50 protein-coding genes are annotated in these 52,412 nt (G+C 61.9%); 19 read left to right on the top strand and 31 right to left on the bottom strand.

The genetic code is table 11. From position 1 onward, the window contains the following. Nucleotides 1–391 precede the first annotated feature (391 nt). From AC07OJ_RS30410 to AC07OJ_RS30395, 4 genes are all read left to right on the top strand, one after another. The gene (locus AC07OJ_RS30410; RefSeq protein ID WP_495095777.1) at nt 392–1,975 is read left to right on the top strand and encodes a BCCT family transporter; all 1,584 of its coding nucleotides are present in this window, start codon (nt 392–394) and stop codon (nt 1,973–1,975) included. Between the two features lie 85 nt (nt 1,976–2,060). Continuing rightward, nucleotides 2,061–4,070 carry a CocE/NonD family hydrolase gene (locus tag AC07OJ_RS30405; protein ID WP_495095776.1) on the top strand — a complete coding sequence of 670 codons (2,010 nt, stop codon included), beginning with the start codon at nt 2,061–2,063 and terminating at the stop codon, nt 4,068–4,070. Nucleotides 4,071–4,152: 82 nt separating this feature from the next. Next, a complete protein-coding gene (locus AC07OJ_RS30400; RefSeq protein ID WP_262133817.1) occupies nt 4,153–5,088 on the top strand; it encodes a LysR substrate-binding domain-containing protein in 936 nt (311 codons plus the stop codon). 16 nt (nt 5,089–5,104) lie between these two features. Next, nucleotides 5,105–6,385, top strand: a complete 1,281-nt coding sequence (locus tag AC07OJ_RS30395; RefSeq protein ID WP_495095775.1) for an MFS transporter — start codon at nt 5,105–5,107, stop codon at nt 6,383–6,385. Nucleotides 6,386–6,613: 228 nt separating this feature from the next. Here the strand turns inward: AC07OJ_RS30395 and AC07OJ_RS30390 are convergent, their stop codons facing one another. Next, nucleotides 6,614–7,780 carry a catalase family protein gene (locus tag AC07OJ_RS30390; RefSeq protein ID WP_106804654.1) on the bottom strand — a complete coding sequence of 389 codons (1,167 nt, stop codon included), beginning with the start codon at nt 7,778–7,780 and terminating at the stop codon, nt 6,614–6,616. After that, the gene (locus tag AC07OJ_RS30385; RefSeq protein WP_495095774.1) at nt 7,777–9,585 is read right to left on the bottom strand and encodes a di-heme-cytochrome C peroxidase; all 1,809 of its coding nucleotides are present in this window, start codon (nt 9,583–9,585) and stop codon (nt 7,777–7,779) included. Before AC07OJ_RS30385 ends, AC07OJ_RS30390 begins: the two co-directional genes overlap by 4 nt. A gap of 247 nt (nt 9,586–9,832) precedes the next feature. Here AC07OJ_RS30385 and bamJ point away from each other — a divergent pair, with 247 nt between their 5' ends. The 4 genes from bamJ (at nt 9,833) to AC07OJ_RS30365 (ending at nt 12,237) form a co-directional block, all read left to right on the top strand. Continuing rightward, complete coding sequence (bamJ, locus tag AC07OJ_RS30380; protein WP_012723274.1) at nt 9,833–10,564, top strand: BamJ family beta-barrel-assembly machinery protein; 732 nt, start codon at nt 9,833–9,835, stop codon at nt 10,562–10,564. A gap of 414 nt (nt 10,565–10,978) precedes the next feature. Then, the gene (locus AC07OJ_RS30375; protein WP_065901361.1) at nt 10,979–11,434 is read left to right on the top strand and encodes a YkvA family protein; all 456 of its coding nucleotides are present in this window, start codon (nt 10,979–10,981) and stop codon (nt 11,432–11,434) included. Between the two features lie 96 nt (nt 11,435–11,530). Then, nucleotides 11,531–11,869 carry a helix-turn-helix domain-containing protein gene (locus tag AC07OJ_RS30370; protein ID WP_495095773.1) on the top strand — a complete coding sequence of 113 codons (339 nt, stop codon included), beginning with the start codon at nt 11,531–11,533 and terminating at the stop codon, nt 11,867–11,869. Then, nucleotides 11,866–12,237 carry a hypothetical protein gene (locus AC07OJ_RS30365; RefSeq protein WP_005786715.1) on the top strand — a complete coding sequence of 124 codons (372 nt, stop codon included), beginning with the start codon at nt 11,866–11,868 and terminating at the stop codon, nt 12,235–12,237. The genes AC07OJ_RS30370 and AC07OJ_RS30365 overlap by 4 nt, the downstream gene beginning before the upstream one ends. Here the strand turns inward: AC07OJ_RS30365 and AC07OJ_RS30360 are convergent. Together AC07OJ_RS30360 and AC07OJ_RS30355 are read right to left on the bottom strand one after the other, a co-directional pair. Next, nucleotides 12,234–14,003: a bifunctional diguanylate cyclase/phosphodiesterase gene (locus AC07OJ_RS30360; protein WP_065901923.1), complete on the bottom strand. Its 1,770-nt coding sequence runs from the start codon at nt 14,001–14,003 to the stop codon at nt 12,234–12,236. The two genes, AC07OJ_RS30365 and AC07OJ_RS30360, sit on opposite strands and share 4 nt — an antisense overlap. A gap of 118 nt (nt 14,004–14,121) precedes the next feature. After that, nucleotides 14,122–16,203, bottom strand: a complete 2,082-nt coding sequence (locus AC07OJ_RS30355) for a carboxy terminal-processing peptidase (protein WP_226939950.1) — start codon at nt 16,201–16,203, stop codon at nt 14,122–14,124. Nucleotides 16,204–16,341: 138 nt separating this feature from the next. Here AC07OJ_RS30355 and AC07OJ_RS30350 point away from each other — a divergent pair, with 138 nt between their 5' ends. After that, nucleotides 16,342–17,304, top strand: a complete 963-nt coding sequence (locus tag AC07OJ_RS30350) for a zinc-binding dehydrogenase (protein WP_065901353.1) — start codon at nt 16,342–16,344, stop codon at nt 17,302–17,304. A gap of 151 nt (nt 17,305–17,455) precedes the next feature. Here AC07OJ_RS30350 and AC07OJ_RS30345 read toward each other — a convergent pair whose 3' ends face one another. The 6 genes from AC07OJ_RS30345 to AC07OJ_RS30320 all read right to left on the bottom strand — a co-directional run bounded on the left by AC07OJ_RS30345 (nt 17,456) and on the right by AC07OJ_RS30320 (nt 22,801). After that, the gene (locus AC07OJ_RS30345) at nt 17,456–18,109 is read right to left on the bottom strand and encodes an HAD family hydrolase (RefSeq protein WP_065901351.1); all 654 of its coding nucleotides are present in this window, start codon (nt 18,107–18,109) and stop codon (nt 17,456–17,458) included. 30 nt (nt 18,110–18,139) lie between these two features. Continuing rightward, nucleotides 18,140–19,129 (bottom strand): ABC transporter ATP-binding protein, encoded by a 990-nt coding sequence (locus AC07OJ_RS30340; protein WP_495095772.1) that lies wholly within the window; start codon nt 19,127–19,129, stop codon nt 18,140–18,142. Then, the gene (locus AC07OJ_RS30335) at nt 19,126–19,926 is read right to left on the bottom strand and encodes an ABC transporter permease (RefSeq protein WP_065901347.1); all 801 of its coding nucleotides are present in this window, start codon (nt 19,924–19,926) and stop codon (nt 19,126–19,128) included. The genes AC07OJ_RS30340 and AC07OJ_RS30335 overlap by 4 nt, the downstream gene beginning before the upstream one ends. Next, nucleotides 19,913–20,749: an ABC transporter permease gene (locus tag AC07OJ_RS30330; protein WP_168167059.1), complete on the bottom strand. Its 837-nt coding sequence runs from the start codon at nt 20,747–20,749 to the stop codon at nt 19,913–19,915. The genes AC07OJ_RS30335 and AC07OJ_RS30330 overlap by 14 nt, the downstream gene beginning before the upstream one ends. A gap of 5 nt (nt 20,750–20,754) precedes the next feature. Next, the gene (locus tag AC07OJ_RS30325) at nt 20,755–21,561 is read right to left on the bottom strand and encodes an alkaline phosphatase family protein (protein WP_065901342.1); all 807 of its coding nucleotides are present in this window, start codon (nt 21,559–21,561) and stop codon (nt 20,755–20,757) included. A 163-nt stretch (nt 21,562–21,724) separates the two neighbouring features. After that, nucleotides 21,725–22,801 (bottom strand): ABC transporter substrate-binding protein, encoded by a 1,077-nt coding sequence (locus tag AC07OJ_RS30320; RefSeq protein ID WP_065901340.1) that lies wholly within the window; start codon nt 22,799–22,801, stop codon nt 21,725–21,727. Between the two features lie 351 nt (nt 22,802–23,152). Between AC07OJ_RS30320 and AC07OJ_RS30315 the strand changes: the two genes are divergently transcribed. Then, a complete protein-coding gene (locus AC07OJ_RS30315) occupies nt 23,153–23,866 on the top strand; it encodes a UTRA domain-containing protein (protein ID WP_053128712.1) in 714 nt (237 codons plus the stop codon). A 646-nt stretch (nt 23,867–24,512) separates the two neighbouring features. On the opposite strand, the gene AC07OJ_RS30310 is transcribed toward AC07OJ_RS30315, so the two are convergent. The 8 genes from AC07OJ_RS30310 to AC07OJ_RS30275 are packed head-to-tail and all read right to left on the bottom strand — an operon-like array spanning nt 24,513 to nt 30,675. Continuing rightward, nucleotides 24,513–25,475 (bottom strand): metal ABC transporter solute-binding protein, Zn/Mn family, encoded by a 963-nt coding sequence (locus AC07OJ_RS30310; RefSeq protein WP_495095771.1) that lies wholly within the window; start codon nt 25,473–25,475, stop codon nt 24,513–24,515. Beyond that, on the bottom strand, nt 25,475–26,374 hold the full coding sequence (locus tag AC07OJ_RS30305) for a metal ABC transporter permease (protein WP_106804649.1): 900 nt from the start codon (nt 26,372–26,374) through the stop codon (nt 25,475–25,477). The genes AC07OJ_RS30310 and AC07OJ_RS30305 overlap by 1 nt, the downstream gene beginning before the upstream one ends. Beyond that, complete coding sequence (locus AC07OJ_RS30300; RefSeq protein ID WP_495095770.1) at nt 26,371–27,117, bottom strand: metal ABC transporter ATP-binding protein; 747 nt, start codon at nt 27,115–27,117, stop codon at nt 26,371–26,373. Before AC07OJ_RS30300 ends, AC07OJ_RS30305 begins: the two co-directional genes overlap by 4 nt. Next, complete coding sequence (locus tag AC07OJ_RS30295; RefSeq protein ID WP_065901323.1) at nt 27,114–28,034, bottom strand: metal ABC transporter substrate-binding protein; 921 nt, start codon at nt 28,032–28,034, stop codon at nt 27,114–27,116. Before AC07OJ_RS30295 ends, AC07OJ_RS30300 begins: the two co-directional genes overlap by 4 nt. Before the next feature lie 19 nt (nt 28,035–28,053). Next, nucleotides 28,054–28,614, bottom strand: coding sequence for a DUF6162 family protein (locus AC07OJ_RS30290; protein WP_495095769.1), 561 nt, complete (start codon nt 28,612–28,614; stop codon nt 28,054–28,056). Then, on the bottom strand, nt 28,611–28,940 hold the full coding sequence (locus AC07OJ_RS30285; protein ID WP_120448031.1) for a hypothetical protein: 330 nt from the start codon (nt 28,938–28,940) through the stop codon (nt 28,611–28,613). The genes AC07OJ_RS30290 and AC07OJ_RS30285 overlap by 4 nt, the downstream gene beginning before the upstream one ends. Next, a complete protein-coding gene (locus AC07OJ_RS30280) occupies nt 28,937–29,476 on the bottom strand; it encodes a PA2404 family protein (protein WP_495095768.1) in 540 nt (179 codons plus the stop codon). Before AC07OJ_RS30280 ends, AC07OJ_RS30285 begins: the two co-directional genes overlap by 4 nt. Next, nucleotides 29,473–30,675 carry a PepSY-associated TM helix domain-containing protein gene (locus AC07OJ_RS30275; protein ID WP_106804644.1) on the bottom strand — a complete coding sequence of 401 codons (1,203 nt, stop codon included), beginning with the start codon at nt 30,673–30,675 and terminating at the stop codon, nt 29,473–29,475. The genes AC07OJ_RS30280 and AC07OJ_RS30275 overlap by 4 nt, the downstream gene beginning before the upstream one ends. Before the next feature lie 273 nt (nt 30,676–30,948). Here AC07OJ_RS30275 and leuC point away from each other — a divergent pair, with 273 nt between their 5' ends. Together leuC and leuD are read left to right on the top strand one after the other, a co-directional pair. After that, nucleotides 30,949–32,367 (top strand): 3-isopropylmalate dehydratase large subunit, encoded by a 1,419-nt coding sequence (gene leuC, locus AC07OJ_RS30270; RefSeq protein ID WP_106804643.1) that lies wholly within the window; start codon nt 30,949–30,951, stop codon nt 32,365–32,367. Then, nucleotides 32,364–32,978, top strand: a complete 615-nt coding sequence (leuD, locus tag AC07OJ_RS30265) for a 3-isopropylmalate dehydratase small subunit (protein ID WP_065901309.1) — start codon at nt 32,364–32,366, stop codon at nt 32,976–32,978. The genes leuC and leuD overlap by 4 nt, the downstream gene beginning before the upstream one ends. Nucleotides 32,979–33,200: 222 nt before the next feature. On the opposite strand, the gene AC07OJ_RS30260 is transcribed toward leuD, so the two are convergent. From AC07OJ_RS30260 to AC07OJ_RS30245, 4 genes are all read right to left on the bottom strand, one after another. Then, a complete protein-coding gene (locus AC07OJ_RS30260; protein WP_201143873.1) occupies nt 33,201–34,115 on the bottom strand; it encodes a LysR substrate-binding domain-containing protein in 915 nt (304 codons plus the stop codon). Nucleotides 34,116–34,260: 145 nt separating this feature from the next. Next, a complete protein-coding gene (locus AC07OJ_RS30255; RefSeq protein ID WP_495095767.1) occupies nt 34,261–35,571 on the bottom strand; it encodes a dicarboxylate/amino acid:cation symporter in 1,311 nt (436 codons plus the stop codon). A gap of 97 nt (nt 35,572–35,668) precedes the next feature. Beyond that, nucleotides 35,669–36,544 (bottom strand): alpha/beta fold hydrolase, encoded by an 876-nt coding sequence (locus AC07OJ_RS30250; protein ID WP_065901300.1) that lies wholly within the window; start codon nt 36,542–36,544, stop codon nt 35,669–35,671. 198 nt (nt 36,545–36,742) lie between these two features. Beyond that, on the bottom strand, nt 36,743–37,201 hold the full coding sequence (locus AC07OJ_RS30245) for a VOC family protein (RefSeq protein WP_065901297.1): 459 nt from the start codon (nt 37,199–37,201) through the stop codon (nt 36,743–36,745). A 226-nt stretch (nt 37,202–37,427) separates the two neighbouring features. Here AC07OJ_RS30245 and AC07OJ_RS30240 point away from each other — a divergent pair, with 226 nt between their 5' ends. The 3 genes from AC07OJ_RS30240 to AC07OJ_RS30230 are packed head-to-tail and all read left to right on the top strand — an operon-like array spanning nt 37,428 to nt 40,121. Continuing rightward, the gene (locus AC07OJ_RS30240) at nt 37,428–38,651 is read left to right on the top strand and encodes an SfnB family sulfur acquisition oxidoreductase (protein ID WP_495095766.1); all 1,224 of its coding nucleotides are present in this window, start codon (nt 37,428–37,430) and stop codon (nt 38,649–38,651) included. A gap of 3 nt (nt 38,652–38,654) precedes the next feature. After that, complete coding sequence (locus tag AC07OJ_RS30235) at nt 38,655–39,320, top strand: methionine ABC transporter permease (RefSeq protein ID WP_495095765.1); 666 nt, start codon at nt 38,655–38,657, stop codon at nt 39,318–39,320. Nucleotides 39,321–39,350: 30 nt separating this feature from the next. Next, entirely contained in the window at nt 39,351–40,121 is a 771-nt protein-coding gene (locus AC07OJ_RS30230; protein ID WP_065901290.1) for a MetQ/NlpA family ABC transporter substrate-binding protein, read from the top strand. Nucleotides 40,122–40,242: 121 nt separating this feature from the next. On the opposite strand, the gene soxR is transcribed toward AC07OJ_RS30230, so the two are convergent. Continuing rightward, nucleotides 40,243–40,692 carry a redox-sensitive transcriptional activator SoxR gene (soxR, locus tag AC07OJ_RS30225; RefSeq protein ID WP_065901289.1) on the bottom strand — a complete coding sequence of 150 codons (450 nt, stop codon included), beginning with the start codon at nt 40,690–40,692 and terminating at the stop codon, nt 40,243–40,245. Nucleotides 40,693–40,792: 100 nt separating this feature from the next. Here soxR and AC07OJ_RS30220 point away from each other — a divergent pair, with 100 nt between their 5' ends. Next, the gene (locus AC07OJ_RS30220) at nt 40,793–41,158 is read left to right on the top strand and encodes an antibiotic biosynthesis monooxygenase (RefSeq protein ID WP_495095764.1); all 366 of its coding nucleotides are present in this window, start codon (nt 40,793–40,795) and stop codon (nt 41,156–41,158) included. Here the strand turns inward: AC07OJ_RS30220 and AC07OJ_RS30215 are convergent. From AC07OJ_RS30215 to msuE, 4 genes are all read right to left on the bottom strand, one after another. Next, nucleotides 41,147–42,250, bottom strand: coding sequence for a sigma-54 interaction domain-containing protein (locus AC07OJ_RS30215; protein WP_213551813.1), 1,104 nt, complete (start codon nt 42,248–42,250; stop codon nt 41,147–41,149). The two genes, AC07OJ_RS30220 and AC07OJ_RS30215, sit on opposite strands and share 12 nt — an antisense overlap. Nucleotides 42,251–42,261: 11 nt before the next feature. After that, the gene (locus AC07OJ_RS30210; RefSeq protein ID WP_262133849.1) at nt 42,262–43,449 is read right to left on the bottom strand and encodes an acyl-CoA dehydrogenase family protein; all 1,188 of its coding nucleotides are present in this window, start codon (nt 43,447–43,449) and stop codon (nt 42,262–42,264) included. Between the two features lie 187 nt (nt 43,450–43,636). Beyond that, nucleotides 43,637–44,779 (bottom strand): FMNH2-dependent alkanesulfonate monooxygenase, encoded by a 1,143-nt coding sequence (ssuD, locus tag AC07OJ_RS30205; RefSeq protein WP_106804635.1) that lies wholly within the window; start codon nt 44,777–44,779, stop codon nt 43,637–43,639. A gap of 9 nt (nt 44,780–44,788) precedes the next feature. After that, a complete protein-coding gene (gene msuE, locus AC07OJ_RS30200) occupies nt 44,789–45,352 on the bottom strand; it encodes an FMN reductase (RefSeq protein ID WP_495095763.1) in 564 nt (187 codons plus the stop codon). 398 nt (nt 45,353–45,750) lie between these two features. On the opposite strand from msuE, the gene AC07OJ_RS30195 reads away from it, so the two are divergent. The 3 genes from AC07OJ_RS30195 (at nt 45,751) to AC07OJ_RS30185 (ending at nt 49,273) form a co-directional block, all read left to right on the top strand. Beyond that, nucleotides 45,751–46,020 carry a hypothetical protein gene (locus tag AC07OJ_RS30195; RefSeq protein ID WP_065901276.1) on the top strand — a complete coding sequence of 90 codons (270 nt, stop codon included), beginning with the start codon at nt 45,751–45,753 and terminating at the stop codon, nt 46,018–46,020. 233 nt (nt 46,021–46,253) lie between these two features. Beyond that, entirely contained in the window at nt 46,254–47,414 is a 1,161-nt protein-coding gene (locus AC07OJ_RS30190) for a cysteine desulfurase family protein (protein WP_065901274.1), read from the top strand. Nucleotides 47,415–47,464: 50 nt separating this feature from the next. Next, complete coding sequence (locus tag AC07OJ_RS30185; protein ID WP_495007088.1) at nt 47,465–49,273, top strand: aminopeptidase P family protein; 1,809 nt, start codon at nt 47,465–47,467, stop codon at nt 49,271–49,273. A 105-nt stretch (nt 49,274–49,378) separates the two neighbouring features. Here the strand turns inward: AC07OJ_RS30185 and AC07OJ_RS30180 are convergent, their stop codons facing one another. The 4 genes from AC07OJ_RS30180 to rhtA all read right to left on the bottom strand — a co-directional run bounded on the left by AC07OJ_RS30180 (nt 49,379) and on the right by rhtA (nt 52,183). Next, nucleotides 49,379–49,969 (bottom strand): 2-hydroxychromene-2-carboxylate isomerase, encoded by a 591-nt coding sequence (locus AC07OJ_RS30180; RefSeq protein WP_201143880.1) that lies wholly within the window; start codon nt 49,967–49,969, stop codon nt 49,379–49,381. Nucleotides 49,970–50,005: 36 nt separating this feature from the next. After that, nucleotides 50,006–50,737, bottom strand: coding sequence for an SDR family oxidoreductase (locus tag AC07OJ_RS30175; RefSeq protein ID WP_065901265.1), 732 nt, complete (start codon nt 50,735–50,737; stop codon nt 50,006–50,008). Between the two features lie 111 nt (nt 50,738–50,848). Continuing rightward, nucleotides 50,849–51,130, bottom strand: a complete 282-nt coding sequence (locus tag AC07OJ_RS30170; RefSeq protein WP_065901262.1) for a hypothetical protein — start codon at nt 51,128–51,130, stop codon at nt 50,849–50,851. Nucleotides 51,131–51,295: 165 nt separating this feature from the next. Further along, on the bottom strand, nt 51,296–52,183 hold the full coding sequence (rhtA, locus tag AC07OJ_RS30165; RefSeq protein ID WP_106804630.1) for a threonine/homoserine exporter RhtA: 888 nt from the start codon (nt 52,181–52,183) through the stop codon (nt 51,296–51,298). Nucleotides 52,184–52,412: the final 229 nt, after the last annotated feature.

Here is a 52,412-nt window from a genome sequence, read left to right as displayed (position 1 = left end):
GCGGTAGTTCAGTCGGTTAGAATACCGGCCTGTCACGCCGGGGGTCGCGGGTTCGAGTCCCGTCCGCTGCGCCATATTCGGCAACCTGGAACACTGAACGCCAGGTCGCCACAAGAAGCCCGCTCATTGAGCGGGCTTTTTTTTGCCTGCGATTTGACCTCCCGTCACCTTGCCATGTGCACTGCAGGGGCATCCTGAACGGTGGGTACGCCATGACGTGGCGGAATACCCCCATGCCCATTGGTCGATTGCGCCTCCTGCCGCTTAAACGGTTATCTATAGCCACGCGAAGACTTCCAGGCGAGCTACCGCAGCAGGACGCTGTGGTGCCCGCTCTCTAACAATGGCCTGTCAAGGCGATAAAAATAGTCTGCAAGGGGAATGGCACTTGATGAAATATCCACTGCGTCCGTTGGTGTTCTGGCCAACGTTCCTGATCCTGCTGGCGGCAGTGATCGCCAGCTACATTGACCTGAATGCGTTCCTGACGGTCAGCAAACAGCTCAACAGCCTGATCCTGAACAACTTCTCCTGGTTGTTCAGCGCCGGCTCGTTCGCCATGGTGGTGTTGACTGCGATTGTCTACCTGTCGCCGCTGGGCAGGGTGCGTATCGGCGGCGAAGATGCCCAGCCCCTGCTGAGCAAGTGGCGCTGGTTCATGGTGGCGCTGTGCACCACCCTGGCGGTCGGTGTGTTGTTCTGGACCACCGCTGAACCGCTCTATCACCTCTACGGCCCCCCCACCAGCCTGCCCATCGAAGCAGGCAGCGGCGCGGCCAAAAGCTTTGCCATGTCGACGATGTTCCTGCACTGGACCATCACCCCCTACGCCATCTACCTGGTGCCCTCGCTGGTGTTTGCGCTGGTGTTCTACAACCGCCGCGGCAACTTCTCGATTGGTGCCATGCTCGAGCCGCTGCTGGGCGAGGCGCGGGTCAAGCGCTATGCCGGGTTGATCGACACCCTGGCGATGTTTGCCCTGGTGGCCGGCATGGCTTCGTCCCTGGGCACTGGCGCGCTGACCTTGTCGGGTGGCCTGAGCCAGTACATCGGCGGTGAAACCACACCCCTGCGCCTGGCGATCATCATCGCGATCATTGTCATCACCTTTGTCGCCTCGGCCGCCAGCGGCCTGCAGCGCGGCATTGTGATGCTGTCGTCGTTCAACACCTGGATCATGCTGGCCCTGGGGCTGTTCGTGCTGTTGTGCGGACCGACCCTGTACATGTTCAGCCTGGGCGTCGAGTCCCTGGGCATCTACCTCGACACCTTCTTCAGCCGCAGCCTGTTCACCGGCGCCGCCAGCGGCGACACCTGGCCACAGAGCTGGACCGTGTTCTACTGGTCGGTGTGGTTTGCCTGGGCACCGGTGAGTGCGCTGTTCCTCGGCAAGATCGGCCGCGGCTACACCGTGCGCGAATTCATTCATATCAACATGCTGTACCCGGCGTTGTTCACCGCGGTGTGGATCTGCATCTTCTCCGGCACCAGCCTGTACTTCGACGCCCTGGGCGACGGCAGCCTCAACCGCGTGCTGAACGAGCAGGGCGTGGAACATGTGCTGTACCAGATGTTCCAGCAATTGCCGGCCAGCGCCTTGATGGTCGCGTTCCTGCTGTTCGTGGCGTTCATCTCCTTCGTTACCGCCGCAGACTCCAGCACCGATGTGATCGCCAACCTGTGCAGCAAAGGCGTGACGGCCGATTCCGACCTGGACGGCAACCCGACATTGAAGATTGTGTGGGGGGTGATTATCGGCACGGTGTCGTGGGTGATGGTCGCCTTCATCGGCATCGACGGCGTGAAGATGCTCTCCAACCTCGGCGGTCTACCGGGGATGATCCTGGTGCTGCTGGCCAGTACCTCGCTGATCTTCTGGCTGAAGAACCCCACGTTACTCGAGGTGAAACGCCAGCATCCCGTCAGCGAACCCGACGTGCGTGACGTCGACCCCGTCGCGGCATACGCCCGCTAACTCTTGAAACTGTGTGCCTCCCCACGCGCTCCCTGGCGGGCGCGGGGGAGTCGTTTGTTTGCAATAAACGCGTTTGGAGCTACCGATGGAAATCGTTACCGAGTTTGTCTACAAGGTCCGTGAAATCGAGCATTGCCTGATCCCCTTGAAGGACGGCACCCAACTGGCCGCGCGCATCTGGCTGCCGGAAGTCGCCGGTTTGCAGACCTTTCCGGCGATCCTGGAATACCTGCCGTACCGCAAGCGCGACGGCACTGCCGTGCGCGATGCGCTGACCCACCCGTGGATGGCGGGCCAGGGTTATGTGTGTGTGCGCGTGGACATGCGTGGCAACGGCGAATCCGAAGGCCTGATGGCCGACGAATACCTGCTGCAGGAGCAGGACGACGCCCTCGAAGTGATCGACTGGTTGTGCCGGCAACCCTGGTGCGACGGCAACGTCGGCATGATGGGCATCTCGTGGGGCGGCTTCAACGGCCTGCAGGTCGCAGCGCGCCAGCCAGAGGCGTTGAAGGCGATCATCACCTTGTGCTCCACCGATGACCGCTTTGCCGATGACATCCACTACAAGGGCGGCAACCTGCTGATGGAGAACTTCGGCTGGGCCGCGACCATGCTCAATTTCAGCGCCGCGGTGCCCGATCCCCTGCTGGTGGGCGACGCCTGGAAAACCCTCTGGCACCAGCGCCTGGAGGGCATGCCGCTGCTCGCCGAAACCTGGCTGAAACATCAGACCCGCGATGACTATTGGCGCCACGGCTCGGTGTGCGAGGACTATTCGAAGATCAAGGCGGCGGTGTACGCCGTCGGTGGCTGGGGCGACGCTTACCGCAACACGGTCTCGCGCCTGATGGAGCACCTGCCGGGGCCGAGGAAGGCCATGATTGGCCCGTGGATTCACAAGTATCCGCATTTTGCCGTGCCGAATCCGGCCATCGGCTTCCTGCAAGAAGCCCTGCGCTGGTGGGATTACTGGCTTAAAGGTATCGAAAATGGCGTGATGGACACTGCCGCCTGCACCTTTTACCTACAGGATATTCTGTCACCCAAAGGCAGTTACGCCGAGCGTCCCGGCATTTGGGTGCAAACCTCGGGCTGGCCGGACCCGCAAGTGCAGTGGCGCGATTTCAGTCTCGACGAGCGCGGCCTCACGCCCGGCAATCACGCATTGGCCGCGCCCCGCAGCGTGTGCTCGCCGTTGACCACCGGCTTGCACCAGGGTGAATACTGCGCCATCTGGTTTGGCCCTGACGGGCCGACGGACCAGCGTCGCGATGATGCCCACTCGCTGTGCTTCGACTCCCAGCCGCTGACCGAACCCTTGGCGCTGTTGGGCGATGTGCGCCTCACGTTGCGCCTGGCCAGCGATACGACCTGTGGGCAATTGGTCGCGCGCCTGAATGCGGTGGCGCCGGATGGGCAGGTCACGCAGATCAGTTATGCCGTACTTAATCTCACTCTTCGCGAAGACTTTTCCCACGTCACACCGGTAGTTCCGGGTGAAGCGATGGACGTGCAGCTGAGCCTCGATCATATCGGCATGCGTTTGCCGGCCGGCTATCGCTTGCGCCTGGCCCTGAGCACCGCAAGTTTCCCGTTGCTGTGGCCGAGTCGCGAGCTGACCACGCTGACCTTGCTGCCGGGTGTGCAAAGCCTGCAACTGCCGGTATTCGTCGGCGAAGCGGTGGACTGCCCGTTCGAGGCGCCGCAATCGGCAACGCCGGCGGCCCTGGAAGTCTTGCGTGCCGCCGCGCCGAAACGCACCTTGATCGAAGACGTGGGCAGTGGCGAAGTCTGCGTGAAGATCGAAGACGACCTGGGGGCCGTGCGCTTTACCGATCACGGCCTGTCCGTGGACCAACGCTGCACCGAGCAATATCGCACCTTGCCCTGGGACCCGCTGTCCACCCGTGCCGATATCCAGTGGCACTATCGGGTGGGCCGCGATGCCTGGGAGGTGGAGGTGGAAAGCCGCCTGAGCGTGCACGCCGATGCCGAGTGGTTCTACGTCGAGGCGGAGCAGACGGCCTGGGAGAACGGCCAGTTGGAACACCGTCGGCAATGGAGCAAGCGCGTGGCCAGGGTCGCGCTGTGAGTCAGCAACTGGCAGGATGCCTGGCCACGTGATCTCTGCGGGCCCGGCCAAACCCGGGCCCGTTCTGCCATTGGAACCGCTTATGTCACGCCGAAACGTCGACCTTCCGCCCCTCAACTGCCTGCAGACGTTCGAAGCGGCGGCCCGTCATTTGAGTTTTACCCAGGCTGCCCATGAACTGAACCTGACCCAGAGCGCGGTCAGCCGCCAGATCAAGCGTCTGGAAGAAGACCTGGCGCGCCCGTTGTTCTACCGGCTGGCGCTGGGATTGAGCCTGACGCCCGCCGGGGTTCGCTACTTTCGGACCGTCCAGCGGCTGTTGCGCGAACTTGACCGCGAGTCCGCCGAGTTGCGCCGGCGCGGCGCCGATCGCCAATTGACCCTGGCCAGCACGCCGACCATCAGTTCGATCTGGCTCGCCGGCCTGCTGCCGGAGTTCCAGCGCGAACACCCGGACCTGGATATCCGCATCCTGTGCAGCGAAAGCCCTGATCATCTGGATGTGAGCGAGTATGACCTGGGCCTGTTCTATCACCTTGATGAGCTGCCGCCACCCCACGATCTGGAACTGTCGCCGGTGTTCGAGCGCGAGCAGGTCATCGCCGTGTGCAGCCCCGGTTATATCGAGCGTCACGGCCCGATCAGCGACGTGCAACAGTTGCTGCATGCCCATACGTTGCTGATCGTCGAGGACCACTCCCATGACTGGCTGACCTGGACCGACTGGTTCGCCGATGTCGGCGCCCATTACCACACCCCGCGTCATGCGTTGCGCACCAACAGCTATCAACTGTTGATGCAATCGGCGGTCATGGGCCACGGCGTGGCCCTGGGCTGGAAGAGTCTGCTGATGGGCGAACTGGCTGCCGGTCGCCTGCAGATGGCCTTGCCCCAAACCATGCACAGCCGGGGTCGCCTGCACCTGATGCAACCGCACCACCGCAACCTGCCCTCGGCTGCGCGCAGCTTTCGCCAATGGTTGCTGGCCCAGGCCAGCCATATGAACGACGCCCTCTAACCTTCGACTTGCCACCATGAACCTGACTTTCCTGACCTTCCCCGCGCTGTACAGCGCGACCATCCTGATGCTCACCGGCAACGGGCTGTTTTTCAGTTTTATCGGCCTGCGCCTGAGCAGCCAGGGCATCAACGAGCTGTGGATCGGCGCGCTGACGGCGGCGTACTACGGTGGCATGGTCTGCGGGGCCAAGTTCGGCCACCGCATGATCGCGGGCGTCGGGCATGTGCGCTCGTATGTGGCGTGCGCAGGCGTCGCTACCATCATCGTGCTGCTGCATCTGTTGTTCGAGCAGTTGGCGTTCTGGCTGGTGCTGCGATTCGTGATGGGCCTGGTCATGATGAACCAGTACATGGTCATTGAAAGCTGGCTGAACGAGCAGGCGGAAAACAACCAGCGCGGCGCGGTGTTTGCCGGCTACATGGTGGCGGTGTCCCTGGGCTTGATGTTGGGGCAGGGCGTATTGATCTGGCGCCCGGAGCTGGATTTCAAGCCGTTGATAATCGTGGCGATCTGCTTTGCCGCGTGCCTGCTGCCGGTGACTATGACCAAGCGTCTGCACCCGGCCAAGCTGGTGGCGGCGCCGCTGGAAGTGGGGTTTTTCTGGCGGCGGGTGCCGCAGGCGCTGACCACCGTGTTCGTCACCGGCCTGATGATCGGCGCGTTTTACGCGCTGGCTCCGGTATTCGCCACGCGCAACGGCCTGAGCACGGCCCAGGCCAGTACCTTCGTCGCGGTGTCGATCTTTGCCGGGCTGTGCGGGCAGTGGCCGATCGGCTGGCTGTCGGATCGCATTGATCGGTCCCGGTTGATCCGTAGCTGCGCCCTGGCCCTGGGGCTGGTGGTGATTCCGCTGTGGGGGCTGGTGCAACTGCCGTATGCCTTGTTGCTGGTGTTCGGCTTTCTCAGCGGTTTGCTGCTGTTCACGCTGTACCCGCTGGCGGTAGCGCTGGCCAATGACAACGTCGAACAGCCCCGGCGCGTGCCCTTGAGCGCGATGATGCTGGCGACCCACGGGATTGGCGCGTGCCTGGGGCCGATGCTCAGCGGCGCACTGATGAACAGCTACGGCCACGGTGCGTTCTACATGTTGTTTTCGGCCTGCGCGCTGTTGCTGATCTGGCGTGTACAGCCCAAGCAGGTCACCGGCGAGTATCGGGTCGAAGGCGCGCCGTTGCACCACGTGGCCATGCCGGAACATCCGATGGGGGCCATGGCTGCAGTGCTCGACCCACGGGTGGACGAGATCCCCGAAGAACTGGTGATCAACGACCCGGTACCCGATACCCGAGCCTGACGCCTACTTGGCTTTTTTCTTGCGCGTCTGGCGCGTGGCCAGGTGCTCGAAGCAAAATGAGGCGGTGCCGAACACGGCGATTATGGTCAGGACGAGCATGCCGAGGGTTGAGCTTTCCATGGAAAATGCCTACGTGATGGAGTAGGCATCCACGGTAGTTTCGCGCCGAAAATGGCTCAATAGACCCGACGCAATCCTTACGGCGCCGGGCCCGTTGTTACGCACTCTTTACGGGTTGTTGCGGCTGTGACGGTAATCGCTGACCGCTTCGTACACCGCCTTGCGCAAGCGGTTGATGCCGCCGATGGGGCGATGCTCCGCCACACCGAACCAGGGGTTGAACGACTGGTTGTCACACGCCAGGTTCTGCTCGGGGGTATCGAAATCCTGAGCCGGGATGCGCACCTTGGCCACGCTCTCATAGGGCGCATCACTCTCCTGCCATTCGATACTGGTGTCTTCGATCGGCATGAATTTCTGCGGGTTCTGTCGCTGGATCTGCAGCACGAAACACGCCGGCACGCGGTCGGTGGACAACTGTTGGCTCAAGGCGCTGCGCAGGAAGTTGGGCAGGTCCTGGTTCTGTTTGGGCAGCACGTATTCCGGGCAATCCTGCGGATCGGGTGCCACGCGGAACTTGGCGTTGGCCGCACCGAACTTATAGGGCGATACCGAAAAGTAAGTGGTCTGCGTCGGGCTGGCGGGGGCGGGTGCCAGGGTCGCCAGGGCGATAAACAGATGCCGTACCTGCCAACTGCGCGGGTCGACCTTGGGGAAGAACGCGAGGACTTTCTTGCCATCCGCTTGTGCGCCGATGTTCTGCGCGTATTCCGCCACATCGCTGACAAAGAAATTCGGGTGGCTGAACATCACGAAGTCCTGCTCTGTGCGGTTTTGCTGATCCGCCAGCAGTTGTTTGCCCGGCACATCCAGCAACTTCAGCGCCATGCCGCGGGCATCGCGGATGCTGTCGAACTGCGGGTAGGCGTTGCCGTTGGACAGCCGAATCAGCGCCTGCCAGGTCTTGCCCGGCTCGGCGAACACGCCCTGGCGCAAGGCCGGGTCCAGGTCCGCCAGCACACTGACTTCGGCCTTCACACAGCCATGCGCCTTGGCGTGGGCATCGCGCAGGTAGCGCGTGCCTTCGCGGTGCTGGTCAACGATGCGCACTGCTGTCTGGATAATGCCCTGGGTCATCGCCGCTTCACCTGGCGGGACCTGCTCGTTCGGTGAGACCGGGCCACTGTGCTGCCAGGCGTACCAGGCGGTCGCGGCGAGCCAGCCGAGCAGGCCCAGGCCGACCAGCCACAGCAGGGTCTTGCCGAGCCACGCGCCGAGGCGCAACCAGAGACGGGAGAGCAGGGAAGGTCGGTCGTATTGAGATCGGATAATCATGGCAGTTGTTGCTCCAGCGGGCCGCCCAGCACTTTCAGGTATTCCAGCAGCGCCCAGCGTTCCTGCGGCAGCAAGCCGCGGCCGATAACGCCGTTGCCACGTTGGCCGGCACGGAATTCGTGACCGCTGTTGTGGTTGCCGGTGAGTTTTGTATCGAACAGGAAGGCGTTCTTGAACACGGCAGTCTGGAAGCCCAGGTGGCGCGGGTCATAGTCGAACGTGCCTTTATAGAAGGTGGTGCTGCGCTCGTCCTGGGGCGAGAGCAATTGGTAGATCGTCGGCACCGAGCCGTTGTGCAGGAACGGCGGGGTGGCCCACACGCCGGCCAGCGGACGGGCCTTGTAGGCGCGCAGCTCACGCACGCCGATGGGCAGCCCATAGCCATCCAGCTGCGGGCGCTCGGCGGGGGTGACGCCGGCGGCGCGATAGGCGTGCTCTTCAACGAACGCCGTGACGTAGGCCAGGCCCTTGGCCACGGACATTTTTTTCAGGTCCAGTGGCTCGGTCGGCGTGGGGTGCAGCTCGACATTCAACTTGGCCAGCTCCGCCGGGTCCCACTGCAGGGCGCTGAGGTCATAGTGCTGGTCGGCAATGTTGCTGGCGGTGCCGGGGTCGGTGCCGATGTACTCCACCGGGAGCATTTTCAGTTGCTGGACCGGGCGGCCGTTTTCCTGGGTGAAGGTCGGCACATGGCAACCGGCGCAATTTTCCGCGAACAGTGCGCGGCCCTGGGCGGCGAGGGGCTTGTCGATGGCGCCGAACAGGTCTTCCGGCCAGGTCGGCGGTTTGAGCCGTTGCAGGGTTTCTTCGATCAGGTTGAGGTCGCGTACGCGCACGCTCGATGGGTAGCGCGCGTCACCCTGGAGCGGTTGGCCGGCGCTGTCGAAGAAGGTCAGGGTGGCGCCTACACCGAGGGCTTCGCCGATATTGCGCGCCATCGGCTGCTGGGCCGAGCCGTTCCATTGCACCCAGTCGAAGGTCCAGATATCCCACAGGTGCGGGTAGTCCACCGGCGCATTGGCGACGCGATAGTTGTCCGGCGAAATCGCGTCGCCGAAGCTGGCATTGGCGATGCGACCAAACGCGTCGGTACGGCCCGGGCCTTCTTCGGTGGGGTAGAGGCCGCGGTGGGTGTCGTTCCAGGCAACTTTCAGGAACTGGTTCAGCGACTGCTTGAAGTCCTGGCGCAGTTGGCTGTGCTGGGCATCGTACTGATCGCCGAGCACCTTGCGCGCGAAGCGCTCGAACTTCCACGGGTTGTAATACGTTGCCGCGAGGCTGGCGACGAGGGCCTGGCCGAAACTGCCGCCGCGCAACGTGGGCACACTGGACGGCAGCACATGCTGGGCCGAGCCGCCATCGATGCGCAGGGCCTGGCCCCTGAAGTGCAGCTCGCCGGTGTGGCAGGCGGCGCAGGTGATGTCCAGGTATTCAACGCTGCTGCCGGCGTTGGTGTGCCGGGCAAACCCCACCGGCAGGTTGCCGGGGTTTTGCGCGGTGGGCACCTGTTTGGGATCGACCAGGAAGCCGAAGCGCGCCAGGTACTCCGGCGTGGCGAAGCGTTGTTCGGAAAACGGCAGTTCCAGGGCAGTGAACCAGTTGTAATGCAGGCCCTTGACCTGGGTGCCCTGGGGCGTGAAGTAGTAGGTCTGGCGGTCGGCGGCACTCCATTGATCCTGGTAGTGCACCTGCTCCACGGGCACGTATTCCGGCAGCCTGGGGTTGAGGGTGTAATAGATCACCACGGCCAGGGCGAGCCCCAGCACAATGAATATCAACAGTAAAACACGGGAAAAAATGCGCAAGATAACTATCCTTGTCGAGTTGTCGCGTTGTTATGCCACTACGCCATAAGTGCGGCAAGTGGCCATGAGCCTGGTAGTAGGCGGTCCCACGATCCTTCGCGGGTCCCCATAATGAATGAAAATGCTTTTAAACACGTGAACTTATCGGAAGTTTCCTGCTCACATGCCGGTAGCCATTGGTCGTGGCCGCCTGATAAGCTCGCGACTTTATTCGAATGCCCTTTTGGCGCATGAACAAGGAAATAGCATGAAACAGCATCGGTTGGCGGCGGCGGTGGCCCTGGTTAGCCTGGTACTTGCGGGTTGTGATTCGCAGACCAGCGTAGAGCTGAAAACCCCGGCGCAGAAAGCTTCCTACGGTATCGGCCTGAACATGGGCAAAAGCCTTGCCCAGGAAGGCATGGATGACCTGGATTCCAAAGCGGTAGCCCAGGGCATCGAAGATGCCGTCGGAAAGAAAGAGCAGAAGCTCAAAGACGACGAGCTGGTTGAAGCGTTTGCCGCACTGCAGAAGCGTGCTGAAGAACGCATGACCAAGATGAGCGAAGAGTCGGCAGCCGCCGGCAAGAAATTCCTCGAAGACAATGCCAAGAAAGACGGCGTAGTCACCACCGCTTCCGGTCTGCAGTACAAGATCACCAAGAAAGCCGACGGCCCTCAGCCTAAGCCGACTGACGTGGTGACTGTGCACTACACCGGCAAGCTCACCAACGGCACCACCTTTGACAGCTCCGTGGATCGCGGTAGCCCGATTGACCTGCCGGTCAGCGGCGTGATCCCGGGTTGGGTCGAAGGCCTGCAACTGATGCACGTAGGCGAGAAGGTCGAGCTGTACATCCCGTCCGACCTGGCCTACGGCGCCCAGAGCCCGAGCCCGGCGATTCCAGCCAACTCGGTGCTGGTATTCGACCTGGAGCTGCTGGCCATCAAGGACCCAGCCAAGGCTGAAGCCCCTGCAGCACCTGCCGCCAAGAAGTAATCGGCACCTGAACACTCAACGCCCCGTCTCGACGGGGCGTTGTTGTTTCTGGCCCTCGGAAAACGCGTGCTCCACTGTAGGAGTCGGCTTGCCGGCGAAAAGCGCTGAGCCACTGCATTTTCTCCAGAATGCTGGCGTAATCGTTGATGCTCATGGCTGGCAAGCCAGCGCCTGCAGAAATCTGATCGAACCCATGATGGGTCGTGGAGTCTGATATAAGACTCGAGTACGGGTAGCCGCACATCTACGCCAAGTCAATGAAATCTTGGGTTTTTTTAATGTGCGCAAAAAACGCCCGATCTGACTGTAAGCCTTGTACTGCGTGGCTTTCAGCCGGAAAAATAGGCTCTGTTCACAAGGTTATCCACAATTTGTGTGGATAACCTTTTATGTCGCCTGGAACTGGAGTGACGAATGAAACCACCCTTCAATTTCACCCGCTTCTTGCCCATGGCCGCCCGCTTGCTCGGTCGTGGGCGTTTGCCGACCCTGCTGTTCGCCGTCGCCGCCAAGGGCTCGAGCCAGGGTAATCGCCTGGGCAAGCTCAAGGATGATCTGAAGTTGCTCCAGGCCCTGTGCCTGGCCTACTGGCGCGGCGAGTACCGTGCGATCAGCCCCAAGGCGCTGATCTCGGTAGTCGCGGGGTTGATGTACTTCCTCAGCCCGATCGATGCGATCCCGGACTTTATTCCGGTGTTCGGCATGCTCGATGACATCGCCGTGCTGGCGTGGGTCATGAAGACACTCGACGGTGAGTTGAGCGCCTTTCGCGCCTGGCGCGACGCGCAGCGTCCGGAAAAACTCGCGGTGGTCGAGCGACTGCCAGCCACGCCTGCCTTGCTCGCCAAGGAAAACCCGCAAAAAAACTGATCATACGGATATCCCCCTGCGACCTTTGTGGCTGTTAGGATTACACTCCTAAGGAAAGAACTTACGCTGTAAGTGTTGTGATCCTACGGGGCAGTCATGGATATTCAGATAATTTCACGCAATGGCGAGCCCGAATACGCGGTTTTGCCATGGGACCAGTACCAGGCGCTGCTAAAAGCTGCCGGTCAGCCACACCCCGCACCGCCTCCTGCTGATACTGCCCACGTCGCCCCCGCTCAGGACCTGCGCCCGCTCGCAGACCTGCGCGGCTTGCGCGAGGCCAAGGGCCTGGCCATCGAGACCCTGGCCCGCACCGTGGGTATCAGCCCCTCGTATCTTGGATTGATCGAAAGTGGTGAACGCCAGCCGGATGCCGCGATTCGCCGCAGCCTGGCCTGGGAATTGGGCGTTGCAGGTTGGAGGGATGAATCTTGAGCTTACGTATCAGCCGTCAACACTGGGATGGGTTACTCAACGAACTGGACCAGGCGCGCCGCCAGCGCCATCTGCTGACCTACCGCGCGCTGCTGGAGCGCCTGCAATTCCCGACGCCGGCCATGCAAACCCTGGCCGCTGCCCTGGAACACCTGGCGGCGCTGGATGCCAAGGCCGAGCAGCCGTTGCGCAGCTCACTGGTGATCAGCCAGGGCGCCAGCCGCCTGCCGCGTACCGGCTTTTTTGAATGCGTGGAGCGCCTGGGCCGGTTCAGCGGGCCGTCCGATGGGGTGGCCGCGGCCTCCTGGCACGCCTCGGAGGTGGTGCGGGTGTTTGAATACGAGTACCCCGAATCCGCCGAGGCTTAAAGCGCCTGGGGCTGCATGTCCATGCTGTCGATCACATGAATGCTGTAGCCGGCAACATCCTTGGCATGGTGTTTGGCTTGCGATGCCATTTCGGCCAACTGGCTGGCATCGAGTTGTCCACAGGCCTGTGGATATAAGTGCACCACGCCGATCGACAGTGACAGCAACGCGAACTCCTGACGCACGCCCTGGCGATTCAACGCCACGAAGCAGCCAGCGTCGAGGTGCTCGGCGCGATAGAAACGCCGGCATTGGGTATGGAAATCATCCAGCAACTGGTTGAGACGCTTGCGCCAATCCTGCGGCCCCAGCACCAGCAAAAAATCATCCCCGCCAATGTGTCCGACAAAGTCGCGGCTCGGGTCGACCCGGTCGTTCAGGCACTGCGCCAGGCACAGCAACACCTCATCCCCACGTCCATAACCGTAGATATCGTTGAAGGGCTTGAAGCTGTCGATGTCCACGTAGCAGATCACCGACTCGCGCTGCTGCTGCAACAACCGTGTGAGGCATTGCTGGATCGGCACGTTGCCTGGCAGCAGGGTCAGCGGGTTGGCATAGCGCGCTTGCTGGATTTTCAGCTCGGTGATCAGCTTGAGCACATCGATCACCCGGCCCAGCCCCAGGTAGTCGCCGTTGAGGGTGATGATGAAGTCTTCTTCGATGCGCTGCCGCGCGCGGCTGGTCAACAGGCGGCTGACCTGTTGCAGCGACTGGCTCAACTCCACCGCCAGAAAATCATCGCTCATCAAGCGGCTGATCGGTTTGCGCGCAAACAGGTCGGTGGCGAACGGCTTGAGCAGCGCATCCGAGAGCGAATGCCGATGCACGATGCCGACCGGGTGGCCGCGCCCGTCCAGCACTGCCAGCGAGTTGAGGTTGGCCTGGCGGCGGAATGACTCCAGTACCTGGGCGGTGGCGGTGTCCTGGTCCACCGCCGGCTGTTCGTTAAGCAGCGCGCTGAGGTCGCTGCCTTCTTCGCTGAGGGCGATGTTGGCGTTGTCCGGCTTGGGCAGCATCAGGCGCGCCTCTTGCGGCGGCTGTTCCTGCGGGCGGCAGAGCAGGTAGCCCTGGACCAGGTCAACGCCCATCTCCGTCAGCACGGCCAGCTCTTCCGCCAGCTCGATGCCCTCGGCAATCACCTGGGCGCGGGAGGCCCTGGCGATCTGCAGGATAGAGCCGACAAACTCGCGCTTGAGCGCATCCTGGTGAATGCCGTCGATAAAGTGCCGGTCGATCTTTACGTAGTCCGGGCGCAGCTCCGACCACAGCCGCAGGCTGGAATAGCCGGCGCCCAAATCATCCAGCGCGATGGCGAAACCCATGTTGCGGTAATGGTGCAGGGCGGTCTGCAGCAGGTCGAAGTCGTCGGTGGGCGTCTGCTCGGTGAGTTCGATCACCACCTGGCTTGGCGGGATGCCAAAGTCGCGCAGCAGTTGCAGGGTGCGCCCCGGTTGATGCGCGGTCTCCATCAGGGATTCCGGCGAGATATTGAGAAACAGCTTGCCCGGCAGCTTCTGTTCACTGAAGCGTCGGCACGCGCTTTCGCGGCAAGCGATTTCCAGTTCACTGAGGCGTCCCGCGTGGCTGGCCACCGAAAACAGAGCGACAGGGGAGTGCAGGGGGCTGTTAGAGGGGCCACGACTGAGGGCTTCGTAGCCGAGAATGCGCCGTTCAGACAGGCAGATGATCGGTTGGAACAGGCTGTGCAAACTGCCTTGAGCCAGGATAGAGCCCAATGCATTCAGCTGTTCGGTCATGGTCATGGCGATCTCGATCGAAAAAAAAGGACCGCAGGCATGACGCCTGCGGTCCTTCATTTCACGACAGAATGATGTCTATATGATGACACTCCAAGGAGCGATCACATTAAATCGCCATCATTTACTGCTTGGCTACCTGCTTGGTGATCTTCAGGTAGTCCAGCAGGATCCGGCCTGTCTCGGCCAGGTAAGCGTCGTCTTCCGGCTTGGTTTTCTCGGCTTCGGCCGGCAGCGCATCTTCATCTTCTTTTTTCAGCTCCTTGAGTGGATCTTCACCCTTGGCCTTGCGGCGGATGTTTTCCAGTACCAGTTGCTGGTTTTCGATGTCGGTGTGCTGCTTGCGACGATCCACTTCGTTGAGGCTGACAGTTTTTTCTTCCATCAGCTTCTTGGCCAGGGCCAGCTTGTCGCGGATGAACACGAACTCGGCATCCTTGGCGGAGCGGGTGTCGTGGTCAGCCTTGAGCTGTGCCAGGAACGGCTTGAACGGATCGGACGCCGGCTTGATCGCAGGACGGATGGTGTCCCACGGCATGGCTTCCGGCAGGGCGCTTTCGCCGATTTCCTTGGTGTCGATGATCGACGGGAAATCAATGTCCGGCAGTACGCCCTGATGCTGGGTGCTCTGCCCGGAAACCCGGTAGAACTTGGCCAGGGTCAGTTTCAGTTCGCCATGGTTCAGCGGCTGAATGGTCTGCACGGTGCCTTTGCCGAAGGTCTGGCCGCCGATGATCAGTGCACGGTGGTAGTCCTGCATGGCGCCGGCGAAAATCTCCGACGCCGAGGCCGAGAGACGGTTGACCAGCAGCGCCATCGGCCCTTTGTAGAAGGCCCCCGGGTTTTCATCTTCGAGCACGTCGACACGGCCGTCAGCGTTGCGTACCAACACGGTCGGACCCTTGTCGATAAACAGGCTGGTCAGCTCGGTGGCTTCCTGCAGGGAACCGCCGCCGTTGTTGCGCAGGTCGATGACCACGCCGTCGACTTTGTCTTTCTGCAGTTCCGTGAGGATTTTCTTAACGTCGCGCGTGGTGGACTTGTAGTCCGGATCGCCAGCACGGAAGGCCTTGAAGTCCAGGTAGAAGGCCGGGATTTCAATCACGCCCAGCTTGTAATCCTTGCCATCCTGCTTGAGGTTGAGGATTTTCTTCTGCACGGCTTGGTCTTCGAGCTTCACCGCTTCACGGGTGATGGACACGATCTTGCTGGTCTGGTCGTTCGGTGCATTGGTGTGCGGAATAACTTCCAGGCGCACCACGCTGCCTTTCGGCCCACGGATCAGCTTGACCACTTCGTCCAGGCGCCAGCCGACCACATCGACCATCTCTTTGTCGGCCTGGGCCACACCGATGATCTTGTCGGCCGGGGCCACTTGCTTGGTCTTGTCCGCCGGACCTGCCGGCACCAGGCGCACGATCTTGACCTGGTCATTGTCGCTTTGCAGGACGGCACCGATGCCTTCCAGCGACAGACTCATATTGATATCGAAATTTTCCGCGTTATCTGGCGACAGATAATTGGTGTGCGGATCGTAGGACATCGCGAAGGTGTTGATGTAGGCCTGGAAGATATCTTCGGCACGGGTCTGGTCCAGACGTGCCAGCTGATTCTTGTAGCGCTTGGTCAACAGCTCCTGGATCGCCTTGGGCTCTTTGCCGGCGATCTTCAGGCGCAGCACTTCGTCCTTGACGCGTTTGCGCCACAGGTCGTCGAGCGCGGCGGTGCTGGTCAGCCAAGGCGCGTCCTTGCGATCCACCAGAAGGGTTTCCTTCTGGGTGAAGTCGAGCTTGTCGACGCCTTTGTCCAACTCACCCAGGGCGAAGTCCAGACGCGCTTTGACGCGGTCCAGGTAACGCTTGTAGATGGTGAAGCCGGGCTGCAGGTCGCCGCTCTTGAGGAAGTCGTCGAACTGGGTCTTCCACTTGTCGAACTCAGCGATATCGCTGGCCAGGAAGTAGCTGCGCGACGGATCCAGCAGCTTGAGGTAGCTGTCGTAGATGATCACCGAGCGCGCATCGTCAAGCGGCGGCTTGCTGTAGTGATGACGCTTGAGCAACTCGACGACGTTGAGGCTGGCAATCACCTCATCGCGATCAGGCTGAAGGTTGTCCCAGCTGTTGGCTGCGAACGTATTGGTCGACATCGACGCGAAGCCGAGACCAATGAAAAAAGCGAGGGCGGTGCTGGGGAACAAATGCTTCATGCTGATTCGACGCGGGGGCAATTGATAACGCATATTAGGCCGTCTTTGAAGTCGCCGGTTCCATATGGTCCGGTCGCATAATGCAAAAAGCCCGGCGCTACTGCTACGGGCTCAGTCCAGGTTCACTATGGAGGCACTGTGAAAGCATTGCAAGGCGTTGAAGGTCATGTGGAGTGGTTGGAAGAACCAAGTCCTACCTGCGATGTAGGCCAAGTTCGCATTCGCGTGGCGGCTGCGGGCCTCAATCGCGCAGATTTATTACAGCGTGCCGGGCTTTATCCACCACCACCCGGCGCCAGCCATGTGCTGGGCCTGGAGTGTTCCGGGGTGATCAGCGAAGTCGGTGCGGGCTCGTCCTGGCAAGTGGGCGATCGCGTCTGCGCATTGCTGGCCGGTGGCGGCATGGCCGAAGAAGTGGTGGTGGACGCACGGCATGTGCTGCCGGCGCCGGAAGGGCTGTCGCTGGTCGAAGCGGCCGCATTGCCTGAGGTATACAGCACGGCGTGGCTCAATCTGTTCCAACTGGCGGGCCTCAAGCCGGGTGAAAAAGTCTTGCTGCATGCCGGTGCCAGTGGCGTGGGCTCGGCGGCGATCCAGCTGTGCAAGGCGTTTGGCAGCCCGTGCTGGGTCAGTGTCGGTTCGGCGGAACGCCTGGCGTATTGCGAAGAATTGGGCGCCCAGGGCGGCGTGGTACGTACCGACGGCATCGAAGGGCTGCGGGACTTCGGGCCGTTCGATGTCATCCTCGATCCGGTCGGCGGCAGCTACGCCGCGCTGGACCTCAAGCTGCTGGCCCTGGACGGTCGCTGGGTGCTGATCGGCCTGATGGGTGGCCGCGAGGCGCAACTGGACCTGGCCCAGGTGCTGGGCAAGCGTGTGCAGTTGTTGGGCTCGACCCTGCGCAGCCGCAGTGATCAGTTCAAGGCGGACCTGTTCAGTGATTTGAGCCAGCACGTGTGGCCGCTGTTCACTGAAGGTCGCTTGAGCCCGCAATTGGCCAAGACGTTCCCGATCAAGGATGCCGAGGCAGCGTTTGAAGCCTTGGCGAGCAACCAGATTTCCGGGAAATTGGTGTTGGTGATTGACGAGACATTGGTCTGACACCGGTCTCCGGCTGAAATGAGATCAAACGGTGGGAGCGGGCTTGCTGGCGAAAGCGGAGTGTCAGATGAAACATTCTTCACTGACAAACCGCTTTCGCGAGCAAGCCCGCTCCCACAGTGGACTGGATTTCAATTCAAGGAGCGCAGTGTCACACCCAGTGATGGATCGGCCAGCCGGCCTTTTCCGCGTGCTCGCGTAGCACCGGGTCCGGGTTCACCACGTTTGGGTGATCCACCTTCAGCAGCAACGGCAGGTCATTGCGCGAATCCGAGTAGAAATACGCCCCTTCCAGCGTCTCGCCTTCCTGCTCCAGCCATTCCAGCAAGCGTGTGATCTTGCCTTCGCGGTAGGTCAGTACACCGACGGTACGGCCGCTGTACACGCCATGGCTCACTTCCAGATCAATCCCCAGCACTTCATCGATGCCGATCCGCGCCGCAATCGGCGTGACCAGGTGGGTGCCCGAGGCGGAAATCACCAGGATGCGGTCGCCATTGGCGCGGTGGCGGGCGATGGTCTTGGTGGCGTCGCTGTAGATCAGTGGTTCGATCACGTCCTCGACCCAGGGCTCCACCAGGTGGTCTATTTCCTCCGGGGTGCGGCCGATCATCGGCTCGAGGCTGAAGTCCATGAAGTCTTCCATGGCCAGCTTGCCCTGGCTGTAGGCGTCCATCAGCTCGTTGTTCCTGCGCATGAACGACTCGGGGTCGACCCAGCCCAGGCGGCCCATCTGCTCGCTCCACAGGGTGGCGCAGTCGCCGTGGATCAGGGTGTCGTCCAAATCAAAAATTACCAATGCCATCCGTTACGCTCTCTCAATCAGTCGTGCTGCTCAGGCTACTTCACACAGTGCACTGGGGTCGATGGAAAGTGCCAGGCGCTGGCCGTCGGGGTGCAGATCGTCCGCCGAGCGGTTCAGTACGTCCACCACCAATTCGACGCCACGGGCTTCGATGCGATAGCGGATCACATTGCCCAGCAGGCTGTGGCTGCGCACCAGGGCATCGAGTTCGCCGCTGCGGCTGAGCTCGATGGCCTCGGGGCGAATCGCGATGCGCCCGCTGATCGGCCGCTGCAGCAACTGGCTGGCCTTGTCGGCGTCCAGCAGGTTGTAGTTGCCGATAAATCCGGCGGCGAAGATATCCACCGGCGCGGTGTAGAGGGTTTCGGCGTCGCCGCTTTGCACGATCTTGCCCTGGTTCATCAGGAAGATCCGGTCCGACATGGTCAGGGCTTCTTCCTGGTCATGGGTCACGAAGATGGTGGTCAGGCCCAGTTCGCGCTGGATCTGGCGGATCTGTTCGCGCAGGTGTTTGCGAATCCGCGCATCCAGCGCCGACAGCGGCTCATCGAGCAGCAACAGGCGCGGGCGGGTGACCAGCGAGCGGGCGAGCGCCACGCGCTGGCACTGGCCGCCCGACATCTGGTGCGGGTAGCGGCCGGCGAGGTCCTTGAGTTCGACCAGTTGCAGCACTTCCTGTACCCGCTTGTGGCTGTCATCGGCATTGACCTTTTGCATACGCAGGCCGAAGGCGACGTTCTGTTCCACGGTCATGTTGGGGAACAGTGCATAGCTCTGGAACACCATGCCGATGTGACGTTTTTGCGGGCTCAGCGGGACGATGTCCTGGCCATCCAGCAGGATTTTCCCGCTGTCCACCGAGGTCAGGCCGGCGATGCAGCGCAGCAGGGTGGACTTGCCACACCCTGACGGGCCGAGCAGGGTGACGAATTCGCCCTTGGCGATTTCGCAGTTGATATCACTGAACACCGGGGTGCCGGCGTAGCCTTTTTGCAGGTGTTGGACGCTGACGAAGCTCATTGGCTTTTGTCCTTGTTCAAGATATTGGCGGCCCAGGTCAGCACCAGCACAAAGAAGAAGTAGGAAATCACGACGGCACTGGTGAAGTGGCCGCTGCTGTTGCGCATGTTGTTCAGGTACACCTGCAGGGTTTCGTAGCGGGTACCGACGAGGATGTTGGCGAACACGAACTCACCGAACAGGAACGAGAACGACAGCAGCAGCGCGACCATCAGGCCTTTGCGCAGGTTCGGCAGCACCACCAGGATCGCCGCCTGCCAGGTGCTGGCGCCGAGCAGTTGCGAGGCATCCATCAGGTCTCGCAGGTTGATCGCCTGCAGGTTATTGGTGATCGCGCGGTACATGAACGGCAGCGCCACGGTGAAGTAGCAACCGATCAGGATCCACGGTGTGCCCACCATCGCCAGCGGCCCGGAACCGTAGAGTTGCAGCAGGCCCACCGACGACACCACCGGCGGCACCGCGAAGGGCAGCAGGATCAGGATGTTCATCAGTGCGTCGAGCCTTGGGAAGTGGTAATGCACCACGAACAGCAGCGGCAGGATCAACACCACCGACAGCAGCAGCGCGCCCACGCACACCAGCAACGACTGCCCGAAGGCCATCAGGAAGCGCGGGTCGCTCCACAGCTGGACGTACCATTTCACGGTAAAGCCAGCGGGCAGGATGGTTGCCGACCAACTGCTGGCAATCGAATAGACGAAGGTGCCGATCAGCGGCAGCACCAGGATCGCAAACAACAGGTACACCACCACGCGGTGGTAGAGGGAGGCCGGGCCGGCTTCAGCGCGAGACATGGTAGCTCCTCTTGAGCAACAGTTGATGGACCACGGTGACCACGGTCATCAGCGCCACCAGCACCACGGCCAGGGCGCTGGCCATGTTCGGATCCAGCGAGACATCCCCCGACACCAGGCCGGCGATGCGAATCGGCAGCACGTTGAAGTTGCCGGTGGTCAGCGCGTAGACCGTGGCATAGGCGCCCAACGCGTTGGCCAGCAGGATCACGAACGTGCCCAGCAACGCCGGCGTGAGCACCGGCAAGCCGATATGCCGCCAGAACTGCCAGCCATTGGCACCCAGCAACGCCGCCGACTCGCGCCAGTCTTCGCGCAGCGCGTCGAACGCCGGGTAGAGCAGCAGCACGCCGAGGGGAATCTGGAAGTAGGTATAGAGAATGATCAAGCCGGTCTTGGAGTACAGGTTGAAGTCCTGAATGATCCCGGCCTGCTTGAGCATGATGGTGATGCTGCCGTTGAAACCCAGCAGGATGATGAAGGCGAACGCCAGGGGGACGCCGGCAAAGTTGCTGGTCATGTTGGCGAAAGCGGTGACGAAATTGCGCAGCGGCGAATCGACCCGGCGCAGGGAGTAACTGCCCAGGGTGGCGATAATGATGCCGAAGATGCTCGAGTAGAAGCTGATCTCCAGGCTGAACTGGATGGCTTGCAGGTAGAACTTGGAGCTGAAGATCCGCGTGAAGTTGTCCAGGCCCCAGCCGGTTTCTTCCGTTTGCAGGCTGTTGATCAACACCCAGACGAGCGGGGCGATTTCGAACACGATAAAGAACAGCGTGAAAGGCACCAGGCACAGCAGCGCCAGCCATTTGCCGCGAGTCATGGAATTCACTTCAACAGCTCCCGGCAGACAGGTTTGTCGTGTGGTACGCCCAACAGCTCGCAGACGGTGCCGCACAGGTCGGTCTGGTTCGGCGCGGCGTGGATGTCGAGGCTGAAGGCCTCGCCGAGTACAAACAACGGCACTTCGCGCTCTTCCGGCAACAGGCCGTTGTGGGAGCGATCGTTGTTCATGCCGTGGTCGGCGGTGACCAGCACCTGGTAGCCGGCATCGAGCCAGCCTTGCAGGTAGTCAGCCAGGATGATGTCGGCCGAGCGGGCGCTGTTGCGGTATTGCGCGGTGTCGAGACCGTGCTTGTGGCCGGCGTCGTCGATGTTCATCGGGTGCACGACCAGGAAGTTTGGCGCGTGTTTGACGCGCAGGCTTTCGGCGTCGGCAAACAGGTGTGAATCCGGGTAATGGTCATTCCAGTAGAAATGCCCGTGCTGGATCGCCAGCGCCTTGTCGTCGGTATGACGATCACGCGCGGCAATAAAGGGTGTGCGGTTATACAACTCGCTGACCCAATGGTAAGCAGCCGCCGCAGTGGTCAGGCCGGCGTCGGTGGCGTAATGGAAAATGCTGCGTTGGTTGGACAGGCGCGAGACCTGGTTGTGGACGATGCCGCTCTGGATCGGTGGCACGCCGGTGAGGATGCACTCATACAGCGGGCGGGACAGGGCGGGCAGTTCACATTCCAGTTTGTAGAGGGCTGCGCGTCCTGCGCCGACATAGGCCTGCAAGTGCCCCATGGCGTGTCGGGCAACCTCGAAGTTCAGGCCGTCGAGCACGACAAGGATGACATTGTGCTTCATGGGGGCTGGGGCTCCGCAACAGGGGATGTGGATCTTTTGTTCGGTTGGAACCGGATCAAATGTGGGCGCTGGCTTGCCTGCGATGGCGATGTATCAGCCGACATCAATGTCGAATGTTCGACCGTCATCGCCGGCAAGCCGGCTCCTACAGGTTTTGCGTCGCTTACTTCATTTCTACGATGACTTGCTCGTTCCACTGTTGTGGCAACTTCTTGGAGGTCGCTTCCCAGGCATCGGCATCCTTGATCGGTTGCGGGTTGGCCTTGGTGTACTGCTCGCCCGGGATCAGGTTCTTGGCGATATCAGCCGGCAGTTTCAGGTCGGTTTCAGCACGGATCGGACGCGCATTGCCACGCGCCAGGTTGAGTTGGCCGGCATCGCTGAAGATGTATTCGCGGGTCAGCTTGGCGGCGTTCGGGTGCTTGGCGTATTTGTTGATGATGGTGGTGTAGCCGGATTTTACCGAGCCGTCAGAAGGAATCAGCACCACGTAGTCATCCGGGTTGGCCATCTTGGCCTTGTAGCTCAGGCCGTTGAAGTCCCAGACGATGCCCACTTCGACTTCGCCTTTTTCCATGGTGGCGATGGTCGGGTTGGACAGCGAGAGACGACCTTGCTGGGCGATCTTGGTGAAAAACTGCAGGCCCGGCGCGATGTTTTTCTCGTCGCCTTTATTGGCGATGGCTGCCGCCAGTACGCCGTTGGCCGCTTGGGCCGCGGTGCTCACGTCACCGATGGAGACTTTGTATTTGCCTTTCTGCAGGTCAGCCCAGCTGGTTGGCACTTCGGAACCGTGCAGCAGCTTCTTGTTGACGATGAAGGCGATGGTGCCGGTGTAGGCCAGGGCCCAGTGACCGTCCTTGTCTTTGGCCCAATCCGGGACCTGGGCCCAGGTCGACGGTTTGTACGGCTGGGTGACTTCCTGCTTCACCGCGATCGGACCGAAGGCCGCGCCCACGTCGCCGATGTCGGCGCTGGCGTTGTCTTTTTCAGCCTTGAACTTGGCGATTTCCTGGGCCGAGCTCATGTCGGTGTCGATGTGCTTGAGGCCGTAGGTCTTGGCCAGGTCTTCCCAGGTGCCTTTCCAGTTGGCCCAGTCATCGGGCATGCCGACGCTGTTGATGGCGCCTTCTGTCTTGGCGGCAGCTTCAAGGGTTTTTAGATCGGTATCAGCAGCCATGGCGGCGGTGCACATGGCAATGGTCGAGCCTAACAGTGATGCCAGGAAAAGCTGTTTCATCCGAAGCTCCTTTGGGCGTTTTCAACGCTGCGTTTTTGTCGACGTTTGCGGTGGTGTTGGTCTAGGTCAGCAATACCTGAGCCAATCTAGGCTGGATGGATGACAGTTTCATGTCGATGTCGTTTTTAAATCGCTTGTGTCGCTCAGCACAGACTTAGCGTAGACCATGCTCAAGTGCCCGCAGGGCCTGGACTTGGCCGATGTATTGCAGGGTGTGCTGGAGGGACCCGACATGGACTGTCATCTGTCGGTCATCTGTAATGCCTAGGCTGGCACGCAATGGCAGGAGCCCGAATACAGCGCGTTTTGTGCACCTGAACGGTGCTGGTCTAGTCCAGATAGGTAACGTTGATGCGTGATGAGGCAATCAAGGCGGTGACATCCATCGGCCTGGCGCTGCAAGAGCAGATCGACCACGGCCTGTTGCCGCCTGCAAGCAAACTGCCCGCCGAGCGCAAGCTCAGCGAGTTGTTTGGTACCACTCGAATTACCGTGCGGGAAGCCTTGTTACAACTGGAGGCCCAGGGCCAGATCTATCGTGAGGAGCGCCGGGGCTGGTTTGTCTCGCCACCACGGCTGGCCTACAACCTGATGCAGCGCAGCCACTTTCACGCGATGGTCAACGACCAGGGGCGGGTGGCGTCTACCGAAGTGATCTCTGCGCGGCTGCAACCGGCCTCGGCGGCGGTGTGTGCGTGGTTGCAGTTGCCGGCGTTGTCCAGCGTGATCCAGATCTGCCGGGGCCGGCGGATTGACGGGCGGCTGGTGTTGTATGTGGAGCACTACCTGAACCCGCAGTATTTCCCGGGGATTCTTGAGTGCGACCTGAATCAGTCAATGACTGAGTTGTATGCGCGCAAATACGACTTGCACTACGGGCGGGTGCGTTTCGAAATCGTCCCGACCTCACTGCCGGTGGAAGCCGCCGCCGCGTTGCGCGTGTCGGTGGGCAGCCCGGGCCTGCGGATTGCCCGGGTCAATTATGACCAGCACCAGCGACTGATCGACTGCGACCTGGAATTCTGGCGGCATGATGCAATTCATGTCGGAGTGGATGTGGTTTAACCGGTGTGGCAAGCAGGCTTGTTTTGAAATGCGGGCAGGCTTGTTGTGGAATGCAGGCACGCTTGTTGTGGAATACAGGCACGCTTGTTGTGGTGAGCAGGCTTGCCCTGCGTTGGGCTGCGCAGCAGACCCAAAATCTGTATGGGGTTTTTTCTGGCAGGTTACGGCGGCCTTAGTAGGGGGCTGCTACGCAGCCCAACGCAGGGCAAGCCTGCTCGCCACAGAGTTTTGTTCACCACATAAGCCTGCTCACCCATAAGCCTGCTTACTACAGAGGTCTGTTCGCCACAGAAGGCTGACCTTCAGATGTCACGGCGTGAGTGTCTTGATCACCTGATCCACATTGGTTTCCGGCTCTGCACCGTCGACGTTCAGCATCTGCCGTCACCGGCAAGCAGTCTTGTTATGGAATGCAGGCACGCTTGTTGTGGTGAGCAGGCTTGCCCTGCGTTGGGCTGCGCAGCAGGCCCAAAATCTATATGGGGATTTTTCTGGCAGGTTAGGGTGGCTTTGATAGGGGCTGCTGCGCAGCCCAACGCAGGGCAAGCCTGCTCGCCACAGAGTTCTGGTCACCACATAGGCCTGCTCACCCATAAACCTGCTCACTACAGAGGCCTGCTCACCACAGAAGGCTGATCTTCAGATGTCAGGGCGTGAGTGTCTTGATCACCTGATCCACATTGGTCTCCAGCTCGGTCACCGGCTCTGCGCTGTCGACGTTCAGCACCAACAGTTGCGCACCGCCTGCCGTCACGGCGGCTTTTACCGCTTCGCTTGGCTGACGATGGTGCAGCACCACGGCCACGTCGTTGTCCTTCAGCGCGGCGCTGAATGTTTGCAAGGCCTCGGGTGTCCAGTCGGCGTCGGGGCGGGCGTCGGTGCTGAGCACTTCCAGGTTCAGGCTGCTGATCAGATAAGCGAAGTGATCGCTCAAGCTGACCACGCTGAGGTTGTCCGCCTTGGCCAGCCGCGCTTCGCTGTCGGCGCTGAGTTTGAGCAGGCGCTGCTTGAGGGCGGCAAGGTTGGCGTCGATGGTCGGCTTGGCGTGGGGCGCCAGGCGGCTCAGGTCGGCGGCCATTACATCGGCCATGCGCCCCATGTTGTTGCTCGATTGCCACGGCTGGCTGTTCAGCCCGTCGGCACTGCCCGGCTGCACGGCGATCCCCGGCAAGCCGCCATCCACCGGGCGTGCCGCGTCGATTTCGACGATGCGGATGTTGCTGCGGCGTGCCACTGGGTAGAGCGGGTCATCCGCCCACAGCGAGCGCAGGCCGATGGCTGCATCGGCGTCCACCGCCAGCTTGCCCAGGGCCGGCGCGCCACGGCCGGTGAAATAGGACACCTGGCGCGACCCGGGCAGGTTGGCGGGAGCTGCGCGCTCCAACTGCACATCGGTGCCCTTGAGCAGCACTTCGGCCAGCCCGTAGGTGATGGGCAACGAGGCGAGCACTTTGACGGTCTTGACCGATTTTGCCTTGCTCAGTGCAGCATGGCCGAGGCCATTGTTGGCGACGAAGTCCCGGGGTTGGAAACCGTCAACGGCGGCCAGCGCCGAGGTGCTGAGCAAGCAAGCGATGGCCAGGGCCAGTGGGCGAAAGACAGGGCGCATTATCCAAGATTCCCTTTGAGGCTGGGCACCGTGCCACGCGCAATGGCGGCAATGGCGAAGGCGATACCGGCCACCAGAATGATCGCGGCGCCGGACGGAACAGGCAGGTCGAAGATGATTGGCAGGAGGATGCCGCACAGGGTGCTGACGGTGGCGATTACCACCGAGACCCAGAAAAACCCCTTGAGCGACTGGCTGAGCAGACGTGCCGCCGCCGCCGGGATCACCAGCAGCGCGCCGACCAGGATCGCGCCGATGACCTTGACGGCCGCCACGGTGATCAGCGTAACCAGGATCACGAACAGGTAATCCAGGGTCTTCACGGCCACGCCGCGCACCGCCGCCAGTTGCGGGTTGAAGCTGGCGAGCATGATGCGGTTGTACAGCGGCAACGCCAGGGCCATCACCAGTGCGCCGACAATCGCCAGCACCAGCAGGTCATTGCCGTTGACGGTCAGCACCGAGCCGAACAGCACGTTTTCAAGGATATGCACGTTGATCTTGCCTGCCAGGATCAGCAGCAGGCTCGCGCCCAAGGCCAGCGACACCGACAGGAACACGCCGATCAAGGTGTCTGGCGCCAGGCCGGTGCGGTTGCGCAGGTAATTGAGCAGGATGCCGAACAACAGGCAGTAGCCGAACAGGCTGCCATACGGCCCGGTGTAGGGTTCGCCGAGCAGAATGCCCACGGCCACGCCGGTCAGCGCGGCATGGCCGACCGCTTCGGAGAAAAACGCAAAGCGCTTGACCACCACCAGCGTGCCCAACCCGCCCAGCACCGGGCCGATCAGCAAGCCGGCGAGCAGCGCGTTGACCACAAAACCATAGGCCAGCGCCTCCGGCAGATAGCCGGAAGAGGCCCAGCCCTGGACCATCAAGCGAAACGCTTCATAACTCATTGCGCCGGGCTCCGAGGGTGGGTAGAGAACAGGGTCAGCAGGCGATCCGGGGTCAGCGCCTCTTTCGGAGTGGCGTCGAACAGCACGCGGCGGTTCAACCCGGTGACGCGGTCGGCCAAGCGGCCCACGGCCTCCAGGTCATGCTCGATCCACAACACGGTGATGCCGGCGAGGCGCCAGTCATTCAGCAAGCGCTCGAACACCTGGATACCGGCCTCATCGAGTGCCGACATCGGTTCATCCAACACCAGCAGTTGCGGCGCCGGGATCAACCCCTGGGCCAACAGCACGCGCTGGCGCTCGCCACCCGACAATGCGCCCATGCGCCGCTTGCGTTTGTCCTGCATGCCGACCCGTTCCAGTGCCTCGCCGATTGCGCCGGCGTAATGCCTGGACAACCCGAGAAACGCCGGGCGCCGTTGGCACATGGCAGCCATGAAATCATCGACGGTCATCGGTAAGCCACGGTCGAATTCCAGCGCCTGGGGCACATAACCGATGGTGCCGGGCGTGCTTGGCCACTGCAGGCTCAACCGCCCCTGATGCGGCGTCTGGCCCAGCAAGGTCTTGATCAGCGAGCTTTTGCCGCCGCCGTTGGGGCCGACCAGCGCATGGATGCTGCCCGGTTGTACCTGGAAGGTCACGCCGTCGAGGATCGTGGTGCGACCGAGGGTCAATGAGATGGCGTCGAAGTCGAGGGTCGGGCCAATGCTGGCCACCTCCAGTCGTTGCGCGGCGGTCATGCCCCCGACTCCTGAATCGCCCGGACCACGGTGTTGAGGTTGCCGGTCATTTCCACTTCGTATTTCTCCGCGCTGTAGGCGCCGTAGGAAATATGCGACAGCGGGTACAGCTTGACCCCGGATTCACGCTGGATGGTCTCGACGTAAGTAGACGGGAAATCCATTTCCGAGAAGATCACCTTCACGTCCAGGGCTCGCAGCTCATCGATGGTTTTCTTCAGTTGGCTGGGACTTGGCTCGATACCGTGGGCCGGTTCGACCACGGCGGTGACTTCCAGGCCAAACTCGCGCAGCAGGTAGTCGTAGGCCGCGTGCACGGTGGCGACGCGCAGGTCGGGGTTGGGTGCGCTGGTCAACTTGGCCAGGGCATCGGCGCGCATCTGGCGCAGGCGCTTGCCATAGGCGCGAGCGTTCTGGGTGTAGGTCTTGGCGTTGTCAGGGTCGAGCTTGCCCAGCTCGCGGGCGATGTTGTTGACCTGGGCAATCGACGCGCTGATCGACAGGAAGGTGTGCGGGTTGACCACCTTGCCTGCACCGCGCGCGGCATTGCCGGTGGCGGCCAGCAATGGCACGTTGGCGTTGGCTTCGATCACCGGGATATCCGGGCGCTCGCTGGTGGCGATCATGCGGTCGGCGAAGTCGTCATGGCCGACGCCGTTGAGCACGATGACATCCAGGGTGCCGATGCGCTTGATGTCTTCGGCGCGCGGTTCGTAGGCATGAGGGTTGAAACCGGCAGGAATCAGCGGCACGACCTCGGCCTTGTCGCCGACGATGTTCGCCACGTAGCTGTAATAAGGGTGCAGGGTGATGCCGATCCGCAGGCGCTTGGCCGCCTCGGCATTGGCCAGCGGGGCCAGCATCAGGCTGAACAGGCCAACCAGTAATACGCGCAACAGGGGAGATGAAATAGACATGGGCAATCGGTCTTCTCGTTCAGTGACGGTGCTGGCGGGTGACGCCGGCATCGAATTGCGCGACCACTTGCTGCCAGCCGGCTGCGATCAGCGCCTGGTCAGAGAGGTCGGAGGGGGCGGCCAGGTCGGTGCTGCGATTGAGCCAGATATCCGGCTCGGCACCGTGCACGCGCATCAACAGCGAGCCACTCGTGGCAGGTGCCTGGCTCAGCCCCAGGTAGGACGAAGGCGCCAGCAGCTGCCAGCGATGATCGCCACGGCTGACCGAGCTGGCGTCCTGGGCGAACGGCGCAAAGCCTTCTTCGGCCAGTTGCTCGGGCGTGGGCAGGGCGCTTTGCTCTTGTGCCAGCAGCTGGATTTCATCCAGGGTCACGCGCAAGTCGGCATAGATGCCCTGTTCGGCAGCACTGAGGTCACGGCGCGCGTCCAACTGGTGGCTGGGCACCGCGGCGACCTCCTGGGATTCGCCGTGCAAGGCCACCACCGTGCCGGCCACCGCGAGGATGATCAGGCACAGCAGCAGGACGTAGAGGGTCTCGTGCCCGGCACCCGCGGGGCGTACAACCTGTGTCGTGCTCATTGCGGCTGGATGTCCGCTTGGTCGATTTCCACGACGTGCCCGGGACCCGCATCAAACAGCACATAGAACTCGGCCGAGGGTTTCTTGAAGGTCAGGGTCGAGTCCTGGCCCAGCTTGCCGGGCACCAGGATCGTTTCGTCGTAGCCGATCACATCCAGCGTCACTCCGGGGGCGCCGCTGCCGTCGGAGAAGCCGCCTTTGCACTCGATCTGCTCGCCAGGGATTTCCTTGCATTCGCACATCGGGTTGTGGGCCAGGGCCAGGGTACTGAAACCGGCACCGAGCACTAGCACGGCGCAGGCGCGGGTCAGGCGCTTCAAAGTCATGGTTTAACTCCTTGCTTGTTCAGCCAGGCAATGGTGGCAGGCGAGGCCTGGCTCAGCGGGATGGAACCCTGGTGCATCGTGCCGTCCCAGCCTTCCATGGTGACCCACAGTTCGGCGTCGACCGGCGTGCGTTCCGGCACGGGCAGGGCGGCGCCCATGCGGTATGGGGTGCCGAAGAAGATCACCCCGGCGGCGCGCAGGCTGCGCGGCTTGCCGATGCGCAGGTAGGTGGCCTTGACCTGGTCGGCGCAGGTGTCGCAGAGGGCGGCGTTGAAGAATTTCATCGGGCCGGCAGGGTCCGGGCGCGGGCCTTCGTTGCGAAACTCGGCGAGTTTCAGGCTCCAGGGCCCGACCTGCACCTCACCGGCCAGGCGTTCGCCGATGCCGGTGTCACCCCGAAACAGCGCGGCGTCGGCGAAGTACTTGGGCATGAAGCCCAGCGGCACCAGCAACAGCAGGACATTGATATGGAAACGCCATTTAAGCCAGAAGGCCCGCAGCGGCGAAGGCGGTGTAGCGGTAGCGACCTTGCTCATGGGTTGGCCTCCGAAGTTTCAGCCTGCAGGGCCGGGATGGGCGCGGGCGCACGTTGCGCCTTGGCCTCGCGCTTGAGCGCATTGAGGGTCGCGAGGGCGGTGCGCTTGGTCCAGATCAACAGGCCGCTCAACACCATCATGCTCAGCACCAGGCCGAAGAACGCCCAGATCAGCTTGATCCAGATACCGCCGAAGTCGCCGGTGTGCAACGGACGCATGGACTCGGTGACGAACTCCAGTTTGGTGCGGTCGGAGAGCAGGTGCGACGAGGCGATTTCACCGTCGTACGGGTTGATTTGCGCGGTCTGGTACATCAGCGGGTACCAGCCCCGGCCACCGATCTGCAGGTGGCTGTAGGCGTTGAGCGGCAGGCTGACGAAACTCGCTTCCAGCCCCGGGATGCGCTGGGTGGCGATCTCGATGGCTGCATCCACGGGAATCATCGGTGCCGGCACGCCAGGTGCCGAAGTCGGGACTTTCTCGCGTGCGATCACCGGGACGATGGGTTCGCTGGAAATCGAAATCTGGTTATCCCCCAGGATTGCCTGGATCAGGAACCAGGTGCCGGTGATGGAGATCACTGCGATAAACCAGATCGACCAGATACCGCTCAGGCGGTGGAAATCCCCCCAGAAAATCCGCGCGCCGTGGCGGATTCGCAGGGTCGGCTTGAGAAAGCCCTTCCAGAAGCGCTTGTACACCACCAGCCCGGTCACCAGCGAGGCCAGCAGCGGCAAGCCGAGCAGCGACACCAGGTACCAGCCCCAGCTGTAGCCATTGGTGAACGGCACCAGCCACCAGCCGTGCAAGGCGCGGGTGAACTGGCGGAAGTCGAACGACGGGCTGATGCCCTGGATCGCCCCGGTGTACGGGTTGACGTAGACCTCTACCGAACGGCCGTCGGGGTAGCTGAGGTCGACACTCAGGGCAAAGTGCGATTCGTCCGGACGGCTGAGCGACTGCACGATTACCTGGGGTTCGGCGCGCTTGATGGCGCTGATCACCTGGTCATAGCTCAGCGGCTCGGCATCGTCCGACGGTTTGCTCGCGCGGATGTCCGGGTTGGCCAGCCACACGATTTCCTGGCTCACCACCGCCAGGGTGCCGGTGACGCAGACGATCAGTACGAAGAACCAGATGGGCAATGCCAGCCAGCTATGAACGAGAAACCAGAGTTTGGAGCGTGACTTCTTCGACATGTGAATGAGGGTCTTGATCGGAGGGGGGCGATGGAGGCCCGAAAAAGGCCAGTCGTAGCTTTTGCTGACGCGACGGGCTGTATCTAAGTTAAGACGGATGAGAATGGGAAAACCCTAATCCGAACATGCAAGTAAATGTTTCAGATTCACATTCACACGGATTAACGACGCGATCGAACACGAAACATGTTCCAAGCCATCACCGAGGTGGCATTGATGAGGGCTGGGGGCTGCGTAGGATGGAGCCATACCGTTGAGCGAGCCTTTAGAACAATGACTGCCAGAACTCTCTACGACAAACACATCGATTCCCACACGGTGTGCGCCCTCGATGACCAGGGCCACGTGCTGCTGTATATCGACCGCCAGGTGATCAACGAATACACCAGCCCGCAGGCTTTCAGTGGCCTGCGTGAGGCCGGGCGTGGCGTGTGGCGTCCGGGTACGGCGCTGGCCGTGGTCGACCATGTGAACCCCACCACGCCCCAGCGCATCGCGGCGATGCCCGATGCGGGCGGGGCACGGCAAGTGTCTTACCTGGCGGAGAATTGCCGGGATTTCGGCATCGAGCTGCTGGATATCCTCGACAAGCGCCAGGGCATCGAACATGTGATCGCGCCGGAACAGGGGTTTATCCTGCCGGGCATGGTGATCGCCGCCGGTGACAGCCACACCACCACATACGGAGCCCTGGGCGCCTTTGGCTTCGGCATCGGCACCTCGGAAATCGAACACCTGCTGGCCTCCCAGACCCTGGTCTACAAGCGCCTGAAAAGCCTGCGCGTCACCGTCGAGGGGGCGTTGGCCAAGGGCTTGACCTCCAAGGACGTGATCATGGCGCTGATTGGCAAGATCGGCGCGTCCGGTGCGACCGGCTATGCGATCGAGTTTCGGGGTTCGACCATCGACGCCTTGAGCGTCGAGGCACGCATGACCATCTGCAATATGGCGGTGGAGGCGGGTGCTCGTGGTGCATTCATGGCGCCGGACGAAAAAGTCTTCGCCTACCTCAAGGGCAAGCCGCGCGCGCCCACAGGTGAGTTGTGGGAGCAGGCGCTGGTGGGCTGGCGCCAACTGCATTCAGACGCCGACGCGGTGTTCGACCAGGAGGTGCACCTCGACGCGAGCACCCTGGAACCCATGGTCACTTGGGGCACCAGCCCCGACCAGGCCGCGCCGATCGGCGCCCGGGTGCCGGATCCGCAGGATGTCAGCGACCTGATCCTGCGCCAGGACATGCGCCGCGCCCTCAACTATATGGGCCTGGAGGCCGGCATGCCGCTGAGCGAGATCGTCATCAGCCATGCCTTTATCGGTTCCTGCACCAACGCGCGGATCGAAGACCTGCGTGACGCCGCCAGTGTGGTGCGCGGCAAGCAGGTGGCCGAGCACGTGCGGGCGATGATCGTCCCCGGTTCCACCGAAGTGCGCGACCAGGCCGAAGCCGAAGGGCTGGCGGCGATCTTTATCGACGCCGGTTTCGAATGGCGCCAGTCCGGCTGCTCGATGTGCCTGGCGATGAACGACGATGTGCTGGCCCCCGGCGACCGCTGCGCCTCCAGCACCAACCGCAACTTCGAAGGCCGCCAGGGCGCCGGCGCGCGTACCCACCTGATGAGCCCGGCAATGGTCGCCGCGGCCGCGATCACCGGCCGCCTCACCGATATCCGCCACTTTGGAGACCGACCATGAGCCTGCAACCCTTTACCTTGGTCACCGGCAAGGCCGCACCGATGCTGGCGGCGAATATCGACACCGACGTGATCATGCCCAAGCAGTTTCTCAAGGGCATTGACCGCAGCGGCCTGGACCGTGGGCTGTTCTTTGATCTGCGCTTCTTGCCCAATGGCGCGCCCAACCCCGAGTTCGTGCTGAACCAACCCGCCTGGCAGGGCGCGAGTTTTATGGTAGTGGGGCCGAACTTCGGCTGTGGTTCCAGCCGTGAGCACGCGGTGTGGGGCCTGAAGCAGATGGGCATCCGCGCACTGATCGGCAGCAGCTTTGCCGGGATTTTCTACGACAACTGCCAGCGTAACGGCGTGCTGCTGATCACCCTGGAAGAGGCGGTCCTGCAGCGCCTTGGCCAGACCGTCAGCCAGCCCGACCAGGCGCAGATCAGTGTTGATCTGCAAGAACAGCAGATTCGCCTGGCGGACGGCCAGGTCATTGCGTTCCAGATCGATACCCTGCGCAAGACCGCGCTCCTACTCGGCCTGGATGCAATCGGCAGCACCCTGCAGCGCAGCGAAGAAATCAAAGCCTTCGAACGCCGCCACCTCGCCGCCAATCCCTGGCTCAACTGACCTACTCGAACCGCAATCGCCGGCAAGCCAGCTCCTACGGGTGAGCGGGTTTGCACGGCGGGAAAGAAGCCATCCCCCAGGCAATAAACCCTTGCTTGGCCCACCCCAAACTGTAGGCGCCGGCTTGCCGGCGATTGCAGTGTCAAATATTGCAAACTGACCCACCGCTATCACCGGCAAGCCGGCTCATACCGTCGGGCGGCGTTGCTCGGCAGGATGGCTTTAGATCGACAGCCCTTTGAAGTGCTCCTGCAAGAACTCCACACACGCGCGCAACTTCCCGGAATACGCTAGCCGCGTCGGGTACACCGCCCACACGTTGGCACTCTGGGTGTAGGCGTGCAGCACCTGCACCAGCTTGCCCTGTTCCAGCAGTGGCTTCACATCCCACATCGAGCGCAGCAGTACGCCGCGCCCATCCAGCGCCCATTGCAGTACGATCTCGCCATTGTTCGAGGACAACGGACCGCGCACGCGCACGCTCTCCTGGGCGCCGTCGTGCTCGAGGTTCCAGATGCCGAAGGCGTTGTCGCGCTCCTTGAGCACCAGGCAATCGTGCTGCTCCAGGTCGCTCAAGTGTTGCGGCATGCCCCGGCGCTGCAGGTACGCGGGCGCGGCGCACAGCACCCGGCGATTGCTCACCAGGCGCCGGCCGATGTGCTGGCCGGGGATGTCGTCGCCTACGCGGATCTCCAGGTCGAAGCCTTCGCTGACGATGTCCACCACGCGGTCGAACAGGTCCAGGCGGATTTCCAGGTCCGGGTACTGCTCCGCCAACAACGACAGGGCCGGTGCCACATGATTGCGGCCAAAGCCGAAACTGCTGCACAGGTGCAGGCGGCCACGCGGGCTGTCATGGGCATCGCTGAGTTCATCGGACAGTTGCTGGAAGTCTTCGAGAATACGCACGGCCCAGCGCTGCACCCGTTCACCGTCTTCGGTGAGGGCGATGCGGCGGCTGGTGCGGTGCAGCAGGCGGGTGGCCAGGGTGGTTTCCAGAATCTGGATACGCTTGCTGACATACGCCGGCGACAACCCCAGCTCATCGGCGGCGGCAGCGAAGCCGGCCTTGCGGATCACGGTCAGGAACACCCGCAGGTCTTCGGGTAGGGGCACGGTATCTTTCTTATGAGTCATCAGAAACAAGCGTGGCGGCATGAGCCGCCAGAATAGCACCGGTGTGACGAGGCAGCGTGCTGCCGCTGGAATGTGCAGCGCTCCGATCTTTTTCGGGGCCGCCGCGCAGCCCGGCGGGCGCAAGCTCCCTCGCCACCGTCAGGGTTTACTCGGCAGCGGTTTTCGCCTGTGCCGCCTGGGCAGCGCGCGCATGGCGGCCGCGCTTGAGGGCGATCGGCGCCATCTTCTCGCGATCCAGTTCGCCTTCCCAGGCGGCCACCACCAGGGCGGCCACGGCGTTGCCGATGATATTGGTCAGCGAGCGGCATTCGGCCATGAACCGGTCGACGCCGAGGATCAGCACCATCGCCGCCACCGGCACAGTCGGCACCACCGCCAGGCTCGCCGCCAATGCCACAAACCCGGCACCGACCACCGCACCGGCGCCTTTGGAGGTGAGCATGGCCACCGCCAGCAGGGTCAGTTGTTGCTCAAGGGGCAGCTGGATATTGGTCGCCTGGGCCAGAAACAGCACCGCCAGCGTCATATAGATGTTGGTGCCGTCCAGGTTGAAGGTGTAGCCGGTCGGCACCACGATGCCCACCACGCCCTTGGATGCGCCGAGGCTTTCAAGTTTCTGGATCAGTTGCGGCAGCGCCGACTCCGACGAGCTGGTGCCGAGCACGATCAGCAGTTCCGACTTGATGTAGCCCATCAACTTGAAAATGCTGAAGCCGGCATAGCGCGCGATGCTGCCCAGCACCACGGCGATAAAGAAGAACGCGGTGATATAAAAGGTGCCCACCAGTTTCAGCAGCGGCAGCAACGAGCCCACGCCGTATTTGCCGATGGTGAAGGCAATCGCACCAAACGCACCGATCGGCGCGACGCGGCTGATGATGCCGACAATGCGGAAGAACACCTCGCTGGCCTGGTTGATCACGCCCACCAGCGGCCGACCTTTTTCACCGACCATCACCAGCCCGACGCCAAACAGCACGGAGACGAACAGCACCGGCAGGATCTCGCCCTTGGAAAACGCATCGAAAAACGTTGTGGGAATCACGTGCAGCAGGAATCCGGTGATGCCTTCGCCATGCTCGGCCTGGCCGACAAAGCCGGCGATCGCCGAACTGTCGAGAGTCTTCACATCAATGTTGAAACCGACGCCCGGGTGCAGCAGGTGCGCGGCGAGAATGCCGATCAGCAGGGCGATGGTGGACACCACTTCGAAGTACAGCAGCGCCTTGCCGCCGACCCGGCCCACCTGCTTCACGTCGTGCATGCTGGTGATACCGGAGACCACCGTGCAGAAGATGATCGGGCCGATGATCATTTTGATCAGCTTGATAAAGCCATCGCCCAGGGGTTTGAGGTCAATGCCGATCTGTGGCCATTGGTGGCCGATCAACACGCCCAGCGCGATCGCGATGAGCACCTGGATATACAGGGTTCCCAGCAGTTTTCTGATTGTCATTGTTATTATCTCGAGACGTTGTTTTGGGCAAAGCGAACCCGTCGCAGGCCGTTGGCAGCCTGCGAGGCGGGTGTGTCAGGTCACGGGGTGATGCGGCTCAGCGAAGGAAGGCCAGGACTTCGCCAAGCAACAACTCGGGGGCTTCTTCAGCGATGTAATGGCCGGCCGGCAGGGCCTTGCCGCGAACATCGGTGGCGACTTTCTGCCACTCCTTGAGCGGCTCGAAGCAGCGGCCGACGGTGCCTTCGGCACCCCACATGACCAGCAGGGGCAGGTTCAGGTGGTTGCCGGCGTCGATATCCGCCTGGTCGTGCTCAAGGTCGATACCGGCGGCAGCACGGTAGTCCTCGCAAATGCCGGTGGCGCTGCCCGGTAACTTCAAGCAACGCAGGTAGTCGGCGAAGGCTTCATCGGTGAACGGCTTGAGCCCGGCACTGCGACTGCCCATCACGCTGCGCAGGTACAGCTCGGGGTTGCTCTCGATCAAGGCTTCGGGCAAGGGCGCCGGGCGAATCAGGAAGAACCAGTGCCAGTAAGCGCGGGCGAAAGCCTCGTCGGTTTGTGCATACATCGACAGGGTTGGCGCGATATCCAGCAACACCATGCGCTGCACGGCCTCGGGATGATCCAGGGCCAGTCGATGGGCCACACGGGCGCCACGGTCGTGGGCCAGCAGCGAAAACTGCGCGAAGCCCAGGGCCTGCATCAGCTCGACGCCGTCGCGGGCCATTTCGCGTTTTGAATAATTAGTGTGATGGTCATTGGCCGGCGGCCTGCTGCTGTCGCCATAACCGCGCAGGTCGGCGGCGACCACGGTGAAGTGCTCGGCCAGCTGCTCGGCGACTTTATGCCAGATGACATGGGTTTGCGGATGCCCGTGCAGCAGGAGCAGGCCGGGACCCGTACCGCCTTTGCGGTAGCTGATGTCCACGCCGTTGACGTGGCACTGGTCTTTCTGGAATCCGGCGAACATGGAATGACTCCTTGTGATGATTGCCTGCATCCTGGAATCACGCGGCGTTCGCGGCAAGGGGGAAAGCGTGGAGGGGTTGTTCATGAAGTGTGTAGGAGCTGGCTTGCCCGCAATGAAATCGACTCGGTATGCCGGATAGAACGAGTGGTCTGCATCGCAGGCAAGCGCCCACATTTGATCGCCATGGCCTCAGGTATTTCAGCCTTGCTTGAACATCTCCATGGCACGCTGGCGGATCTGCTCCTCGGTCAGGTTCTCCTTGCGCGTCGCGAGGAACCACAGGTGGCCGAACGGATCCTTCACGCTCGCGGAGCGGTCGCCGTAGAACTGGTCCTTCGGCTCCGACACCACCGTGGCGCCGGCAGCCACGGCTTGTTTGAATTGCGCGTCGACGTCGTTCACATACAGGTGCAAGCCGACACTGGTGTGTGCGTCGGGATTGCGCAGGGCCATCTCCGCGCAGGGTGTGCCGAGCATGATCGCCGAATCACCGATGCGCAGCTCGGCATGCCCGACTTTGCCGTCGGGCATGTCCAGGCGCATGACCTGCGTGGCGCCGAAGGCTTTCTTGTAGAACTCGATGGCTTGCGCGGCGTTGTCGATGCCCATATAAGGCGTGACGCTGTGATAGCCCTCGGGAATGGGTTTAACGCTCATATCGTTCTCCTCAGGTGGTGGTTATGGAGGCACGGCCTCTTCACTATAGGCCACGTATCGCGCGGCCTGCGGGCAGCCGACGAGGTGTTCGCCAGGCAACAGTGAACGGGCAGATTGCTGCGCCATAAGCGCCGTCGCGACGCTTTTACAGGGCCAGGCCGTGTGTTTGCGGGCACGGCACAGAAGCTGCAATGCCTCAGGCAAACCATTCGCCCGAGAGCGCTGTATGTCTTTACTGCCTGTATCTGCCGATTACCCGATCCACAGCCCCCACGCCGAGTTGATTTGCGACGAAGCCCAGGCCATTGCCGTCGCCCACCGTGTCGCCGCGGTGTTGCTGGAGCAGGACGCCGAGCGCGACCGCACGCGGCAAGTGCCCGCCGAGGTCGTCGACCTGTATTCCAACAGCGGCCTCTGGGGCATCAGCGTGCCGCGCGAGTTCGGTGGGGCGCAGGTGTCCTACGCGGTGCTGGCCCAGGTGATCGCGATTATTTCGGCGGCCGACCCGTCCCTGGGGCAGATCCCGCAGAACCACTACTGCCTGCTCGAAGATATCCGCCTGCAGGGCACGCCCGAACAGCAGGCGCATTTCTTCGGCCTGGCCCTGCAAGGCCATCGGTTTGCCAATGCGCTGTCGGAAACCGGCGGCAAGAATGTGCAGGACATCCAGGCGACGATCCGCCGCGAAGGCGACGGCTATGTGATCAACGGGCGCAAGGGTTATTGCACCGGTTCGCTGTACGCCCATTGGCTGGCGGTGCTGGCGCTGGACGAGCAGCAAAATGCCCAGTTGGCCTTTGTGCCGCGGGGGACCGAGGGGCTGGTCGTGGTGGATGACTGGGACAGCATGGGCCAGCGCACCACTTCCAGCGGCACGGTGCTGGCGCAGGACCTGCGGGTGCCGGCGTTCAATCTGTTTGCTACTCACAAGTCCTACGATTCACCGACTTTGGCCGGCCCGTTCGCACAGCTGACCACTGCCGCCATCGACGCCGGTATTGCCCGCGCCGCGCTGCGTGACACGGTCGCGTTCGTGCAGCAATTCGCGCGGCCGTGGATCGACGCCGGGGTGGAAAAAGCCAGCGAAGACCCGCTGACCATCATCCAGGTCGGCGCGCTGGATATTCGCCTGGAGGCCGCTGAGGCGCTGCTCGAACGTGCCGGTCGGGCCCTTGATGCCGCTCGCCCGGCACCGGATGAAGACTCCGTCGCCCACGCCTCCCTGGCCGTGGCCCGCGCCAAGGTCCTGACCACCGAAATCGCCATCGAAGCCAGTAACAAACTGTTCGAACTCGGTGGCACGCGCTCCACCCTGAAAAAGCACAACTTCGACCGTCACTGGCGCAACGCGCGAGTCCACACGCTGCATGACCCGGTGCGCTGGAAATACCACGTGGTGGGCAACTGGCTGCTCAACGGCGCCAAGCCACCCCGCCACGATTGGTCGTGATGCATGGCTGAATTATTCAAGAACATCTACTGGGCCGATATCGGCCAGGCCTGCCTGGAAACCCTCAGCATGCTCACTGCGGCGCTGGGTTTTACCGTGCTGCTGGGCTTGCCGCTGGGCGTGCTGCTGTTTCTCACCGGCAAGCGCCAGTTGCATGAAGCACTGGTGGTGTACCGGCTGCTGTCGGTGGTGGTCAACGTGCTGCGTTCGCTGCCGTTCATCATCCTGCTGATTGTGCTGATCCCGCTGACCACCTTGCTGGTCGGTACCTCCCTCGGCGTAACGGGCACCATCCCGCCGCTGGTGGTGGGTTGCACGCCGTTCTTTGCACGGCTGGTGGAAACCGCGCTGCGCGAAGTCGATCGCGGCGTGGTGGAGGCTACCCAATCGATGGGCGCCAGTACCTGGCAGGTGATTCGCCACACGCTGTTGCCGGAAGCCCGCGGCGGGCTGCTGGCGGCGGTGACCGTCACCGCGATTGTGCTGGTGGACTACACCGCCATGGCCGGGGTGATCGGTGGCGGAGGCCTGGGTGACCTGGCGATTCGCTATGGCTACCAGCGGTTCCAGACCGACGTGATGGTGGTCACCGTGGTGCTGTTGCTGGTGCTGGTCCAGGCACTGCAGATGACCGGTGATCGTTTGGTGGCGCGATACAGCCGCCGTTAATGCCTCTTACAAACTGCCTTTGGAGCACCCATGAAAAAGTCCCTGGCCATCTTGGCCGCTGTCCTGTCGATGAATGCCTTTGCCAATGAAAAGTTGATCGTGGGCGCCACACCCGTGCCTCACGCGGAGATCCTCGAGTTCGTCAAACCGGTGCTGGCCAAGGAGGGCGTGGACTTGCAGATCAAAGTCTTCACCGACTTCATCCAGCCCAACCAGCAACTGGCGCTGAAGAACATCGACGCCAATTACTACCAGTACCGACCATTTCTCGATGACTACAACAAGACCCGCCACACCGACCTGGTGCCGGTGGTCGGTGTGCATATCGAGCCGTTTGGCGCGTACTCGACGCGCATCAAGAACATCTCGGAACTGAAGGACGGCGCCACCGTGTCGATCCCCAACGACCCGGTCAACACCGGCCGCGCCCTGGTGCTGCTGGATGAGGCCGGGCTGATCAAGCTCAAGGACCCGAGCAACACCCTGAGCACCCCGCGTGATATCGCCGAGAACCCCAAGCACCTGAAGATTCGTGAGCTGGAAGGCGCCTTGCTGGCCCGCTCGGTCAGCCAGGTGGACCTGGCCTTCGTGTTCGCCAACTACGCGCTGGAAGCGGGGATTGATACCAACAGTGCGTTGATCGTCGAGAAGGGTAAATCTTTGTACGTCGAGTACCTGGTGGCGCGGCCGGACAACATCAACGATCCGCGCATCCAGAAGCTCGCCAAGGCGTTGAATTCCGATGAAGTGCGCCAGTTCATCCTGACGCGCTACAAAGGCCAGATCGCCCCCGGTTTCTAAGGATCAATACCGATCAAATGTGGGGGCTGGCCTGTGCGATAGCATCACCACGGTGTGACTGGTTTACCGAGGTGCCTGCATCGCCGGCAAGCCGGGCTCCTGCAGGGTATGGGTGTGCGGGTCAGGATGCAGGGCTGGGTTCCAACAGTTGCGCCCCCGGCCCGTGCTCACCGAGCTGATCATCCTGATTGCGCAGCGGGCACGCCTCCAGTGACAGACACCCGCAACCAATACAACCGCTGAGTTTGTCGCGCAGCAGCATCAGCTTGTTGATGCGCTCGTCCAGGTCTTGGCGCCACAGCGCCGACAAACGCTCCCAATCCTGTGCGTTTGGCGTGCGTCCATCCGGCAAGGTCTGCAAGGCTTCGCCAATGGTCGCCAGCGGAATCCCCAGGCGCTGGGCGATTTTGATCACCACCACGCGGCGCAATACATCGCGAGGGTAGCGCCGCTGGTTGCCGGCATTGCGATTGCTTTTGATCAGCCCCTTGGCCTCGTAGAAGTGCAGGGCCGTCACCGCCACGCCACTGCGCGCCGCCAGCTGACCGACGGTGAGTTGTTTGTTGAGCATGAAAAACTCCGAGACAACGCTTGACCTTGACTTAACTAGAGGTTTTACCCTGCGTGGCATCGAATCGCAAGATTCTGCCTACAGAGAAAGGGGAGTGTTCATGCAGGTATCAGAGAAAAATCGCAGCTTCACTCAAATGATCGAGTTTCACATCGAGCCTCGGCAGCAAATTGCCCTGGTGGCCGCCTTGTCTACCCAAAGCGAGCGCCTGGCCCAAGGCCATGGCGGCTTTATCAATGCGAGTGTGCAGGTCAGCGACGATGGCCGGCGGGTGCTCAGCTATCTGCAATGGCGCTCGCGCGAGGACGGCGAGGCGGCGTTCAAATGCTTTGAGCACGGCGAGGAAGATTTCTGGACGCTGATCCGCGCCCACCAGGCCACGGCCGTGACCTTCGGTTCGTTCCAGGTGCTGCGCAGTTTCGAGCGCAGCCATGACAATGCCTTGCACTGCCGCCTAAATGGATAGGTGCAGCATCCGCTCGCCCTGGACGTTCTCCCCGGGGCGGCGCTTGTTCACCGCCAGTTCGCCGATCTTGATCAGGCGGGTGCGGGTGACGTTGCGGCTCAGGCCCAGCAGGTTGGCGGTGTGCACCTGGTTGTAATGGCTGAAGCGGTACGCGGCGCGTAACAGCGCGTCTTCGACTTTTTCATGCAGGGCACCGGCCTGTTCTTCAAAGAGCTTTTGAAACGCCCGCTCCAGCAGGGCTTCGGCGCTGTTGTCGGTGCTGTGCTGGCTGTCGTCCTGGCGTTCGATGCGCATGTTCGACAGGCGCAGGTCGTCGCGCTCGATCACGCCGTTGCGGCAGATCAGCAGGGTGTGGTGAATCACGTTTTCCAGCTCGCGGATATTGCCTGGCCAGCTGTAACTCTTGAGTTTGTGTTCGGCCTCGCGGCTGATGGTGATCGGGCCGTAGCCCAGGCGCTGGCTGTAGGCTTCGATAAAGTGCCGGGTCAGCGGCAGGATGTCGCCGGGCCGGTCGCGCAATGGGCTGAGTTCGAGGCTGACCACGTCGAGACGGTAGTAGAGGTCTTCGCGGAAATGCCCGGCGTTGATGGCTTTTTCCAGCTGCACGTTGGTGGCCGCCAATACGCGTACATCAATCGGAATGCTCTTGCGCGAGCCAAGGCGCACCACTTCGCGTTCCTGCAGCACTCGCAGCAATTTGACCTGGATGGCCATCGGCAAGTCGCCGATTTCGTCCAGGAACAAGGTGCCGCCATCCGCCTCTTCGAACCAGCCGGCCTTGGCACTGAGGGCGCCGGTGAAGGCGCCTTTTTCATGCCCGAACAACTCGGCCTCCACCAGCGATTCAGAGAAGGCGCCGCAGTTCACTGCCACAAACGGCCGGTTACGCCGCGCGCTGAGGTTATGGATATGCCGCGCCACCAGCTCTTTACCGGTCCCGGTCTCGCCGATGATCAGCACACTGGCTTCGCTGGGCGCCACTTGCTGGATGTGGTCGAGCAGCGCCTGGGATTTCGGGTCTTCGAAAACCTGGGCCGTGGCGCGGATCGAGGTCGCGAGGGCGGGCGAGGGCGGTAGGGTTAAAAGCTGCATGGGCACCTCTCTTAGGAATAGAACGTGGGAATCGGCAGGGACTGGTTCAACGCCCAGTCCCCCAGTTCGTGGAGTTTGTAGTCCACCGGATCGTGCAGGGTCTGCGTGCGCAGGTTGCGCCAATGGCGGTCCAGGCGCAGCGACGCGTGGGTGGAGCGCGCGCCGGTGACTTCAAACAGGCGGCTGCACAGGTCCAGGCCCTGGCGGGTGGCGGCGACTTTGGCGGTGGCGATGGCAATAGCCAGTTGGCCACGTTCGTTTTCCGTCAGGTTGGGGCCTTTGGCCCAGGCCTGGTCGAGCAACTCGGCGGCGCGCTCCACCAGCAGGCGCACACCCTCCAAGGCGACCCAGAACTCACCGTAGTGATGCAGCACGTAAGGGTCCTGGCGCACGTCCTCGGCTGAGGATTTGTGCCAGGAGCGGGTCTCGGTCAGCGTGTAGTTGCGCGCTTCTTCGAAGGCGCCTTCGGCAATCCCGAGAAACATATGCGTGAAAGTCAGCTGCGCGATCAACGGGCGCAGGCAGGCGAAGGGTGTGCTCAACGGGCCCGGGTCGAGCAGCAACTCCGACTCCTCGACGCGTACGCGTTCGAAGCTGGCGCTGCCGCTGTCGGTCTGGCGCTGGCCGATATTGTTCCAGTCGTTGTGCAGGGTGATACCACTGCGGCCGCTGGGAATTGCGGCGATCAGCAGTTTGCCGCCGGCGCTTTCATCCACAGCCGAGGCGATCAGCATTTCCGAGTCGCTGGCGCCGGAGCAGAAACTCTTTTTGCCGGAGAACTCGCGCCAGCCGCCGAAATCCTTGACCACGGTGCGGGTGTCCAGCGGGTTGAGGGCGTTGCCCCAGAACCAGTTCTTGCGCGCGGTCTGTTCGAACCACGGCTGCCATTGGTCCGGCCGCGAAAACAGGCGCACGGTGGCGAGCATCAGGTGGTGGAAGCCGAAGACATGGGCGATGGAGCTGTCGACCTTGGCGAATTCGCGCACGATGCCCAGGGTGTCGCTCCAGCGCGCGCCGAGGCCGCCGTACTGCGTGGGAATGCTCAGGGCCAGCAGGCCGCTGTGGCGCAGGGCATCACGTTCGGTCTTGGGGGTACCGCCGCGTTCGTCGCGCTCGACGGCGGTGAGGGCGAATTCGGCGGCCAGCAATCTGGCGGTCTGCAGCGGTGATGGCAGGACGCTGTGGGGTTTGGCTGTCACGCGGGGTTCCTCAATGTCTATTTCGCAATGAAGGCTAAATGTGGGAGCGGGCTAGCTGTGGCGAGGGAACGGGTTCCCGTTCGACTGCCTAGCAGTCGCCAGCTTTTGGGGGCGCTTCGCACCCCAGCGGGCGCAAACTCCCTCGCCACATAAGCTCCGTTCCTACATAAAGCCGATCTCACTGCACTCAGGCCTTGGTGGTGGGCAGTACATCGTTGGCAATCATTTCGCCGAACGGGCCAGTGAGGTTGGTGACGCCACGTCCGGCAAGGCTGGCATAGGGTTCCGGCAGCAGCGGGAACACCAGCTCGGCAAACCGATAGGCTTCTTCCAGGTGCGGGTAGCCGGAGAAGATGAAGCTCTCGATGCCCAGGTCCGCGTATTCCTTGATGCGTTCGGCCACTTGCTGCGGGTTGCCAACCAGCGCGGTGCCGGCGCCGCCACGCACCAGGCCGACGCCCGCCCACAAGTTGGGGGCGATTTCCAGGTTGTCGCGGCGCCCGTCATGCAAGGCGGCCATGCGGCGCTGGCCTTCGGAATCAAAGCGCGAGAAGGATTTTTGCGCGGCGGCGATGGTGTCGTCGCTGATGTGCTCGATCAGTTTATCGGCGGCTTTCCAGGCTTCTTCTTCGGTCTCGCGCACGATCACGTGCAGGCGGATGCCGAACTTCACGGTACGCCCGTGACGTGCGGCGCGTTCGCGTACATCCGCGAGTTTTTCGGCGACGGCGGCGGGCGGTTCGCCCCAGGTCAGGTACACGTCCACCTGTTCGGCAGCGAGGTCGTGGGCCGCGTCCGAAGAACCGCCGAAGTACAGCGGCGGATAAGGCTTCTGCACCGGTGGGTAAAGTGCCTTGGCATTCTGCACACGCAAGTGTTTGCCTTCGAAATCTACCGATTCGCCCTGCAACACGCGTCGCCAGATCCGTAGGAACTCGTCAGAGACTTCGTAACGTTCGCTGTGGTCGAGGAAGCTGCCGTCGCCGCGGTTTTCGTCGGGGTCGCCGCCGGTCACCACGTTGATCAGCAAGCGACCATTGGAAAGGCGATCCAGGGTGGCAGCCATGCGCGCGGAGACCGTGGGCGAGATGATGCCCGGACGAATGGCCACCAGATACCGCAGGCGTTCGGTCAGCGGCACCAGCGCCGAGGCGATCACCCAGGAGTCTTCGCACGAGCGGCCGGTAGGAATCAGCACGCCGTGGTAACCCAGGCTGTCAGCGGCCTGGGCGACCTGCTTGAGGTAATTGAGGGTGACCGGCCGTGCACCTTGGGTGGTGCCCAGGTAATGGCCATCGCCGTGAGTGGGCAGAAACCAGAAAACATCCATGACAAATCCTTACGCGATTTTCAGCAGAGAAGGGGAATGTGCCGCGAACAATGGCGCTGCTCGTTCTGCCGCCAGTTGAATACGGGCTTTCAGGAGCTCACTGGTTATTTGGTAGTCGATGAAGTCAGCTTCGGTGGCGTACACGCCGATCGGCAGGGTCAATGCCTGGAAAAAGCTGAACAGCGGGCGCAACTGATGATCGAGCACCAGCGCATGGCGTTCGCTGCCGCCGGTGGCGGCGAGCAACACTGGTGTGTTGATCAGCGCGTTGAGATCGACCAGGTCGAACAGGTGCTTGAGCAGGCCAGGGTAGGAGCCGCGATAGACCGGCGCCGCGACGATCAGCAGATCTGCCTGTTCAATCGCCAACAGTTGCGTTTCGACCTCGGCCGGCAATTCATCGCGCGATAGTGCCCCGCCGAGTGGCCGGGCAATGTCGCCCAGTTCGATCAGGTGGGTCTGGATCGGCAGCAAGGTGGCCAGTTCGGCCAGTACCGCCTGGGTCAACACGAGGGTACGGGACGGGCGCCAGGTTCCGCCGGAGACGGCAACGACATTCAGGGGACGGGTCATGAACAGTTCCTTTATCAACAGTGGTTCATAGCAGGTGTGTGCAACGTGTTGAGCAAGAGCTGTACCAACGGGTGCAAGCCTTGATTGGCGCGGGCTGCGGCCTTGCGGGTGAAATCGGCTGCTGTTGTCTGATTGGTGATTTGTTGAATGACTGTTGCCGGGGCAACAGTTGCGTGGCGAACAGTGTCGGGCAGCTGAGAGCCATTTATAGAGGGTTACATTTATTCCGTAAATGAACGTATTTCCATATTTATAGATCTTTGGGGAATATGAGAGGGCCGCTATCGCAGGTGCCTTGGCGGTTGATAGCGACTATCACGGACGATGATTTTTCACCGGCAAAGGGCGGGAGTAGCCTGTGTTCATTGACTCGAAACCACCTTTGCAGGGCCGCCGCCATGAACCGATTCCTCGCTGTTTGCTTACTCGTCGTTGCCTCAGTCCTTGCCGGATGTGCGACCCATGCCTCGCCCGAATTACGGCCTTACACCGCAGAAGAAACCAAACAGTTGGCCCTGGAGGCGCTGAGTCGTCGTGGCTTGTCGTTTGATGAATACCAACAGCAGCGCGCCGCACTGACCGGCCAGCCACAGAAATCCTTTGGCTTCGATCACCAGGGCGAAATGAATGCCGAACGCAGCGTGACATTGCATGGTCGTCCCAGTTGAGCCCGCGCTCAGCAGCAAAAAGCCCGAGGATTCCCTTAAGGAACCTCGGGCTTTTTGTTTGCCATGCGAGGACTTCAGCCTGTTAAGCTGAATTTCAGGAGCGTTCCTACGCACATTTAAATAAAGTGGCCCTTCTTCAATGGCATTTGATCCGGTAAACCTGACGACCTCTGTTCCGGCTGATGCCCCTGAGACGCTGTTCTCGGGAACCTGTTTTGCGAGTCTTAATTGTCATGAATAAACGTCCGCTGTATTTCGACTATGCCGCCACCACCCCGGTGGATGAGCGGGTCATCCAGGTGATGGTCGAGTGTCTGGGCTTCAACGCCAATTTCGGTAACCCCGCGTCCAGCTCCCACGCGTTCGGCCAGGCGGCCCGGCAAACGGTCGAGCAGGCGCGCCGCCAGGTGGCGGAACTGGTCGGTGCCCAACCTGAGCAAATCGTCTGGACCTCCGGCGCCACCGAATCCAACAACCTCGCCATCAAGGGCGTGGCCCAGGCGCGGGGCGTGGCAGGCGGGCATATCATCACCAGCCAGATCGAACACAAGGCCACCTTGGACACCGCCCGGCAATTGCAGGAAGCCGGCGTGGCCGTGACCTACCTGGTGCCGGACGCGCAGGGCCTGATCAGTGCCGACGCTGTGAGCCAGGCGCTGCGCGAGGACACCTTCCTGGTGTCGCTGATGCTGGTGAACAATGAACTGGGCACCGTCAACGACATCCCGGCCATCGGCGCCCGCGTGCGTGAACATGGGGCGTTGTTGCACGTGGACGCAGCGCAGGGCGCAGGCAAGGTAGCGATCGACCTGGCCGAGTGGCCGGTGGATTTGATGTCGTTTTCCGCACACAAGCTGTATGGCCCCAAGGGCATCGGCGCGCTGTATGTGGGGCCGCGCGCGCAGCAGAAGGTGCTGGCGCAGATCCACGGCGGTGGTCACGAAGGCGGATTGCGTTCCGGCACGCTGGCCACGCACCAGATCGCAGGCATGGGCACGGCGTTCGCCCTGGCGGCGGCATCGTTTACCGAAGAACAGGCGCTGATTGTGGCGTTGCGCCAGCGGCTGCTGGATCAGCTGGCGTCAATCGCCGGCGTGCGCCTCAACGGCAGTCCGACCCAACGTATTCCGCACACCCTCAGCCTCACGTTTGGCGAAGGTGAATTCAATGCGGCGGCGCTGAGCGCGGGCATCGCGTTTTCTGCCACCTCGGCCTGTAACTCGGCGAGCAACGCGCCCTCCCATGTGCTGCTGGCGCTGGGCCATGACGCGCGCAGCGCCGGCCGCACGATTCGCTTGAGCCTGGGCCGGTTTACCACCGAGCAGGACATCGATCAGGCCGTGCAGTTGATCAAGGCCGCACTTGCCAGCGCACCGGCGTTCTGGGCGGTCTGAATTATCCATTCGCAACACATAACAATTATTCGTGGTTAGCAGGAGACACAATGAGCACGCAGCCTTTGACCCATGGAACGGTTCCCCAGCGCCTGGCGCATACCCGTGAACTGATGAGCCGCGAGGGCATTCACGCCCTGCTGGTGCCGTCGGCGGATCCGCATCTGTCTGAATACCTGCCGGGTTACTGGCAGGGACGCCAATGGTTGTCGGGGTTCCATGGCTCGGTGGGAACGCTGATTGTGACCGCGGACTTTGCCGGCGTCTGGGCGGACAGCCGCTATTGGGAACAGGCCACCAAGGAACTCAAGGGCAGCGGCATCGAATTGGTGAAGCTGCAACCGGGCCAGCCTGGTCCATTGGAGTGGCTGGCGGAGCAAACCCCGGAAGGTGGTGTGGTGGCGGTGGACGGCGCGGTGATGGCGGTGGCGTCAGCACGGACCCTGGGCGGCAAGCTGGCCGAGCGCGGCGCAACCCTGCGTACCGACATCGACCTGCTCGATGAAGTCTGGCAAGACCGCCCGGCGCTGCCGAACCAGCCGATCTATCAACACCTGCCGCCGCAGGCCACGGTGAGCCGCGGTGAGAAACTCGCCGCGCTGCGTGCCAGCTTGAAGGAGAAGGGCGCCGACTGGCACTTCATCGCCACCCTGGATGATATTGCCTGGCTGTTCAACTTGCGCGGCGGTGACGTTTCCTTCAACCCGGTGTTTGTATCCTTTGCGTTGATCAATCAACAACAGGCCACCTTGTTCGTGGCGCTGAGCAAGGTCGATGCCGAACTGCGGGCGGTGCTGGAGCAGGACGGCGTAACCTTGCGTGACTACAGCGAAGTGGCTGATGCACTGCGCGCCGTGCCGTCGGGTGCCAGTGTGCAGGTCGATCCCGCGCGTGTGACCGCAGGTTTGCTGGAAAACCTGGACGCTGGCGTCAAGCTGATCGAAGGGCTCAACCCGACCACGCTGGCCAAGTCGCGCAAGAGCCTGGCCGACGCGGAACACATCCGCCAGGCCATGGAGCAGGACGGCGCAGCGCTGTGCGAGTTTTTCGCCTGGCTGGACAGCGCGCTGGGGCGCGAACGCATCACTGAACTGACCATTGACGAACACCTGACCGCCGCGCGTAGCCGTCGCCCGGGTTATGTGTCGCTGAGTTTCAATACTATCGCCGCGTATAACGCCAATGGTGCGATGCCGCATTACCACGCGACTGAAGAAGAGCACGCGCTGATCGAAGGCGATGGTTTGCTGTTGATCGATTCGGGTGGCCAGTACCTGGGTGGCACCACCGATATCACGCGGATGGTGCCTATCGGTACACCCAGCGAAGAACAAAAGCGCGATTGCACCCGGGTGTTGAAAGGGGTGATTGCCCTGTCCCGTGCGCATTTTCCCAAGGGCATTCTGTCGCCGCTGCTGGATTCGATTGCGCGTGCGCCGATCTGGGCTGAAGGCGTGGACTACGGCCACGGTACCGGACACGGCGTGGGTTATTTCCTCAATGTGCACGAAGGTCCGCAAGTGATCGCCTACCAGGCGGCCACGGCGCCGCAAACCGCGATGCAACCGGGCATGATCACCTCGATTGAGCCGGGTACTTATCGTCCGGGACGTTGGGGCGTGCGGATCGAGAACCTGGTGTTGAACCGTGAAGCGGGCAAGACCGAGTTCGGTGAGTTCCTCAAGTTCGAAACCCTGACCTTGTGCCCGATCGATACTCGTTGCCTGGAGCCGTCGCTGCTGACGGCGGATGAGCGTGAGTGGTTCAACGGCTACCACAGCGAGGTGCGCGAGCGCCTGAGCCCGTTGCTCAATGGCGCGGCACTCGAGTGGTTGCAGGTGCGTACCGCGGCTATTTGATCGGTTGCAGTCCAGGCGCTCGGCCAAGGCGTCGGCTATGTAGTCGACTAACGCCTTGAGCCGGGCGACTGGCGCCGATTGGGCGGGGCGCTTGGCGATCGAGATTCAACTCAAGGCTTCGCGCACAAACTCCAGACGGTCCTGGCCGAAAAATAGCTGGTTGCCTACAAACAGGCTGGGCGCACCGAACACGCCGCGTTGAACGGCTTGCTCGGTTTTGGCCTTGAGGGCGGCTTTTACGCTTTCGTCATTGGCCAAGGCCAGTATCTCCTGCGGCTCAAAGCCGTGTTCGCTGAGCACCGTGGCCACGACGGCGGGATCTCCCAAGTCGCGACCCTCTGCCCACAGCGCGCGAAACAGGCAACCCACCAAATCGTCGAAGCGTTCGGGCTGGTGCAGTTGCACGCCGGTGACAGCGCGCATCAGCACCAGGGTATTGATGGGAAAGTGCGGGTTGAACTTGAGCGTGACGTTGTAGCGTTGGGCGTAACGAGCCAGGTCGTCGAACATATAGCGTCCCTTGGCGGGGACGGTGATCGGCGAGGCGTTTCCGGTGGCCTTGAACACGCCGCCCAATAACATCGGTTGATACACCAACTCTGCGCCGGTAGCTGCGCACAGGGCCGGGAGCTGGGTATAGGCCAGGTAGGTGGCAGGGCTGCCGAGATCAAAGAAGAACTCCAGGGTTTTACTCATGGTCGCTGCTCGCTGATTATTGTTGTGGGGGCGTGCTTACCAGGGTTCATTCCAGGGGCGCAGGTCCAGCTCGAACGTCCAGGCGTCGCGCGGTTGGCTGTGCAGGAACCAATAGTTGTCGGCGATGTGCTCGGGGTTGAGAATGCCGTCCTGATCCTTGAGCGCGTATTTCTGCGGGAAATTGTCGCGAATGAAGTCTGTGTCGATGGCGCCATCAACCACGATATGAGCGACATGGATATTCATCGGCCCCAGCTCCCGCGCCATGCTTTGCGCAAGCGCGCGGATCCCGTGCTTTGCTCCTGCAAATGCGGCAAAGCCGGCGGCCCCGCGCAGGCCTGCAGTCGCGCCGGTGAACAGGATGGTGCCGCGATGGCGGGTGACCATGCGCTTGGCCACCTCACGTGCATTGAGGAACCCGGAGAAACAGGCCATTTCCCAGATCTTGAAATACTTGCGTGCGGTTTCTTCAAGGATGCTGCAGGGCACATTGGCGCCGATGTTGAAAACGAAGGCCTCAATCGGGCCCAGTTGCGTTTCAATCTGTTCGATCAGCGCGATCACGTCTTCTTCTTTTCGTGCATCGCACGCAAAGCCATGCGCTTCGCCACCGGCAGCCTGGATGCTATCGACCAGCGGCTGCAATTTGTCGGCGGTGCGGCGGGTGACACAGGCGACGTAGCCTTCGCGGGCAAAGCGCTTGGCAATGGCACCACCGGTTGCGTCTCCGGCGCCGACTACCAATACGATTTTCTTGTTGTGCGTCATGGGAACTCCGTTGGCTCGAATGTCGAACAGGAGTCTAGCCGCAGTGTCGCAAAAGGGCGGGTGGGTAGTGGGTGTTTGATATGAGCAGTCGGAGGGAGACTGCTCGGTCAATCACTTGCAAATGACGATCATGCTCCGGCTGGTGTAGCCCGCAGGGTTGAGGCCGAAGGGGTAATCCCCAGGTTCCTCTGAATTGTCACCGGACTTGGCGATCACCCGGTAGCCCTTGGCTCCGCACGAGTTGGTTGCGCTGGTGTAGCACTGGTCCCAGGAGGAAGACAGTCCGGAACAGTTGATATGCAGCCCTTTTTTGCCCCGCTTCACTTCTGTCTTGGTGGTCGCGGCACAGCCACCGATGGCCACGACCATTAACAGTATCAAAATTCGCTTCATTCCTATCCTTAATAGCCGCTTCCGCAATGCTTGAAGCCGGCTCTACTCGCTCTCGAGTCTAGCGTTCGTGCTGTCCCTGTCGACGTTCTCCATGAATGACATTCGTTTACGGCTTAAACATGGCTTAAATGAGCGGTAAATGCCAGAGCTACATTCAAAGAAGCGTCAATCCGCTGGAACCAGCGGCTTTGACTCCTTGCGCATCGTCACGGTGGCACCCACGGAGGCCAGGATGATGCAGGTGATGGCCAGCCATTGCGCCAAGGTCAGGTGCTCGTGCAGGAAAAGCAGGCCGGAAAGCGCGCCGAATGCGGGTTCGATGCTCATGAGCGTGCCGAAGGTGCGGGCGGGGAGGCGGGTCAGCGCGACCATCTCCAGGGTGTAAGGCAGGGCGGTGGACAGAATGGCGACGCCGATGGCGACAGGGATCAGGGCCGGGGTCAGCAATGCAGCACCCGCGTGCACAATGCCGATAGGTGCCACAAACAAGGCGGCGATCATCACACCGAGGGCGGCGGTCTGTACGCCATTGTCATTGCCTGCCTTCTGGCCGAACAGAATATAGAGGGCCCAGCAGACACCCGCCCCCAGAGCGTAGGCTGCGCCGAGCAAGTCGATGCCGCTGCTGGCGTCCCCCATGGGAATCAACAAGAGCAGGCCGATGACCGCGAGGGCAATCCAGAGGAAATCCACCGCTCTGCGCGATGCGTAAATCGCTACTGCCAGCGGTCCGGTGAATTCCAGGGCAACGGCAATCCCCAGGGGTACGCTGCGCAATGACATATAGAAGAGGAAGTTCATACCACCCAGGGCCATCCCGTAGACGATCACCGTGCGCAGGGACTTGGCGGTCAGCTTGGCGCGCCACGGGCGTAAGAGAAGCAGCATGATCACGCTAGCGAAAATCAGGCGCAGGGTGGTCGTGCCCTGGGCGCCAACAATTGGAAACATGCTCTTGGCCAGCGAGGCGCCGGACTGGATTGAAGCCATGGCGATCAACAGCAGGCCGACAGGAAACAATGCCGAGGCCAGGCTGCGGGGAGAGGTGGTCATTGGGGATGTTCGTCCGAGGTCGTATTAAGAGAAGCGCAAGCGGCTATGATGCTTAAGTGTTGAGGGTTGAGCAATATATTGCTCAATTATTCCGCTGAGGACCTCTATATAGCCTCAAACTGGAGGTTTCCCGGCTTGTTGATAGAAAATTCAAATTAAGGGTTGACGGCAGATTCTGGAAGTCTATAATTCGCCCCACTTCCGGCGCAGTCGAAACGGAAAACTCCTT

The sequence above is a fragment of the Pseudomonas sp. GW821-FHT09C08 genome (genome assembly GCF_059418125.1).
Note: the sequence above shows the minus strand (reverse complement) of the source record. Positions and strands in the feature narration are given on the sequence as shown.

What these genes read in the sequence shown, in the direction of transcription:
- AC07OJ_RS30410 (WP_495095777.1), top strand. Translation starts at nt 392, where the DNA reads ATGAAATATCCACTGCGTCCGTTGGTGTTCTGGCCAACGTTCCTGATC.
- AC07OJ_RS30405 (WP_495095776.1), top strand. Translation starts at nt 2,061, where the DNA reads ATGGAAATCGTTACCGAGTTTGTCTACAAGGTCCGTGAAATCGAGCAT.
- AC07OJ_RS30400 (WP_262133817.1), top strand. Translation starts at nt 4,153, where the DNA reads ATGTCACGCCGAAACGTCGACCTTCCGCCCCTCAACTGCCTGCAGACG.
- AC07OJ_RS30395 (WP_495095775.1), top strand. Translation starts at nt 5,105, where the DNA reads ATGAACCTGACTTTCCTGACCTTCCCCGCGCTGTACAGCGCGACCATC.
- AC07OJ_RS30390 (WP_106804654.1), bottom strand. Translation starts at nt 7,780, where the DNA reads ATGATTATCCGATCTCAATACGACCGACCTTCCCTGCTCTCCCGTCTC.
- bamJ (WP_012723274.1), top strand. Translation starts at nt 9,833, where the DNA reads ATGAAACAGCATCGGTTGGCGGCGGCGGTGGCCCTGGTTAGCCTGGTA.
- AC07OJ_RS30375 (WP_065901361.1), top strand. Translation starts at nt 10,979, where the DNA reads ATGAAACCACCCTTCAATTTCACCCGCTTCTTGCCCATGGCCGCCCGC.
- AC07OJ_RS30370 (WP_495095773.1), top strand. Translation starts at nt 11,531, where the DNA reads ATGGATATTCAGATAATTTCACGCAATGGCGAGCCCGAATACGCGGTT.
- AC07OJ_RS30360 (WP_065901923.1), bottom strand. Translation starts at nt 14,003, where the DNA reads ATGACCATGACCGAACAGCTGAATGCATTGGGCTCTATCCTGGCTCAA.
- AC07OJ_RS30355 (WP_226939950.1), bottom strand. Translation starts at nt 16,203, where the DNA reads ATGAAGCATTTGTTCCCCAGCACCGCCCTCGCTTTTTTCATTGGTCTC.
- AC07OJ_RS30345 (WP_065901351.1), bottom strand. Translation starts at nt 18,109, where the DNA reads ATGGCATTGGTAATTTTTGATTTGGACGACACCCTGATCCACGGCGAC.
- AC07OJ_RS30340 (WP_495095772.1), bottom strand. Translation starts at nt 19,129, where the DNA reads ATGAGCTTCGTCAGCGTCCAACACCTGCAAAAAGGCTACGCCGGCACC.
- AC07OJ_RS30335 (WP_065901347.1), bottom strand. Translation starts at nt 19,926, where the DNA reads ATGTCTCGCGCTGAAGCCGGCCCGGCCTCCCTCTACCACCGCGTGGTG.
- AC07OJ_RS30330 (WP_168167059.1), bottom strand. Translation starts at nt 20,749, where the DNA reads ATGACTCGCGGCAAATGGCTGGCGCTGCTGTGCCTGGTGCCTTTCACG.
- AC07OJ_RS30325 (WP_065901342.1), bottom strand. Translation starts at nt 21,561, where the DNA reads ATGAAGCACAATGTCATCCTTGTCGTGCTCGACGGCCTGAACTTCGAG.
- AC07OJ_RS30320 (WP_065901340.1), bottom strand. Translation starts at nt 22,801, where the DNA reads ATGAAACAGCTTTTCCTGGCATCACTGTTAGGCTCGACCATTGCCATG.
- AC07OJ_RS30315 (WP_053128712.1), top strand. Translation starts at nt 23,153, where the DNA reads ATGCGTGATGAGGCAATCAAGGCGGTGACATCCATCGGCCTGGCGCTG.
- AC07OJ_RS30310 (WP_495095771.1), bottom strand. Translation starts at nt 25,475, where the DNA reads ATGCGCCCTGTCTTTCGCCCACTGGCCCTGGCCATCGCTTGCTTGCTC.
- AC07OJ_RS30305 (WP_106804649.1), bottom strand. Translation starts at nt 26,374, where the DNA reads ATGAGTTATGAAGCGTTTCGCTTGATGGTCCAGGGCTGGGCCTCTTCC.
- AC07OJ_RS30300 (WP_495095770.1), bottom strand. Translation starts at nt 27,117, where the DNA reads ATGACCGCCGCGCAACGACTGGAGGTGGCCAGCATTGGCCCGACCCTC.
- AC07OJ_RS30295 (WP_065901323.1), bottom strand. Translation starts at nt 28,034, where the DNA reads ATGTCTATTTCATCTCCCCTGTTGCGCGTATTACTGGTTGGCCTGTTC.
- AC07OJ_RS30290 (WP_495095769.1), bottom strand. Translation starts at nt 28,614, where the DNA reads ATGAGCACGACACAGGTTGTACGCCCCGCGGGTGCCGGGCACGAGACC.
- AC07OJ_RS30285 (WP_120448031.1), bottom strand. Translation starts at nt 28,940, where the DNA reads ATGACTTTGAAGCGCCTGACCCGCGCCTGCGCCGTGCTAGTGCTCGGT.
- AC07OJ_RS30280 (WP_495095768.1), bottom strand. Translation starts at nt 29,476, where the DNA reads ATGAGCAAGGTCGCTACCGCTACACCGCCTTCGCCGCTGCGGGCCTTC.
- AC07OJ_RS30275 (WP_106804644.1), bottom strand. Translation starts at nt 30,675, where the DNA reads ATGTCGAAGAAGTCACGCTCCAAACTCTGGTTTCTCGTTCATAGCTGG.
- leuC (WP_106804643.1), top strand. Translation starts at nt 30,949, where the DNA reads ATGACTGCCAGAACTCTCTACGACAAACACATCGATTCCCACACGGTG.
- leuD (WP_065901309.1), top strand. Translation starts at nt 32,364, where the DNA reads ATGAGCCTGCAACCCTTTACCTTGGTCACCGGCAAGGCCGCACCGATG.
- AC07OJ_RS30260 (WP_201143873.1), bottom strand. Translation starts at nt 34,115, where the DNA reads ATGACTCATAAGAAAGATACCGTGCCCCTACCCGAAGACCTGCGGGTG.
- AC07OJ_RS30255 (WP_495095767.1), bottom strand. Translation starts at nt 35,571, where the DNA reads ATGACAATCAGAAAACTGCTGGGAACCCTGTATATCCAGGTGCTCATC.
- AC07OJ_RS30250 (WP_065901300.1), bottom strand. Translation starts at nt 36,544, where the DNA reads ATGTTCGCCGGATTCCAGAAAGACCAGTGCCACGTCAACGGCGTGGAC.
- AC07OJ_RS30245 (WP_065901297.1), bottom strand. Translation starts at nt 37,201, where the DNA reads ATGAGCGTTAAACCCATTCCCGAGGGCTATCACAGCGTCACGCCTTAT.
- AC07OJ_RS30240 (WP_495095766.1), top strand. Translation starts at nt 37,428, where the DNA reads ATGTCTTTACTGCCTGTATCTGCCGATTACCCGATCCACAGCCCCCAC.
- AC07OJ_RS30235 (WP_495095765.1), top strand. Translation starts at nt 38,655, where the DNA reads ATGGCTGAATTATTCAAGAACATCTACTGGGCCGATATCGGCCAGGCC.
- AC07OJ_RS30230 (WP_065901290.1), top strand. Translation starts at nt 39,351, where the DNA reads ATGAAAAAGTCCCTGGCCATCTTGGCCGCTGTCCTGTCGATGAATGCC.
- soxR (WP_065901289.1), bottom strand. Translation starts at nt 40,692, where the DNA reads ATGCTCAACAAACAACTCACCGTCGGTCAGCTGGCGGCGCGCAGTGGC.
- AC07OJ_RS30220 (WP_495095764.1), top strand. Translation starts at nt 40,793, where the DNA reads ATGCAGGTATCAGAGAAAAATCGCAGCTTCACTCAAATGATCGAGTTT.
- AC07OJ_RS30215 (WP_213551813.1), bottom strand. Translation starts at nt 42,250, where the DNA reads ATGCAGCTTTTAACCCTACCGCCCTCGCCCGCCCTCGCGACCTCGATC.
- ssuD (WP_106804635.1), bottom strand. Translation starts at nt 44,779, where the DNA reads ATGGATGTTTTCTGGTTTCTGCCCACTCACGGCGATGGCCATTACCTG.
- msuE (WP_495095763.1), bottom strand. Translation starts at nt 45,352, where the DNA reads ATGACCCGTCCCCTGAATGTCGTTGCCGTCTCCGGCGGAACCTGGCGC.
- AC07OJ_RS30195 (WP_065901276.1), top strand. Translation starts at nt 45,751, where the DNA reads ATGAACCGATTCCTCGCTGTTTGCTTACTCGTCGTTGCCTCAGTCCTT.
- AC07OJ_RS30190 (WP_065901274.1), top strand. Translation starts at nt 46,254, where the DNA reads ATGAATAAACGTCCGCTGTATTTCGACTATGCCGCCACCACCCCGGTG.
- AC07OJ_RS30185 (WP_495007088.1), top strand. Translation starts at nt 47,465, where the DNA reads ATGAGCACGCAGCCTTTGACCCATGGAACGGTTCCCCAGCGCCTGGCG.
- AC07OJ_RS30180 (WP_201143880.1), bottom strand. Translation starts at nt 49,969, where the DNA reads ATGAGTAAAACCCTGGAGTTCTTCTTTGATCTCGGCAGCCCTGCCACC.
- AC07OJ_RS30175 (WP_065901265.1), bottom strand. Translation starts at nt 50,737, where the DNA reads ATGACGCACAACAAGAAAATCGTATTGGTAGTCGGCGCCGGAGACGCA.
- AC07OJ_RS30170 (WP_065901262.1), bottom strand. Translation starts at nt 51,130, where the DNA reads ATGAAGCGAATTTTGATACTGTTAATGGTCGTGGCCATCGGTGGCTGT.
- rhtA (WP_106804630.1), bottom strand. Translation starts at nt 52,183, where the DNA reads ATGACCACCTCTCCCCGCAGCCTGGCCTCGGCATTGTTTCCTGTCGGC.